The following is a 57,671-nucleotide window of genomic DNA, read 5'->3' on the forward strand; positions in this document are numbered from 1 at the left end:
GGGTCGTTCGTGTCGGGCGGAGCGTCAGGTCCGGAACGCCTGGATGTCGATGTCGATGCGCAGGGTGCGGCCGATGGCGAGCACCCCGGCGAGCACCGACTGGTTCCAGCTGATCGCGAAGTCGTCGCGGGAGATTTCGGTCGTCGCCGAGAAGCCCGCGCGCGTCCCGCCCCAGAGGTCGGGGCCGCTGCCGTGGTAGGTCACCTCGAGCGGCACGGCGGCGCTGACGCCCTTGAGCGTCAGCACCCCATCGACCCGCCAGTGGGCGGCGTCGTGGCGGGTCAGCCCGTCGCTCTTGAAGTGGATCTCCGGGTGGTTCTCGACGTCGAGGAAGTCGGGGCTGCGCAGGTGCGTGTCCCGCGTGTCGTCGTCGGAGTCCACCCCGTTCGCGTCGATGACGACCTCGACGGAGCTGTTCTCCAGCGGATCGGCGACCTGGATGCGCCCCTCGAAGCGGCGCAGCCTGCCGTGCACGTTGGTCATGCCCAGGTGCATGGCCGTCGCTCGGATGCTGGAGTGCACGGGATCGATCTGCCAGGTGCCGGGGGCGGGCAGGACCCGCCCCCCGACCCGCGGCAGCTCGACGATGCCCAGCGCGGTCGGCGCGGCACCGCTCACGGTGACCGTCCGCGCCGCGGGCTCGTGGCCCGGCGCCGCGATGATCACCGTGTAGGTGCCCAGGTCGAGCCCGTCGAGGACGAAGCCGCCGTCCTCGCGGGCCGCGGCCCGGCCGCGCTGGATCCCGGCCCCGTCGACGACGGTGAGCATCCCGCCGCCGACGGGCCAGCCGTCGGGAGTGGTGAGGGTCCCGGTGATCGCGGTCGTCACCGCAGCTGCCCGGCCGTCGGCGAGCCCGGCTCCTCCGGCACCGACGGCAGGTCGGCCGGCGTGGTGCCGTTCGAGGCGGAGCGCTGGACCTGCGGTGCCGGGGGCGTCGCCGGGGCGGAGCCCGCGACGACCGGCGGCGGGAACGCGATCTCGGTGGTGCTCGCACCGCCCGCCGTCACCTGCACGACCGCCGCGGTGGGCGCGTAGCCGCTCGCGGTGATCGTGTAGGTGCCCTCGGCGAGGTCGTCGAACGCGAACGCGCCGTCGGCGTCGGTCACGGTGGACCCGACGACGTTGCCGCTCGGGTCGATCAGCGTGGCGAGCGCCTCGGGGACGCCGCGGCCGGTCGAACCGGCGACGACCGTGCCGAGCAGGCGCGCCCGCCGCGGCAGCTCGACGTCCTGCACGACCTCCGAGCCCCCCGGCAGCACGACGCTCGTCGCCACGGGCTGGTAGCCCGCCCCGGCGGCGGTCAGCGTGTACTGGCCGTCGGGGACGCCGGCGAGCACGTACCGGCCGAGCTCGTCGGACACGGTGGCGGCGGAGACGTTGCCCTGCACGTCGATCAGGGTCACCGCGACGCCAGAGGCCGGACGGACCTGGCCCTGCGCGTCGGTCACCCGGACCGTGCCGCGCAGCCCGCCGGCACCCGCGAGGGTGACGTCGTGGCGGACCGCCCGGTCGGCGACCGCGACCATCGCGGCGTGCGGCTGGAACGCGCCGGACGCGGCGACGACCAGGTAGGTGCCTCCGGTCGGGACCCCGATGCGGTACTCGCCCTGCTGGTCGGACGTGGTGCGCGCGGCCTGCCTGCCGGTCGGCTCGGTCACCGTGACGACGGCGCCGGGCAGTCCCGCACCGTCGGCACGCCGGACGACGCCCTCGATGGCAGGGCCGTCGGACGGCGGGGTCGGCGCCTGGTCCGCGACGACCGGGATCGGCGCGGTGTCGGCGCGCTGCCCGTCCGCCGGGACGGTCACCTGGCCGTCGGCGGCCCGCAGGGCGTGCCTGCTGCCCTGGCCGTTGCTGCCCTTCGCCGCGGCTGCGGCGACGGCGGCCGCCACCGTGCCCGCGGCGACCCCGTGCCCGTTGCCGTGCCCGTTCCCGTTCCCGTTCGCGCTGGGGACGGGAGCGGCCTCGGCATCGGCCTCCAGCGCCGTCGGGGTGACGGCGCCGACCGACGCGCCCTCGCCTGCGGCCTCCTCCATGGCCCGCGCCTGGGCGCCGGACATGGTCCGCAGCGGGAGCTCCTTGATGAACAGGACCAGCACGAACGCGATCACGAGGACGCACGCGACGACGAGGAAGGTCAGCGTCATCGAGTTGGAGAAGCCCTCGAGGAACGGCCGGGCCAGCCGCGGGTCGATCTTCTGCAGGAACGAGGAGTCGTTCAGCACGCCGGACGTGTCGGCGCCCCCGTTGAGCGCGGCGAAGAACGGCGCGTTGACGGGGTCGGCCCGGACGGCCGGGTCGCCGACCGCGGCGACGAACGTCGGGTCGGTCTGCGCGGTCCGGAAGGCGTCGCTGATCTTGTCGGTCACCGTCGAGAACAGGATCGACAGGAACACCGCGACGCCGAGCGTGCCACCGAGCTGGCGGAAGAACGTCGACGACGCGGTGGCGACGCCCATGTCCCGGGCCGGGACGGCGTTCTGCACCGCGAGCACGAGGGTCTGCATGCAGCCGCCGAGCCCGAGACCCAGCATCGCCATGTAGAGGTCGAGCTCCCACAGCGGGATGTCGACGGTGACCCGGAAATGCAGCAGCAGCATCGCGCCGACCATGAGCGCGGTGCCGATGATCGGGAAGATCTTGTAGTGCCCGGTCCGGGAGGTGATCTGGCCGGACAGGATCGACCCGACCATGATCCCGCCGACGAGCGGCAACATGAGGAAGCCGGACTCGGTCGGGCTGGCGCCGTGCACGATCTGCAGGAACTGCGGCAGCAGGACGATGCCGCCGAACATCCCCATGCCGATCACGAAGCCGGCGACGCCCGTCAGGGAGAAGACGCCGTTGCGGAACAGCCGCAGCGGCAGCAGCGCGTCGTCGCCGTAGAAGCGCTCGGCGAGCATGAAGAGCACGAAGCCGACCGCGCCGACGATGTAGCAGACGATCGCGCTGGTGGAGCCCCAGCCCCACTCGCGGCCCTGCTCGGCGATGATCAGCAGCGGCACGAGGAAGATCGCGAGCGTGACCGCGCCGGGCCAGTCGATGCGCCTGCTGCGCTTGGTGTGCGGCAGGTTGAGCACCTTGGCGACGACGACCAGCGCCACGGCGCCGATCGGCACGTTGACCAGGAAGATCCAGCGCCAGCCGTCGATGCCGGCGATGGTCGCCTGGCCCGACAGAACGCCGCCGATGACCGGGCCGATGACGCTCGAGGTCCCGAACACCGCGAGGATGTAGCCCTGGTAGCGGGCACGCTCGCGGGGCGGCACGATGTCGCCGAGGATCGTCAGCGCGAGGGTGAACAGACCACCTGCGCCGAGCCCCTGGACGGCGCGGAAGGCCGCGAGCTCGTACATCGACGTCGAGAAGGTGCACAGCACCGAGCCGACGAGGAAGATCGAGATCGCCGTCAGGAACAGCGGCTTGCGACCGAACTGGTCGGAGAGCTTGCCGTAGAGCGGCGTGGTGATGGTGCCGGTGATCAGGAACGCCGTGGTCGCCCACGCCTGCTGGCTGAGACCGCCGAGGTCGTCGGCGATCGTGCGGATTGCCGTGGACACGACGGTCTGGTCGAGCGCGGCGAGGAACATGCCCAGCGCCAGACCGACCAGGATCGTGAGGATCTGTCTGTGGCTGAGCTCGCCGGAGCTTCGCTCCGACGGGGCGGGCGCGCCGGCAGCGCTCTGCTGCGGTGCGACGGCCTCGGTGGACATCAGTTTCCCCCTCCGTGCCGGCGGACGGGGCCCGTCGACAGTTCGTGCTGCTGGTAGTCGGTGGAGAAGTCGGCGAGGAGCGCGACGAGCGCGCGCCGCTTCTCGATGGGCCAGCCCGCGAGCGCGCCGGCGACGAGCCGGGCCTTGTGCAGCCGGCTCTGTTCCAGTGCGGCGTGGCCGGCGTCGGTGACGGCCAGCAGGCTTGCGCGACCGTCGTCCGGGTCGGCGCGCCGCTCGATGAGACCCTGCTTGACCAGCGCCGCGACCCGACGGCTGACGGTCGACGGATCGGTGCACAGGGCCTCGGCGATGTCGCCGGAGCGCTGCGGTCCGACGCCCGTGGCGAGCTGGACGAGCACGTGGAACGTGGCGCGGTCGAGGTCGGCGGGGCCGCTGTAGCGCGACGTCCGCTGGACGAGCCGGAGCAGCCTGCTCACCTCGTGGGCGAGCGCGTCGGCCACGGCGAGGTCGTCGGCGTCCGGCCCTGCGGGTGCGTTCGACGACGGCTCCGCGGATGAGATCGCTGCGCTCGTCATGGCCGCTCCCGTCTTTACCATTACTTTGCTTGTATCACGCAAGAAGTTGCTGGGCTCAACCATGCGCCTCTTACCTGCCGGTCGGCAAGTCGGTTTCACCCGGGACGGTGGCCCCTGCGGTGAGAGATCCACCACGTCCGGGAACTGCCCTGGTCGACCGGTGTGCGGGCCCCTGTTCCCGGTCCGGGTGCGGCTGGGCACTACTCTGCGTCGCACGGTGATCCGCGCGCGTGACCGGCCCGGGAGGTACGTGTTGACGAGCTTCGGCCGCACGGCGAGAACGGTCGCCACCCTCGTCGTCCTGGCCGGAGTCGTCCTGACCGCGGCGGGCTGTGCCCAGCCGGGACAGCTCGGGCACGACGCCCCGGCCGACCCGCCGCCCGCGGCCGCGCCCGTCGTCGCGACACAGACCGCGCCACCCCCGGCCGCCGCGGCCGCGACCGGCGACGTCGGCCGCGGCACCCTCCCGACACGCATCCAGCTCTCGACGCTCGGGCCGGCCGAGGTGTCCGTGCGCACCGTCGAGCTCGCGCCGGGCGAGACCACCGGCTGGCACCGCCACCCCGGCACCGAGACGACGATCGTCGACACCGGCGAGGTCACCGTCCAGACCGCCGACGACTGCACCGCGACGCGCTACCGCCAGGGCCAGGCCCTGTTCGTCCCGGACGCCGAGCCGCACCTGCTGCGCAACGACGGAACCGGGCCGGCGCGGCTGGTCGTCACGCAGATCCTGGCGCCCGGCGCGCCCGACCGCTCGTCGGTCGCGTCGCCCTGCGCGGGCGCGGCCCGCTGAGCCGCCCCGGCCGGTGCCGATGATCACCCCGGAGTGCCGTCGCGTGGGATAGTGGACGCCGGGTACGACTTCGGGAGCGGCGGGGACGATGGCAGCGAAGACGGTCGCCGGAGCCGACGGGCGCAGCTGGTCGGTGCGGTGCAACATCGAGTGGTCGACGCCCGCGGTCGGCGACGAGTTCGAGCACGACGTCGACGGCGGCCGTGGCGCCGCCATCATGATCCTCTCGGCGCTGGTCCTGTTCTGGGTCATCCTCGTCGTCTGGAAGCCCTCGCTGGTCGTCGTGCCCTTCTACCTCTGGTTCGTCGCGGCGCTGGCCATCCTGTTCTTCCCGTTCCGCTGGTACCTGCGCCGGCCGTGGACGATCGTCGCCGAGACCGAGGGCAGCTACGAGGCCGGACTGCCCGCCGAGCACTGGTCCGGGATGGTCCGCGGACGGTCGCGGGCGAAGGAGGAGATGCGCGTCGTCGCCCGCAGCCTGCGTACCCGGGCGACGCCCGGTCACGCCGACAGCCCGTTGCAGCCGGTGAACTAGTGCCCGAGCTCCCCGAGGTCGAGGCCCTCGCCCAGCACCTGCGCGACCACGCGGTCTACCGCCCGGTCGCGCGGGTGGACGTCGCCAGCATGAGCGTCCTCAAGACGTTCGAGCCGCCCGCGTCGGCGCTGGTCGGGCGCGTCGTGACGGGGGCGAGCCGGTACGGGAAGTTCCTCTCCGTCGAGTTCCACGACCGGCCCGGCGACGAGCTCGCGCTGATCACCCACCTGTCCCGGGCGGGCTGGCTGCGCTGGCACGCGACGGCGTCGGCCACCCCGCCGAAGCCCGGCCGCGGCCCGCTCGCGCTGCGGGTCCACCTCGACACCGTCGGCGGACCGGGGTTCGACCTCACCGAGGCCGGGACGCAGAAGCGGCTGGCCGTCTACCTCGTGCACGACCCGCAGGAGGTCCCGGGCATCGCCAAGCTGGGGCCCGACGCGCTGACGCTGAGCCGCGACGAGCTGGCCGAGCTGCTCGCGGGACACACCGAGCGGATCAAGACGCTGATCGTCGACCAGAAGACGATCGCGGGCATCGGCAACGCCTACAGCGACGAGATCCTGCACACCGCCCGGCTCTCGCCCTACGCCGTGTCGGGACGCCTCAGGCCCGAGCAGCTCGACGCGCTGTACGAGGCGATGCGGACCGTGCTCACCGACGCCGTCGAGCGGTCCGTCGGCCAGGGCGCGGCGGAGCTCAAGGGGGAGAAGCGGTCCGGGCTGCGGGTGCACGCCCGCACCGGGCTGCCGTGCCCGGTGTGCGGGGACACCGTCAGGGAGGTGTCCTTCGCCGAGAGATCGTTCCAGTACTGTCCCGGCTGCCAGACCGGTGGCAAACCACTCGCCGACCGGCGCCTGTCCAGGCTGGTGAGGTGAGGGGGCCGTCGTGGGAGAGCTGCTGAGCTCGCCGACAGCGCTGCTCGTCCTCGTCGGTGCCGTCGTGCTCGTGGTGCTGGTGGTGCTGTTCCTGCAGCTGCGCCGGGCCCGCCGCAACACCTTCGCCACCCCGCTGGAGCGCGCGACGTTCGCGACGCTGCACACGGTCGCGCTGGCGGCGCCCGCCCTGCGCGAGGGGCTCTCGGCGAACTCCGCGAACTTCGCGCTGCCCTACCTGCGCACCCTGCTCGACACCTGTGCGCTCACGATGACCGACGCCAAGGGCGACACGCTGGCCTGGGACGGCGACGCCGACCAGCACGAGCCCGACGTCGTCGAGCTGGCCGACCAGGTCATCTCCACCGGACGGCAGCAGGTCGCCTCGCACACCTCCATCTCCTGCGACCACCCGAGCTGCGAGGTGCGGGGCATCGTCGTCGTCCCGCTGGAGACCGACGGCGCGATCGTCGGCACCCTCGCGGCGCTGACGACGTCGACGGCCGGTCCGGTCCTGCTGCGGGCCACCGCCGAGGTCGCGCGCTACGTGTCGAGCCAGCTCGAGCTCGCCGAGCTCGACGAGTTGCGCCAGCGCCTGGCCCGCGCCGAGGTCCGCGCCCTGCGCGCCCAGATCTCGCCGCACTTCGTCTACAACGCGCTCACGACGATCGCCTCGTTCATCCGGACCGACCCCGTCCGCGCCCGCGAGCTGCTGATCGAGTTCGCCGACTTCACCCGCTACTCGTTCCGGACGGCGGGCGAGTACACGACGCTCTCCGACGAGCTGACCAACATCGAGCGCTACATCGCGCTGGAGAAGGCGCGCTTCGGCAACCGGCTCAACATCAAGCTGCAGATCGCGCCCGAGGTGCTCAACGTCGTCCTGCCGTTCCTGGCGCTGCAGCCGTTGGTGGAGAACGCCGTCCGGCACGGGCTCTCGGGCAAGCCGCAGGGCGGCACGATCACCATCACCGCCGAGAACGCCGGCGCGGAGTGCGTCATCATCGTCGAGGACGACGGCGTGGGCATGGACCCGTCGCGGCTCACCGAGGATCTCGACGACGCCCACCTGTCCGGCGCGCACGTCGGGCTCGGCAACGTCGACGACCGGATGCGGTCGGCCTTCGGCGACGACTTCGGTCTCGTGGTCGACACCAACATCGGGGCGGGCATGAAGATCACTCTGAGGGTGCCGAAGTTCCGGGTGGGTATCCGCGCGTAGCGGCTCCCGGGCCCGTTCGGGCGGGCTCGGACTCGTCCCACTTGGTGGACGTCCCGATCCGCGTACCGTGGCCGCATGGACACGTTGCGCATCCCCGACAAGCTTGCGTCGCGGCTTCCGGGACGCCTGGGGGACCGGTCGGACAAGGGCGTCGTCTCCCTCGTCCGGTTGCACGGAGTCATCACCCCGTCGTCCGGGCCGGTGCCGCGCGCGGTGCTCAACGCGGCCTCCGTGGAGAAGGTCCTGGAGCGCGCGTTCTCCGCCGACGGCCTCGTCGCCGTCGCGCTCCAGATCAACTCCCCGGGCGGTGCGCCGACCCAGTCGGCGCTCATCGCCGACCGGATCTGCGGCCTCGCCGAGGAGAAGGAGGTCCCGGTGCTGGCGTTCTGCGAGGACGTCGCCGCGTCCGGCGGATACTGGCTGGCCTGCGCCGGAGACGAGATCTACGCCCACGCGACGTCGATCGTGGGGTCCATCGGGGTGATCAGCGCGGGCTTCGGTCTGCAGGGACTGATCGAGCGGTTCGGCGTCGAGCGCCGGCTCTACACGGCCGGCCGGGCCAAGTCGCGGCTCGACCCGTTCCTGCCCGAGAAGCCCGAGGACGTCGAGTGGCTGCGCGGGCTCCAGGACCAGCTGCACGAGATGTTCACGATGTGGGTGACGGAGCGCCGCGGTGACCGTTTGAACACGGAGCGTGACCCGTTCACCGGCGAGGTGTGGACGGGCGCACGTGCCGTCGAGACCGGTCTGATCGACGGGCTGGGCACCCCCCGCTCGGTCCTCGCGGACCGCTTCCCGGATGCCGAGATCGTGCCCGTGGAGTCCCGCAGGCCGCTGCTCGCGCGGCTCGGGATCGGCGCCCCGGCAGCCGCGGCGACGTTCTCACCTGTGAACTCTTTGCTGGGGATCGCCGAGGCGGCGGAGGTACGCGCACTCTGGGCGCGGTACGGTTTATGACTCGGTGTGGTCGATCGGATCCGATCGGTATCCAGAGACAGGGATACCGATCGGGAGGGCCCCCTGGCACTCCGGTCGATTCGCCGTCACCATAGTCGGCGGGGGTGGCCGCGTGATCGTGCGGGCGTCACCCTGCCGGGAGCGCCGGACACGCAGGATGAGGAGATCGTGGACAGCAACGACAGTTCCGGAGGTCTGGTCGTTCTCGCTGTGGACGACGAGGAACCCGCTCTCGAAGAACTGGCATTCCTGCTCAACGAGGACAGTCGCGTCGGAACGGTGCTCAAGGCGTCGGACGCCACAGAGGCTCTTCGCATCCTGAACAACCGGCAGGGCGCCCGCGAGGTCGCCCCCGTCCCGGGCCGGGGCGTCACACACCCGGCCACCGGCACCCGCGTGGCCGAGCGCACCGACGTCGAGGTCGTCTTCCTCGACATCCGGATGCCCGGCCTCGACGGCCTCGAGCTGGCCCGGGTGTTCTCGTCGATGGCCACCCCGCCCTCGGTCGTGTTCGTGACGGCGCACGACGACCGCGCGGTCGACGCCTACGAGGTCGGCGCCGTCGACTACCTGCTCAAGCCGCTGCGCTCGGAGCGCCTCTCCGCCTCGCTCGACCGCATCCTGGCCAGCCGCGCCGCGGGCCCCGTCGAACCGGTCCAGCAGGACAGCGGGGAGGACGAGGTCATCCCCGTCGAGCTGGCCGGCACCACGAAGCTGGTGCCGCGGTCGGCGGTGCGCTACGTCGAGGCCCAGGGCGACTACGCGCGGCTGCACACCAACGAGGGCAGCCACCTCGTCCGCATCCCGCTCTCGGTGCTCGAGGACCGCTGGCGCGACGCCGGGTTCGTCCGCATCCACCGCTCGTTCCTCGTCGCGCTGCCGCTGGTCACGGAGCTGCGGTTGTCGGGATCGGGCTACGTCGTGCGCGTCGGGTCGGGCCCGGACACCGCGGAGCTGCCCGTCAGCCGCCGGCACACCCGCGAGCTGAAGGACCGCCTGGTCCGCGCCACGAAGCAGGCGTGGAGCCAGCGTTGATCCCGAGCACCAGCGGGGCCGTGCGGTGACCACCTACGCCGACGGTGCTCCGCCGTCGGCGTCGTCGGGCTCCCCGCAGCCCGGGGACGACGCGGAGGGCGGTCCCGTGGCGATGCCGCGGCAGCCCCCCGGCGTCGAGGACTCCGGTCCGGCCTGGGTCCAGGCCGAGATCCAGCGGCGGATGCGGGCCAGTCCGGCGTCGTCGGGCGGGCGGCACGCCCGCCGCGAGCGTGGGGTCGACGCCGACGACGCCGTCGAGGACGTCGAGTCGCCGGCGCGCGGACTCCTCCGGCCCGATGCCGACCGGCCCGCCGCCGACCGGCACATCGCCCGCCCGGCCGGCCCGGGTCAGGGCGCCGAGGCGGTCGGCCCCCCGGCGCACGGACATCCGCCCCACGGACATCCGGCGCAGGAACCCCCCGCGCCTGACGGCCCGGCCCACGAGCTCCCGGCGCACGACGTCACCGAACCCGGGCGCGACGGCAGGCGGGCGCCGGCCCGCCCGGCGCCGCGCGACCGGACGCAGGTCTGGCAGCCCGACCCCTACGCCGCGGGCGGGTTGCGCCCGCCGCCCGCACCGATCGTCCCCGAGCCCACGCCCTGGCCGCCGCCCGCTCCCGCGTCACGGCACGCCGGGGCGCCGCCGCGCCCGGTGCCACCGGCGGGCGACGAGCTGTCGTCGCTGCTCCCGCCCGGCGCCGAGCCGGTCCGCGGGCTCGTCCGCCGGGCGCCCGCGCGGGTGCGTCCCGACGAGCAGACGGCCGAACACCCCCGCGTGGGCGCACCCCCCGTCGCCCCGGGCGGCCCGGCCCGGTCCGGGCCCGCCGGCCCGTCCGCTCCCGCGGTTCCGCCCGGTCCCCCTGCTCCGGCGGGTCCTGCTGTGCCGGCTGGTCCTGCTGCTGCGGCAGGTCCCGCTGCCCCGGCTGTCGAGGCACCGCTCGCGCCACCGGCACCTGACGACGTCGTCACCGAGGAGTGGGACGACCTCCGGGCGGCGACCTCGCACCAGCCCCGGCCCGCCGCCGACCCGCACTCCGCTGCCGACCCGCACCAGGACTACGACGACTACGACGACGAGGACGACCTCGACGACGGCGTGGGCTCGCGCGTCCTGTGGTCGGCGGATGCGCCGCCCGCGGACGACGACGTCGACCGCGACGAGCAGACGCCCGGGACCGGGTCCTCCGCCGCGCTCCCGCCGGTGCTGCCCGACGGCACCTCGGCCGTCGAGATCACGGCGCCCTACCCGACCACCGGCCAGGTCGACGCCGCGTCCGGGCGGGTCCGGGTGGTGCTCTCCGAGCGCAGGCAGAACCCGCGCTCGGTGCGGACCGTCGTCGACGTCCAGGATCTGACGTCGGTCGGCGACCTGTTGCGCTCCAACCTCATCGGCACCCAGCTCGGGCTGGCGCTGCGGGTCGCCGCGGTCGCGGTGCTGACGCTCGGGTCGCTGCCCGCGCTCTTCGCGCTGTTCCCCGAGATCGGTCGGATCGACGTACTCGGGCTGCGGCTGCCGTGGTTGCTGCTCGGCGTGCTGGTGTACCCGTTCCTGCTGCTGCTCGGGTGGTGGCACACGAGATCCGCGGAGAAGGTCGAGCAGGAGTTCGCCGACCACGTGCAGGACTGACCGCGGGTGAGCACGTCGTCGGTCGTCGCGCTGGCGGCCATCGCGCTCGTCGCGGTGGCCTCTGCCGTCATCGGGAGCCTCGGTGTGCGGGTGGCCCGCTCGACGTCGGACTTCCTCGTCGCGTCGCGGACCGTCGGGCCGATCGTCAACGCCGGCGCGATCTCCGGGGAGTACCTGTCGGCGGCGTCGTTCCTCGGGATCGCGGGGCTCATCCTGCGCGAGGGCGTGGACGCGCTCTGGTACCCGATCGGCTTCGCCGCGGGCTACCTGGCGCTGCTGATCTTCGTCGCGGCCCCGATGCGCCGCTCGGGCGCGTACACGGTGCCCGACTTCGCCGAGGCGCGGCTGGGGTCGGCGGCGGTGCGCCGGGTCTGCTCGGCGTTCGTGCTGCTCATCGGCGCGCTGTACCTGCTGCCGCAGCTGCAGGGCGCCGGGCTGTCGCTGACGATCCTCACCGGGCTGCCGCCGTGGAGCGGGATCGTCGGGGCGGCGGTCGTCGTCGTGCTGTCGGTCGTCGGCGGCGGGATGCGCTCCATCACCTTCGTCCAGGCGTTCCAGTACTGGCTCAAGCTGACGGCGCTGGCCGTGCCGGCCCTGATCATCGTCGCGATCTTCGCCTCCGACGGGCGCGGCTTCGACCGGTCGACCCCGCCGCGCTTCACCGCTGCCACGACGGTCGACGTGCACGCCGACGTCGTCCTCGACGTGACCGAGCCGGTGACCCTCACGGCGTCCGGCGACGTCGACGGCACGCAGGTCGACGGCCCGGTCCGGTGGGAGCCGGGCGCGCACACGGTGCTCGGCGGCGCCCGGTTGACCTTCGACGCCGGCGCCCCCGTCCCGACGCCCGAGGGCAGTCCTCGCGCCGACCGCGACTGGCTCGCCCCGCTGTCGGGGGCGGGGCCCGGGCGGCTGCTGGAGATCTACTCGGTGCTGCTGGCCTGCGCCCTCGGGACGATGGGCATGCCGCACGTCCTCGTCCGCTTCTACACCAACCCCGACGGCCGGGCGGCCCGCCGCACGACGGTCGTTGTGCTCGCCATGATCGGCGCGTTCTACATGCTCGTGGCGCTGCTCGGCGCGATGTCGCGGTTCTACACGCCGCAGCTGCTCGTCTCCGGCGACACGGATGCGGCCGTGCTGTTGCTGCCCCCGGCCGCGCTCGGCGACGGCTGGTTGGGCTGGCTCGTCGGTGGCCTGGTCGCGGCCGGCGCGGCGGCGGCGTTCCTGGCGACGTCGTCGGGGCTGCTCGTGAGCCTCGCCGGCGTACTGTTCACCGACGTGCTGCGCGGCCGCCTCCGCGACTTCCGCTTCGCCGCGCTCGCCGCGGCGTTGGTCCCCGTCGCGCTCGCGCTGACCGTCCCGCGCCTCGATCTCGCGCTCACCGTGCCGCTCGTGTTCGCGATCGCGGCGTCGACGTTCTGCCCGCTGCTGCTGCTCGGCATCTGGTGGCGTGGCCTCACCCCCGTGGGCGCGATCGCGGGGGTCCTGGCCGGCGGTGTGACGGCGACCGCCGCCACGGCGCTGACCCTGCTGCGCATCACCCCGCCCGGCCTCCCCGGCCTGCTGCTCCAGCGGCCGGCGGCGGTGACCGTCCCGATCGCGTTCCTCACGATGATCGTGGTCAGCAGGCGCTCCCGGCTGTCGCGGCCCGCCGACGCCGACCGCACCCTGCTGCGGCTGCACGCCCCGGAGCGGCTCGGGTTCGGCCCCCACCGCGACGGGGGCCCGGTGGAGGGCCGGTGAACACCGCGGCCCTGGCGGCGATGGGCGCGATCGTGCTGGTGGCGGTCGTGTCGGCACTCGTGGGCGCGTACGGGGTGCGACGGCGCGCCACGTCGGACTTCCTCGTCGCGTCGCGGACCAGCGGCACCGCCGCGCACGCCGGCGCGATCTCGGGCGAGTACCTGTCGGCGGCGTCGTTCCTCGGCATCGCGGGGCTCGTGCTCAAGGAGGGCGTCGACGCGCTCTGGTATCCCGTCGGGTTCACCGCGGGCTACCTCGCCCTGCTGCTGTTCATCGCCGCGCCGCTGCGCCGGTCGGGGGCCTACACGCCGTCGGACTTCGCGGAGGCGCGGCTGGGTTCGGCGTACCTGCGCCGGGTCTGCACGGTTTTCGTGCTGGTCCTGGGCTGGTTGTACGTGCTGCCGCAGCTGCAGGGCGCCGGGTTGACGATCGCGACCGTGACCGGGCTGCCGCAGTGGGTCGGGGTCGTCGCGGCGGGTGTCGTGATCGCGGTGACCGTCGCCTTCGGCGGGCTGCGCTCGATCACGCTCGTGCAGGCGTTCCAGTACTGGCTGAAGCTGACCGCGCTCGCGCTGCCCGCGGTGATCGCGCTGATGTTCTTCCTCGGCGCCGACCGCACGTTCGACCGGCCCGCGCCGCCCCAGTTCAGCGCGCCGACCACGGTCGACGTGGCCACCGACGTCGTGCTGCAGACCTCGGCACCTGTCCAGGTGAGCGCCGTCGGGACCGTCGACGGCGTGCCGGTCGACGGGCCGCTGACCTGGCAGGCGGGCGCGCACACCGTCCAGCGCGGCACGACGCTCGAGTTCGACGCCGGCGCGCCCGTCCCGGTCGTCGCGGGGTCGCCGGTCCAGGACGCCGGGTGGCTGACGCCCTTCGCGAGCGGCGGCGGCCACGGGCTGCTCGCCGTGTACTCGCTGATCCTCGCCACGTTCCTCGGGACGATGGGCCTGCCGCACGTCCTCGGCCGCTTCTACACCAACCCCGACGGCCGCGCGGCCCGTCGCAGCGCGGTCGTCGCGCTCGGCATGCTGGGCGCGTTCTACCTGCTCGTGACGCTGCTCGGGGCGCTGTCGCGGCTCTACACCCCGCAGCTGCTGGTCTCCGGCGAGACGGACGCCGCGGTCCTGCTGCTGCCCACCGGCGTGCTCGGGCACGGGTGGGCGGGCACGATCCTGGGCGGCATCGTCGCCGCCGGTGCGTGGTCGGCGTTCCTGTCGACGTCGTCGGGCCTGCTCACCAGCGTCGCGGGCGTCCTGTCCACCGACGTGCTGCGTGGCCGGGCGCGCGACATCCGGATCGCGACGCTGCTCGCGGGCTCGGTGCCGATCCTGCTCGCGCTGGTCGTCACGCGGCTGGACTTCTCCGAGTCGGTCGCGCTGGTGTTCGCCGTCGCGGCCTCGACGTTCTGCCCGCTGCTCGTGCTGGGCGTGTGGTGGCGCGGCCTCACCGCCCGCGGCGCGAGCTGGGGGATCATCGTCGGGGGGACGGTGGCCGTCGGTGCGGTGACCGCGAGCCTCGCGGGAGCCGGGGACGGCGGGCTGCTCGGGGTGCTGCTGCACCGGCCGGCCGTCGTCAGCGTGCCGCTCGCGTTCCTGACGATGATCGTCGTGAGCCGGGCGACCGCCCGCGAACGGCCCGCCGACACCGACCAGGTGCTCCTGCGGCTGCACGCGCCCGAACGGCTCGGGCTGAGCAAGGACACCCCGGAGCAGCGACCGGCCCGCACCGTCGACTGAGCCACGGGTCACTCACGGTCGGCTGACGTGGGGCGTGTCAGTATCGAGGCATGACCGGTCCCATTCCCTCCGTCCGGGTCGCCGACGTGCCCGCCGACGCTCCGCTGCTCGACGTCCGCGAGGCCGACGAGTGGGACGCCGGGCACGCGCCGACCGCGGGCCACCTGCCGATGTCCCAGCTCACCGCGCGCATCGGCGAGATCCCCGGCCACGAGCCGCTCTACGTGATCTGCCGGTCCGGCGGCCGCTCCGCCCGGGTCACCCAGTACCTCGTCGCGCAGGGCTACCCGGCCGTCAACGTCGACGGCGGCATGCAGGACTGGGCCGCGCAGGGCCGCTCCGTCGTCGCCGACGGGGGCCGCACGCCCGAGGTCATCTGATCCCGGTGCCCGACGGTCCGGCGCGGGAATCCGGGACCCAGGAGGGTCCCGGCGACGACCCGCGGCCGGTGCCGGGCACCCCCACCGAACCTGCGCAGCAGGCGGGGCCGGCGGGTCCCGGCGGGTCGACCGGCCCGCGGCCGGGTCCGCAGCCCGTCTCGGCGCCGCCCTCCGCGCCGCCGCCCTCCGCGCCGCCGCCCACGTGGAGCGGGCCGCACGCGCCACCGCCGGGCGGGCCGGGCGCGGTGCCGCCGGGATGGTCACGGGCGTGGCCCGTCCCGCCCGCGTCGGCGCCGCCGTACCCGCCGCCCGCCGGCTGGGCGCCCGGTCCCGCCGCGCCGCCCGTGTCGCCGCCCGTGTCGCCGTTCGGGTCGGCGCCGGTGTCGTCGTTCGGGTCGCCGCTCGTGCCGCAGCGGTCGTTGCCGGCCGGGCCCGTCGCCTGCCCCGGCTGCGGACGGCCCGTCGCCCCGGGCTGGGGTCCGTGTCCGCACTGCGCCCGCGAGCGGGCGTCGTTGCGCTGGGTGGCCACGCCGCCGCCGTCGGCCACGTCGGCGTCCGTCGCCGAGCCGCGCGGGCCCTACAGCGGCCCGCCGGCGTACCGCGGGATCCCGCGGTGGGGGTTCGCAGCCCTGCCGTTCCGGCGCGACGCGGAGGCCGAGCCCGTCCCGGAGTGGCAGCGGGCCCGCACGCTCGCCCAGACCCTGGTGCCGGCGCTGCGGATGACCGCCGTCGTCGCCGTGCTGGCCGCGGGCGCGGAGATCTGGCGCTACGTGCTGCTGTTGCAGAGCCGAACGGCCGCGCTGTCGGCGGGCGCGGTGTCGGCGTCGGACGTCCTCGTCGTCGGTACCGGCTGGTTCGCGACGATCCTCGGGCTGCTCGCCGGGCTGTTCGTCGTCAGCTGGTCGGTCGTCGCGTCCCGGGCGGCCGCGGCCCGGTCCGGATCGATCCCCGCCCGGCGCGCGCGCGACGTCGTCGCCGGCTGGGTCGTGCCCGGGCTGAACCTCTCGGTGCCCGGCTCGGTGCTCGCCGAGATCGAGCACGGCGCCCTCGACCGTCCCGCCGACGAACGCCCCCGGCCCTCGCGCGCGCTGCTGGTCTGGTGGGCGGTGTGGGCGCTGGGCGTCGTGCTGTCGCTGACGGTGTTCGGGCTGTCGTTCCGCTCGGGGGTGCAGGCGCGCGCCGACGGGGTCGTCCTGCACGCCCTCGTCGACCTCGTCGCCGCGGCGGTCGCGGTGCTGACGGCGCGTCTCGTCGCGACCCTGACGACGTTGCTCGCGCCCGTCCGCACCCCCGCGCGCGAGACCCTCGTGGCGGTCCGGGCGGGCGCCTGACCTGCGCGGGCCCGCACCCGCTACGGTCTGAGCCCTGATGGCCAAGAAGACACGCAACCGGGCCGCCGCCGCGAGCGCCCCCGGCGAGAACCCCCGCCGCCCCTGCCCGTGCGGATCGGGCAAGCGCTACAAGGTCTGCCACGGCGCGGGCGACGACGTGATCGTCATCCGTCCGTTCGAGGGCCTCGCCGCCGAGCCGGACCTGGTGGCCATGCGCGAGTTCCTGCCCTCGGCCACGGCGCCGCTCCCGCTCGCCGACGCGGGCGACCGGACCGTCACCGTCACGTCCGTGCTGCCGGGTGCCTCGGCCGCGCTGGTCAGGTCCGACGGTGCGGTCATGATCGGCATGCAGGTCCAGACGCGCTCGGGGGACCTATCGGCCGACGTCGCGAAGGCCGTCCGGTGGGCGCTGCAGGCCGAGCCGGGTGAGTCGCTGGCCGTCGTCGGGCCGGGTCTCGGCGGCGACGCCGTGCGGCTGCAGGACCTGCTCGACCCGGCCGCTCCGCTCGAGGTCACCATGCACCAGGACTTCGGCTGGTGGATGCCGGACGGCGACGGCGACCTCGCCCCCGAGCTCGCCGCGATGCTCGAGCGCGCCAACGCCGTCATCATGCCGACCGAGCCCGTCACGGCCGACGGCGTGCGCGCCGCCTACTGGGTCGACACCGGGTCGAAGGCGCACATCCGCTGGGTGCGGCCCGAGCCGGAGGACAGGCTGCTGGCCGCGTTCGCCCGGCTGCAGGCCCGCGACGAGCTCGCCCTGTCCGCCGACGCGCGCTACCTGGGCTCGTTCCGGGCCCACGGGCTGCTCGTCCCGGTGTGGGACCTCGACCGCGACATGCACCCCAAGGAGTGGACGGCCCCCGTCGCCGCCTTCGCCGCGCGGCTCGACGAGACGCTGGCCGGCCTCGACGACACGCCGCCGACCGACGCGGAACGCCGTGCCCGCGACGCCCTCGCCGGCAAGCAGGTCACCCTGCGCTGAGCAGCGACTCCGCGGGCGTCGGGGGCCCCGCTGCCCGGGGCGGAGGCGTGTGAGGAGCCGCACCCGGGCGGCGCCGACGGTGACGCTTAGTATCCCGAGCATGGGACTTCTCGATGCCAAGGTCGTCATCGTCACCGGCGCGGGCCGGGGGATCGGCCGGGGTGAGGCGCTGGAGTGCGCCGCGCAGGGCGCTGCCGTCGTCGTGGCCGAGTTCGACCCGGAGGCGGGCGAGGAGGTCGCCAAGGAGATCGTCGCGGCGGGCGGGCGTGCCGTCGCGGTGGGCGGGGACGTCGCCGACGCCGAGGTCGCCGACTCGTTGGTGCGCACCGCCGTCGAGGAGTTCGGGCAGCTGGACGCGGTCGTGAACAACGCGGGGATCCTGCGCGACCGGACCGTCGCCAAGCTCTCCGACGACGACTGGGACGCCGTCATCCGCGTCCACCTGCGCGGCCACTTCCTGCCGACGCGTGCCGCGGTCCGGTACTGGCGCGAGGCCAAGCGCGGCGGGCACCTCGTGCACACCGCCTCGACCTCGGGTCTCCTCGGCAACTTCGGGCAGAGCAACTACGGCGCCGCGAAGGCCGGCATCGCCGCGTTCTCCACGATCGTCGCGCAGGAGGGTGCCCGCGGCGGCATCACGTCCAACGCCATCGCCCCCACCGCGCTGACCCGGATGACGCTCGACCTCATGCCGCAGGAGTTCCGCGACCAGCGCGACGCGGCGCTGGCCCGCGGCGAGTTCGACTTCTTCGCCCCCGAGAACGTGGCCCCGCTGGTGGCGTTCCTGTGCTCGGACGCGTCGAGCCACATCAGCGGCAAGGTGTTCGGCGTGCAGGGGGACAGCGTCGAGATCTTCCAGCCGTTCACCTCGGTCGCCGAGATCAAGAACGACGGGAAGCGCTGGGACCCCGAGGACCTGCCGGGCCGGATCGACGAGCTCTTCAGCGCCTCGGGCATCCAGGCGGGTGCCGAGAACATGATGGCGCGCATGCGCTACCAGATCCTGGACATCTGACCGTGCGCGGCAATGGTCGCTGCCGCGACCATTGCCGCGCACGACCCCGGGGCAGGGCCGCAGCCGCCCCGAGCGGTCGCGGCAGCGTCACCGCCCGGTCGGGCACCGGTCGGGCGAGCGGGCGGCACAGCGGTCAGGGCAGCCAGGAGACGTGGCCCTTGAGCGCCGCGTAGCCGACGAAGGCGACGACGTCGATCAGGGTGTGCGCCGCGACGAGGGGCCACAGCCGGCCGGTGCGCTGCCAGTAGCGGCCGAAGACCAGCCCCATGACCAGGTTCCCGACGAACCCGCCGAACCCCTGGTAGAGGTGGTAGCTGCCGCGCAGCACCGCCGCCGCCAGCAGCGACCTGTTCGCCGACCAGCCCAGCTGCCGCAGCCGCGTCAGCAGGTAGCCGATCATGACGATCTCCTCGGCCCACGCGTTCGCCGCGGCCGACGCGAGCAGTACCGGGATGCGCCACCACGTGTCGGTGAGGGTCGTGGGCGCGATCGTCAGGCTCACCCCGACGGCGTGCGCGACGAGGTAGAGGCCGAGCCCGGGGATGCCGATGACGGCGGCGAGCCCGACGGTGGCGGCGGCGTCGCGGCCCGGGCGGCGGGCGTCGAGACCGATGTCGCGCATGGCGAAGCCCGCCCGCAGCAGCAGGTACGCCCCGACCGCGCCCCAGCCGACCAGCTGCAGGATGCGCGTGAGCTGCAGCGCCAGGTCGACGAGCGTCGCGGCCGCGGCGGGGGCGTTGAGCGCGACCTGCTGCTCGGACAGCGGCGTCGTCGCGAGCAGCGAGTCGATCAGCGACAGGGCCGACCGCAGCGCCGAGAGCCCGAGCGTCACCGCGAGCACGACGAGGATCTCGGTGACGACCAGCCGGCGTCGGGCCGGGTCGTCGATCACCTCGGCCCCGCGGCCGGTGGGCGGGGGTGGAGCGAGCCAGCTGCGGAGGCCGTCGGGCACGGACGTCGACGCTACCGGGCGCCCTCGCGCGGGAGCGCCGACACGTATCCTGGCCCTCGTGCTCCGTCTCGCGCTGACCCCTCGCTGGATGGCCTGGCACGTCCTGACCCTGGGCGCGATGGTCGCGTGCGGCTTCCTCTCGGCGTGGCAGTGGCACCGCGCGGGAGAGGCGATGGGATCGGCGCTCAACATCGGCTACGGCGTCCAGTGGCCGGTCTTCGCGGTCTTCTTCGGCGTCATGTGGTGGCGGTTCCTGCGGCTGGAGGCGCGCCGGCTCGCCGGGACCGACGTCGACGAGCACGCCCCGGTGCCGACCGAGTCGGGTCCGGTGCAGCAGGAGCGCACCCCCGCGCCCGCGGTGCCGGTCGTGAAGGACGAGGGACGGTCGCCCTTCGGTGTGCGGCGGACCGCGGTCCCCGAGCCCGACGACGAGGAGAACCCGCAGCTCGCGGCGTACAACCGGATGCTCGCGGAGCTCGCCGAGCGTGACGACGGTCGCTGAGCGGCCCTGGGCGTCGGCCCGGGCGCCGTCCGTACACTCGGCGGGGTGAGCGTGCCCTCCGAGACCAGCAAGCAGACGCCGATGAAGCCGGTGGGTCCGCGGCTGGTGATCTACCGGATCGCCGCATGGGTCACGGGTGTCGGTCTGCTCGCGCTGACGTTCGTCGCGTTGCCGCTCAAGTACATCTGGGACGTCCCGGGCCCGACCACGGTCATCGGCATCATCCACGGGTACCTGTACATGATCTACATCGTGTGCACGCTCGTGCTGGCCGAGCGGGTTCGCTGGCGCCCCGTCACGGCACTGCTGATCCTGCTGGCCGGGACGATCCCCGTCGCGTCCTTCGTCGCCGAGCGCAAGGTGACCAGGGAGGTCCGCGAGCGGGAGGCCGCCGCCGGCTGACCGTCCCGCGGGCGGGAGCCGTCAGCCCTGCTCGTCCCCGTGGGTCTGTACCGGGTCGAGCTCGTCGTGGCGCGCGTGCCGGCCGCCGTACCCGCACCCGACGAGCGCGGTGAGCCGGCTGCGCAGCTCGTGCACGGTCGTCGCCTCCGCGGGCCACGCGATCCGGACGTCGTGGTCACCGCCCGGCGTCTCGACCCGCAGCCGGATGCCGCAGCGGTCGACGCCGAGCGGGCGCACCCTGGCGCCCGAGGTGGCGCGCAGCGGCGCCGGCAGGTGCCGGGCCAGCGCGACGAACACCTCGGGGTGGGTGCTCTCCAGGTGGCCCAGCCAGCGGTCCTCGAGGATGCAGAACGGGTCGGGCCGGGCCGCCGCGAGGTCGACCGGCGACAGCGACGCCGTGCCCTCCGCGTCGGCGAGCACGACGGAGCCGGGCTCGAGCCGGACGAGCGTCGCCCCGTGGCCGAGGTCGAGCAGCCGGTGGTCGGGGCGGGCCTGCGCGGCGTGCACCGCGGCGCGGCGGGCCTCGGCGTCGTCGGGGACGCGCAGCCAGCCGGTGATCCACAGCAGGGCGCGCACCGGTTCCCGGAGGTCGACCGCCGCGTGGTCGGCGAGCTCCAGCATCACCGCGACCTCGCCGCGCGGGTCGAGCCGGGCCTGTTCGACGAGCGCGCAGTGGTCGTCGAGGAGCAGCACGGCCGATCCGTCGGCGAGCACGTGGTGGAACGCCGGGACGATCGGCTCGGGCCCGCCGGTTCCGACGATCGCGGCGCGGCCGCCGCGCGTGGTGATGCTGCGTGCCCGCTCGGCGTCGGTGGGCGTCGGGGGGCGCCGCAACCGTGTCGTACCCACGTGACTCTCCCTTGTGTTAGGTGAGGCTAAGTTATCTATCGCATACCCTCATGTCCAGGCCCGGAGGGCGCGCCTCACCCGATGCGAGGAGATCGACACGCGGGGGTTAGCGTGTTCGTCCGTGACGACCGTGCCATCGGGTAGCTCCTCCGCACCCGGGTCGGTTCCCCCGCTGTTCGCAGCGTTCGTCGACGACACGAGCCTGTTGCTCGCGAACGGCGGAGCCGGGGTCGACGCCGTGGTGGAGGGCTACCTCGACGCCCGCGACGGTGACCACGGCGACCTGCTGGGCCGGCTCGCCTGCCCGGTGTCGCGACTGTCGCCGCTGGTCACCGAGCTCGCCCGGTCCGCCCCCGCGGAGCCGGTCGACCTGGCCCTCGTCGTCGACAGCGGCCTGGGCGCCGTGCCCAAGGCGCTGTCGACGGTGTTCTCCCGCGCGACCCTGCTGACCCCGCGGTCGGTCGAGACGTCCGCGCCGCTCGACCTCGACCCGGTGTGGCTCGAGCGCGTCGCCGAGTTCGTCCCGGACGACGTGGTCGCCGTCGTCGAGCCGCGCCGGCCCATCACGGGCGACCCCGAGGACGTGGCCGCCTGGCTCGACGCGGTGCGCCGCGTCGCCGAGCACGGCTGCGAGCCCAAGCTGCGCTGCGGCGGACCCCGGCCGTCCGACGTCCCGAGCGTCGACGAGCTGCGCCGCTTCCTCGCGATCGCCGCGGAGACCGGACGGGCCGCCGCGCTGGTCGGGCTCGGCCGGCTCGTGCGCTCGGCCGACGAGGCGGGCGTGGTCCAGCACGGCATCCTCAACGTGCTCGTCGCCGCGGCCCGCACCGCCGACGGTGCCGAGGGCGCCGCCGTGGTGGCGGCGCTCGAGTCGACCGACGCGGCGGCGCTCGTCGCCGCGACCCGCGAGCTCGACGGTGCCCGGATGGCGGCCGTCCGCAAGGTGCTCTCGCGCTGCGGTGCCGGCCAGGACGAGGTGACCGCGCTGGGCGCGCTCGCGGCCTGACGCATTCCGCGGCCCCGACGGTGAGGCGGCCCCGCCCGACGGACCCCCTTCCTCCGTCGCGACGACGCCGCCTCGTGCTGTCCTACGAGCGTCCGGGTCGTCCGGTTCGCAAGTTGCGTCGAACGGCGGAGCGGCGCCCGCCGAACGGTCCGGCCGGTGCCCGGCGGACGCGAGGGACCGCCCCGCCGGGCGGGCGCCGGGCCCGCGGATAAGGTCGGGCCGTGCCCCGACTCGCGTTCCTGGGTCCGTTCGGGACCTTCACCGAGCAGGCGCTGCGCTCGCTCCCCGAGGCCGACGGTGCCGAGCTGCTGCCCTGCCCGGGCAACCCGGCGGTGCTGGCCGCCGTCCGCGACGGCCGGGCCGACATGGCGTGCGTCCCGATCGAGAACTCCGTCGAGGGTGCCGTCCCGCCGGTGCTCGACGGCCTCGTCGGCGACCCGCCGCTGGTCATCGTGCGCGAGGCCGTACTGGCGGTCCGGTTCGTGCTGCTGGTCAGGCCGGGGACGACCGTCGACGCCATCCGGACCGTCGCCTCGCACTCGCACGGAATCGCCCAGACGCGCGGCTGGATCGCCGAGCACCTGCCGTCCGCCGAGGTGCTGATCTCGACGTCGACGTCCGAGGCCGCGGCGCAGGTCGCCCGCGGTGAGATGGACGCTGCCGTCTCCGCGCCCGTCGCCGCCGCCCAGCACGGTCTCGAGGTGCTGGCCGACGACATCGCCGACAACGAGAACGCCGTCACCCGGTTCGTGCTGGTGGCGCCGCCGTCGGCGCCGCCCCCGCCGACGGGCAACGACCGCACCACCCTGGCCGCCACCACCGAGAACCGGCCGGGCTCGCTGTTGGGCCTGCTCACCGAGCTCGCCGTCCGTGGCATCGACCTCACACGCATCGAGTCCCGCCCGATCAAGCACCGGCACTCCGAGTACTGGTTCCACCTCGACTGCACGGGCCACATCGCCGAGCCCGCGATGGGCGAGGCGCTCGCGGCGCTGCACCGCCGGTGCGACGAGGTGCGCTATCTCGGCTCCTACCCGCGGGCGACGCCGCTCAACGGGGCCGGGTCGGGCGCCGGGGCGCCTGCCGTCCCGCTGAGCACGGCCGGGCATGCGGAGTTCGCCGCGGCGCAGCAGTGGCTCGCGGCGCTGCGCGCAGGAGGTCGACCGTGACGTCCGACGGCCGGCGGCTCCTCGACCACAGCCGCAGCGCCCCCGATCCCAGCGCCCCCGATCCCAGCGCCCCCGATCCCAGCGGCCCCGACCACCTCGTCGCCGACGAGGCCGACCTGGAGCCCCCGGAGGTACCCGTGGACGGGCTGCGCCTCGTGCTCGTGCGGCACGGCCAGACCGACGCCAACGCCGGCAAGGTGCTCGACACCGCCCTGCCGGGCAGCCCGCTCAACGCGCTCGGGCACGAGCAGGCCCGCACGGTGGCCGACCTGCTCGCCGACTGGCCGGTCCGCGCCGTCTTCGCCTCCCGCGCCACCCGTGCGCAGGAGACGGCCGCGCCGATCGCCGACGCCCACGGGCTCTCGGTGACGGTGCTGGAGGGCGTGCACGAGATCTCCGTCGGCCACCTCGAGGGCGCCTCGGACGCACACTCGCGGCGCATCTTCGAGGACATCTACGACGGTTGGTGGGGCGGCGACCTGGCACGTCCGATGCCGGGCGGCGAGTCCGCGGCCGACGTCCGGGAGCGGGCGTTGCCCGTCGTCGACGAGATCGTGCGCGCCGCGGAGGAGCTGCCCCCGGGCTCCGCAGTCGTGCTCGTGAGCCATGGGGCGACGATCCGCATCACCGCCGCGGCGCTGCTGGGCGACACCGTCGAGACGGCGTACGTGCCGAACACCGGGCGGGTCGTGCTCGCGCGCGACCCCGGCTCGGCGAGCGGCTGGACGCTGCAGCTGTGGGACAGCGGACCCGCGCTCGCGGGCGACGTGACCGCGGGCGCGACCGGCTGAGCCCGGCGCCCGCGGGTGCCGGGGTCAGCCCCAGCCCAGGCGGTGCAGGGTCTCCTCGTCGATGCCGAAGTGGTGCGCGATCTCGTGCACCACGGTGACCGTCACCTCGTGGACGACGTCGTCCTCGTCGTCGCAGATGTCGAGGATCGCGTCCTGGAACAGCGTGATCCGGTCGGGCAGGACGCCCGCGTACTCGGTGGTCCGCTCGGTCAGCGCGACGCCCTCGTAGAGCCCGAGCAGCGCCGGGTCCTCCTCGTGCCGGTCGGCGACCAGGACGACGACGTTGTCCATGGCCGCCGCGAGACCCGGCGGGACCTGGTCGAGGGCGTCGCCGACGAGCTCCTCGAAACGCCGGCGGCTCATCGGGACGGGCACGGCCGGCCGCCCGTCAGGTCTGGCCCCCGCCACCGCTCCCGCCGGCCGCGGGCAGCACCTGCGTCGGGATCGGGACGGGCGGTTCGCCGGAGGTCGGCGGGGGTGTGTCCTGGCCGTCGCCGGAGGAGCCGCTCGGCGGGGCCGACGTCGGCTCGCCGGGAGCGCCGGACGTGGTGGGCGGGGCCGGCGTCTCACCGACGCTGACCGAGCCCTTCACCGACCCGGTGACCGGGGCGAAGCCGCTGCGGTCGGCCAGCAGCGCGGCCAGGTTGCAGTTGACCTTGCGCGAGCCGACGTCCCACGACTCCTGGGAGATGTTGTCCCAGTAGACGGTCAGCTTCTTCTGGGCCACGGCGTCGGGACTGCCGGCGTAGGCCGCCGCGTCCTCGGTGCACTTGGTCTGCAGGTACTTGTCCTGGTCGTCGACGGAAGGGAACTTCCCGTCCGTGAACTGCTGGGACAGGTCGACGACGGACACCGTCTCGACCGCGTGCGGACCGGTGCACGGCACGGGGTCGCCGACGGTCTTGCCGTCGACGGCCAGGCAGGTCCCGGCGTCCTCGACCCGGGACTGGTCCTGGTCGGCGACCTTGCCCTTGATCGGCATGAAGCTGCCGGACTTCGTATTGCTCTGCAGGCCGCAGCGCATCTCGCGGTCGCCCTCGGCCCACTTCGCCTGCGACGGCTTGAGCCCGCCGACGCGGAACCTGCCGTTGGGGTCGAACCTGTTGTCGAGGTACTGCTGGACGATCGGGGTGCAGCGTTCGCTCACCAGCTGACGCCACGTCTGGTCGCTGGGGAGCGTGCCCTGGTCGGTGAGCTGCACCGAGCCGGCCTGCTCGAAGCGATGCGTCTGGTCGCACGGCACCGCGACGGTGTCGGCCGCGTCGGGCCGCGACCAGTTCAGGCACGTGCCCGCGGCGGCGGGGGGCGGCGGCAGGTCGGCCAGCCTGCGGGCCTCGGCGGCGGCCGGGTCGGGCAGCGTCGCGAGCGTGCTCAGCACCGGCACCGACGTGTCGGCGAAGCGGTCGAGCACCGAGACCGCGAGCATCGTCACCGCCCCGATGAGCACGCCGATCACGATGCGGCGCACCGGGTGGACGGCACGCTTCGGCGCCCGACCGGCATCCCGCGGGCGGGAGGCCGGGGGCCGGGAGTCACCGGGGGAGCGACGGCGGGGGGCGGCGGGGGGCCGCCGGTCCGGCGCGGCGAGGTTGGCCATGTCGGCCGTCATCATGCCGTTACCTGGATCGGGTGACGGCAGGGGTGCCCGGATCGGGCGGTCATCGGTCGTCCGGATGCGGCGGACGTGCGCCTTTCCGCTGTGATCGGGAGGGCTGTACGGTGCGCGCGGGGGTGAGCGATGACGGAGGGAACGCCCGGCGACGAGCGGCCGGACGCGAGTGGCGAGCAGCCGGCGCAGCAGCCGCCGGAGTCGGAGGGACGCCTGGGTCCAGGGCCGGGCCCGGACGGGCCGACGCGCCGCGGCCGGATGAGCTTCCAGGACGAGTCCACCACGCCCCGTGAACCCACGCTCGCCGAGGCGCGCGCCCGTCAGCAGGCCGAACGCCGCCGTCGCGAGGAGGCGTCGGCCAAGTACGCCGCCGAGCAGGCGAAGAACAAGAAGCGCAAGCGGATCCTCATCGGCACCGGGGTCACGGTCGGCGTCGTCGCGGTGATCGCCATCGGCTACGCGATCTCGAACAGCAACGACGAGGTCGAGGCGCGCTGCGTCGACGCGAACAACGTCGTCGTCGACGACAGCAACTGCGTCACCCCCGCGTCGAACAACACCGGCTACCACGGCGGCGGCTTCTTCCCGATCTTCATCGGTGCCGGCGGCGGCCAGTACCACTACAACTACGGCGGCACCGGCAACGTCGGCCAGGTCGCGTCGGGCGGGACGACCGTCGTCCCCAAGGACTCGACGACGGTGAAGAGCGGCACCTCCGGCAAGACCATCTCGCGCGGCGGGTTGGGCGTCTCCAGCGGCAGCGGCAAGGGCTCGAGCGGCGGTTCGTCCGGCGGGAGCAGCGGGTCGTAGATGCGCAGGGAACGATCGACGCCGCGCCCGGGCTGGCAGCAGACCGTCGAGAGCCAGGGCATGGTCTACGGCACCCCGGGCCGTGGTGAGGGCGGCACCGCCCGCCCGTACTGGGACGAGTCGGTGCACTACGTCTTCGAGATGGACGAGATCCTCTCGCTCGAGGCCGACGTCGAGCTGCTCCACTCGATGTGCCTCGACGCGGTCGACCACGTCGTCACCACGGAGCGGTTCCGCGACTTCGCGCTGCCCGAGTGGTCGTGGCAGGCCGTCGCCGACTCGTGGAAGCGGCACGACCCGCACGTCTACGGCCGGTTCGACCTGCGCTACGACGGGTCCGGTCCCGCGAAGCTGCTGGAGTACAACGCCGACACCCCGACGACGCTGCTCGAGGCGTCGATCCTGCAGTGGTACTGGCTCAAGGACACCCACCCCGACGACGACCAGTGGAACTCCCTGCACGAGAAGCTCGTCGAGCGCTGGGGTGAGATCCGGTCGAGCCTGCCCACCTCGGAGGTGCACTTCACCTGGTCGGGCTCGGACACCACGGGCGAGGACCACGTCACCGTCGGGTACCTGCAGGAGACCGCGGCCGAGGCCGGCATCGACACCGTCGGGCTGGCGATCGAGGACATCGGCTGGGACGTGACGCTCGACAGGTTCGTCGACCTCGCCGAGGCGCCGATGAACGCCGTCTTCAAGCTCTATCCCTGGGAGTGGGCCCTCACCGACGAGTTCGGCAAGCACGTCGCCCGCAGCCTGCCGGACACGCTGTGGATCGAGCCGCTGTGGAAGTCGTTGCTGTCCAACAAGGCGCTGCTCGCGATCCTGTGGGAGATGTACCCCGGGCACCCGAACCTGCTGCCCGCCTACCTGCAGAACCCCGGCCTGCTCACCGAGTACGTCAAGAAGCCGCTGCTGGGCCGGGAAGGGGCGAACGTCTCGATCGTGTCACCCGGCAGCGAGGTGTCCACCGGTGGCGTGTACGGCGAGGAAGGATACGTCTACCAGCTTTTCGACCCGTTGCCGCAGTTCGACGGGTTCCGTCCCGCACTGGGCGCGTGGGTGGTCGGTGACACCTCGGCCGGGCTCGGGATTCGCGAGACCGTCGGGCTGGTGACCGACGACGGCGCGGCGTTCGTCCCGCACCGCATCCCCGAGTCCTGATCCCGCTCCCCGGAAGGAACACAATGACCGCCCTGTTGGCCCTCGAGCCGGGGTTCTTCTCGACCGTCGGCCGCGGCATCGGCGCGATCCTGCTATACGCGCTCATCGGTCTGCTGCTGATGCTGCTCGGTTTCTGGGCGATCGACCTCACGACGCCCGGCAAGCTCAACCGGATGGTCCGCGACGGCCTGCCGAACGCGGTGATCGTCACCGCGGCGGGCATGGTGAGCATGGCGCTGATCGTCGTCACGGCGATCTGGAGCGTCTCCGGTGCGCTCGCCGAGGGCCTGCTGGCCTCGTTGATCTTCGGCCTCGTCGGGATCATCGCCCAGGTGCTCGCGGTCCGGCTGCTGGAGTGGGTGACGGGCATCGACATCGGCGCGGTCCTCGCGGCGCCCGACGTCCGGCCGCAGGCGTGGGTCGTCGCTGCCGCGCACATCGGGCTGGGTCTGGTCGTCGCGGTCGCGATCCTGTAGCCCGTCCCGGCGGCCCGGACCCCACGTACGCTGTCGGGGTGCAGGCACCCCGGCTCGTCGCGACCGACGTCGACGGGACCCTGCTCGACCCCGAGCTGCGGGTCACCCCGCGCACCGCGGTCGCGGTCCGCGACTACGTCGCGGGTGGCGGCGAGTTCGTGCTGGTCACGGGGCGGCCGCCGCGGTGGATCCCGCCCGTCGCCGCGCAGCTGACGGCGGTGCGCCTCGCGGTGTGTGCCAACGGCGCCGTGCTGTACGACGTGGTCGCCGACCGGGTGCTCGACGCCCACGAGATCGACCCGGCGACGCTCGGCTTCCTCGCCGAGGCCGTCGCGGAGACGTTGCCCGGCGCCGGAATCGCGGTCGAGCGCGTCGGCGTGGGCGGGCACGGCGACGAGGCCGGGGCCTTCCTCGCCGAGGCCGACTACCGGCACGCCTGGAAGGGCGACGACAGCGACCGCATCCCACGCGCCGAGCTGCTCTCCCGGCCGGCCGTGAAGCTGCTGGTCAGGGCGCACGGCATGACGAGCGAACAGATGGTGGCCGCGCTGACGCCCGTCGTGGGGGACGCCGTCGACCTGACGTTCTCGCACTCCGGTGGGCTGGTCGAGGCGTCGTCGCCGGGGATCACGAAGGCCACCGGGCTGGCGGAGGTCGCGGGGTCGGCGGGGATCGAGGCCGCGAGCATCGTCGCGTTCGGGGACATGCCCAACGACATCGAGATGCTGCGGTGGGCCGGGCACGGCGTCGCGATGGCCAACGCGCACCCGGACCTGCTGGCCGTCGCCGACGAGGTCACCGCCGCGAACACCGACGACGGCGTCGCCCAGGTGCTCGAACGCTGGGCGCCGTCGGGCGACACGGACCTCCCCGACAAGGCCGGGTAAAGGCGTCGCGCGTAGCATCGGCCGCCGGAACACACCCGCCGAGCAGCGCCGCCGACCCAGCCGTGGCGCACAGGAGGCCCCGAACCGTGGCCGAGCCCGTCGTCCGTCCGGGCGTCACCGAGCCCGCCCAGCCCGTCCCGTCGCAGCCCGCGCGGTCGTCGCGCGCCCTCGCCGTCGTCCCCGACCCGTCGACGCGGTCCGCCGAGGTCCGCATCCTCAACGCGGTGCAGTCCGCGATCGCGACGCCGGCGGTGGTGGGCGTCGCCCGCGGCATGTCGCTGTTCGGCGAGCACGCCGCCGGCTGGCTGGCGCTCGGTCTCGTCGGCGCGGCGGTCGACCGCGACCGCCGTCGCGACTGGCTCGGGGCCGCCGCGGGCGTCGCCGCCGCGCACGGGGCGTCGATCGCGGTGAAGCGCGTCGTCCGCCGCCGCCGCCCGGACGACCCCTCGGTCCGCGTGCTCGTCGGCACGCCCAGCCGGCTGAGCTTCCCGTCGGCGCACGCGACGTCGACCACCGCTGCCGCGGTGCTCTACGGCGGCCTGCTGGCCCGGCCGCTCGTGCCCGTCCTGGTCCCGCCGATGGCGCTGTCGCGGCTGGTCCTGGGCGTGCACTTCCCGTCCGACGTGCTCGTCGGCTCCGCGCTGGGCGCGGGCGTCGCGAGCGGGGTGCGGGCGTGGCTGCGGCGACGGGCGGGGGCGCGATGACCGGCACCGAGCGGGTGGGCAGGCGATGACCAGCACCGACACGCCGCCCACCGCCGCACCGGCGGTCCGGAGCCCCGCGAACGTCGGCCTCGGCCTGCTGCGGACGATGCGGCCGAAGCAGTGGGTCAAGAACGTCCTGGTGCTGGCGGCGCCCTTCGCGGCCGGCGACCTCTTCGACGGCCGCTCGGCCTACCACCTCGCCGTCGCGTTCGTGACGTTCTCGCTGGCCGCGTCGGCGGTCTACCTGGTCAACGACGCCAACGACGTCGAGGCCGACCGGGCCCACCCCAAGAAGCGCACCCGTCCCATCGCCGCGGGGATCGTCCCCGTCCGGCTGGCGTACGCGCTCGCGATCCTGCTGCTCCTGGGCGCGCTCGCGCTCAGCGTCCTCGCCTCGACGCAGCTGACGATCGTGCTGGCCGTCTACATCGGCGTGCAGCTCGGCTACTGCTTCTGGCTCAAGCACCAGCCGGTGCTCGACATCTGCATCGTCGCCTCGGGGTTCCTGCTGCGCGCGATCGCGGGCGGCGCCGCGGCGAGCATCCCGCTCTCGCAGTGGTTCCTGCTCGCCGCGGGCTTCGGGTCGCTGTTCATGGTCGCGGGCAAGCGCTACGCCGAGATGATGCTCGCCGAGCGCACCGGCGCGAAGATCCGCAAGTCGCTGGAGAGCTACTCGGCGTCCTACCTGCGGTTCGTGTGGGCGCTGTCGGCCACCGTCCTGATCATGACCTACGGCCTGTGGGCGTTCGAGATCCGCGAGGCGCACCACAACTCGGTGTGGTCGGTCGTCTCGATCGTGCCGTTCGTGGTGGCGGTGCTGCGGTACGCGGTCGACGTCGACAGCGGCAACGGCGGCGCGCCCGACGAGATCGCGCTCAAGGACCACGTGCTGCAGGTCCTGGCCGTGCTCTGGGTGGCCACGCTGACCCTCGCCGTCTACACCTGACGGCCGGCCGTGAAGGGCATCATCCTGGCCGGCGGCGCCGGCACCCGCCTGCACCCGATCACCCGGGCCGTCTCGAAGCAGCTGCTCCCGGTGTTCGACAAGCCGATGATCTACTACCCGCTCTCGGTGCTCATGCTCGCCGGGATCCGGGACATCCTCGTCATCACGACGCCGGAGGAGCAGCCGCTGTTCCGGCGCCTCCTCGGCGACGGCGCCGAGCTGGGCCTGCGGCTCGGCTACGCCGCGCAACCCGAGCCGGGCGGTATCGCCCAGGCCTTCCTGATCGGCGCCGAGCACATCGGTGACGACCACTGCGCGCTCGTCCTGGGCGACAACATCTTCCACGGCCAGGGCTTCGCCTCGGTGCTGCGCGGCTGCATCGCGCGGCTCGCGGCGGGCGAGGACGGCGCGGTGCTGTTCGGCTACCCGGTCCGGGACCCGCAGCGCTACGGCGTGGGCCTGGCCGACGAGTCGGGCCGCCTCGTCGACATCGAGGAGAAGCCGGCCGCGCCCCGGTCGAACCGGGCGATCACCGGGCTGTACCTCTACGACGAGCACGTCGTCGACATCGCGCGTGGGCTCACCCCGTCGGCACGCGGCGAGCTGGAGATCACCGACGTCAACCGCGAGTACCTCAAGCGCGACCGGGCGCGGCTGGTCGACCTGGGCCGCGGCTTCGCGTGGCTGGACACCGGGACGCACGACTCGCTCGTCGAGGCGAGCCAGTACGTGCAGGTGCTCGAGCACCGGCAGGGCGTGCGCATCGCGTGCCTCGAGGAGATCGCGCTCGACCGCGGCTGGATCGACGCCGACGCCTGCCTCGCCCTCGGCGCCGCGCAGGGCAAGTCCGGCTACGGGGAGTACGTCATGAACGTGGCGCGAGCACGAGGAGCGCAGGCGCAGGGGGCTCGGACACAGTGAGGGTGCTGGTCACCGGCGGGGCCGGTTTCATCGGGTCGAACTACGTCCGCAAGCTGGTCGCCGGTGCCTACCCGGCGTTCGCCGACGCCGACGTCGCCGTGTTCGACCTGCTCACCTACGCCGGGACGCTGACCAACCTCGTCGAGGTCGCCGACTCGCCGCGCTACCGGTTCGTCCGCGGCGACATCCGCGACGCGGCCGCGGTCGGCGACGTGATGGCCGGCGTCGACGTCGTCGTCCACTTCGCGGCCGAGTCCCACGTCGACCGCTCGATCACCGGTGCGGGCGACTTCGTGTCGACCAACGTCGTCGGCACCCAGGTGCTGCTGCAGGCGGCCCTCGACGCCGGGGTGGGCCGGTTCGTGCACGTGTCCACCGACGAGGTGTACGGCTCGATCGACGAGGGCTCCTGGCCGGAGACACACCCGTTGGAGCCGAACTCGCCGTACTCGGCGTCGAAGGCGGGATCGGACCTGCTCGCCCGGGCCTACCACCGCACGCACGGGCTGCCGGTGTGCATCACGCGCTGCTCCAACAACTACGGGCCGCACCAGTTCCCGGAGAAGGTCATCCCGCTGTTCGTGTCGAACCTGCTCGACGGGAAGAAGGTGCCGCTCTACGGCGACGGCGGCAACGTGCGCGACTGGCTGCACGTCGACGACCACTGCCGCGGCATCCAGCTCGTCGTCGAGAAGGGGCGCGACGGCGAGGTCTACAACATCGGCGGCGGCACCGAGCTGTCCAACCGGGAGCTCACGCACCTGCTGCTCGACGCCGTCGGTGCCGACGAGTCGATGATCCAGCCGGTGGCGGACCGGCCGGGCCACGACCGGCGCTACTCCGTCGACTGGTCCAAGATCGCCGACGAGCTGGGGTACGCGCCACAGGTGCCGTTCGAGCGGGGGCTCGCCGAGACGGTCGCGTTCTACCGGGACCGGCGGGACTGGTGGGAACCGCTCAAGAACGGCTGACGTAGCGGAGGAGGCTCTCCTGCCAGTCTGGGGTCACGACGCCGGCGGCGTGCGCGCGTCCCAGGTCCAGCACGCTGTTGAGCGGCCGCGGCGCGACGTCGGGCCTGCCGGCGAAGTACTCGGCCGTCGTCGTGTCGGTGACCGCGAGGTCGTCGCGGCCGGCCGCGGCGAACACGGCCCGCGCGACGTCCGCCCACGACGCGGGCTCCCCGCCGCCGGTGACGTGGTAGGTGCCGTGCGTTGCGCCGACGTCGAGCAGGTGCACGATTGCGGCGGCGATGTCCGGCGCGAACGTCGGCCGGCCGACCTGGTCCGCGACGACCGTCGGGGCGATCCCGCGCCCGGCCAGCCCCAGCATCGTGCGCACGAAGTTGCGGCCCTCGCCGACGACCCACGTGGGCCGCACCAGGTAGTGCCGCTCGACGCCGCGCACCGCCAGGTCGCCCGCGGCCTTGGCCGCGCCGTACGCGGACAGCGGCGCGACGGGGTCGGTCTCGGTGTACGGGCCGGACTTGCGCCCGTCGAACACGTACTCGGTCGAGAGGTGGACGAGCGTGAAGCCGTGCCGCCGGGCGCGGTCGGCGAGCAGCGCGGGGCCGGACGCGTTGGCCCGCCACGTCGCGACCCGGCCGTCGGGGGTCTGGGCGCCGTCGACGTCGGTGTGCGCCGCGGCGTTGACCACGACCTCGTGCTCGTCCCATGCGGGTTCGGGCCCACCGCCGGTGATGTCGAAGTCCGCCCTGGTCAGGGCGACGGCGTCGGGCAGTGCGGCGGCGAGGGCCCGGCCGACCTGGCCGCCCGCGCCGAGCAGCAGCACCCTCACGGGGCGATCGCCGCCAGCGGTGGGTGGTCGATGTCCTTCTGGGACCGGATCGCGTCGGCCTCCGCGATGGGCCAGTCGATCCCCAGCGCCGGGTCGTACGCGTTGATCAGCGTGTACCGCGCCTCCGGCGACCAGTGGTCGTTGACGAGGTAGGTGTAGACGACGTCGGGTGTGAGCGTCTGGTAGGAGTTGCCGCACCCCCGCGGCACGAAGATCGCGCTGCCCGGGTCGAGCTCGAACGTCTCGACCCGCCCGAACGCCGGGCCCGGCCGCAGGTCGACGATCGCCGCGAACGCCCGGCCGTGCGCCAGGGAGATGTACTTGTCCCACGGCTCGGCGTGGATGCCGCGCGTGACGCCGCGCTCGGCGTTGAACGAGACGTTGCTCTGCACGATGTCGAACTCCGGGAAGCCCGCCTCGCGCAGCTTCGCCTGCTGGTAGGCCTCCTTGAACCAGCCCCGGTTGTCACCGTGCACGGCGAGGGTGACGCGGAGCAGTCCGGGGATCGACGTGGTGTCGACGCTGAGCTCTGCCACGGTGGCGGGTCCTCCAGTGGGCGGGATCGACGGCATCCTCGCACCCGGGCGCGGCCTGTCGGTCGGCGACCGGCTCGGCACGGCCGGTAGGGTGCGCGCCGTGGCGGGAGAGGGCGATACGACGTCGACGGCCTACTCCGAGCGTCTCGCGACGTTGTCGGGAGCGCGCTGGAAGCGCCTCGTCGACGTGCAGCGGCCGTACCGGTGGAACCTGCGCAGGCTCATCGGTCAGCGACGCACGCTCGACGTGGGCTGCGGCATCGGGCGCAACCTCGCGAACCTGCCCCCCGGGCAGCGTCGGCGTCGACCACAACCCGACCTCCGTGGAGCTGTGCCGCAAGCAGGGCTTCCAGGCCGAGACGAGCGCGGAGTTCGTCGCCCGCACGCCCGAGGAGACCACCCCGTTCGACGCGATGCTCGTCGCGCACGTCGTCGAGCACCTCGACGAGGGCGCCGCGGCCGACGTCATCCGCCCCTACCTGGCCTACGTCCGGCCCGGGTCGCCCGTCGTGCTGATCTGCCCGCAGGAGCGCGGCTTCGCCTCCGACGCGACGCACACCGTCTTCACCGACCACGCCGCGCTGCGCGCCCTGGTCGCCGAGCTGGGTCTGACGTTCCGGCGCGAGTTCTCGTTCCCGTTGCCGCGGTTCACCGGCAAGGTCTTCACCTACAACGAGTTCGTGACCGTGGCCGCCACTGCGAGCAGGTCGTGACGACGGAAGGCCTCGAGCGCGTCGAGATCTCGTTGAACGGGTCGGGTCCCGCACACGAGCAGCGGCTGCTGGTCGTGCTGCCGGCGCTCAACGAGCAGGAGTCCGTCGCCAAGGTGATCGGCGAGATCCGGGCCAGCAGGCCGGACGCGGACGTCCTCGTCGTCGACGACGGGTCCACCGACCGCACGGCCGAGCGGGCCGACGCCGCGGGCGCGCTCGTGATGCGGCTGCCGTTCAACCTCGGGGTGGGCGGCGCGATGCGCGCGGCCTACCGCTACGCCCACGAGTCGGGATTCACGTCCGTCGTGCAGGTCGACGCCGACGGCCAGCACGATCCCCGCGAGATCGAGCACCTGCTCGCCGTGCGCGACGCCGACGTCGTGATCGGGGCCCGGTTCGCCGGGCGCGGCAGCTACGTCGTCAAGGGCCCGCGACGGTGGGCGATGCGGCTGCTGTCGTTCGTACTCAGCCGCATCATCGGCGTCCCGCTGACCGACCCGACCTCGGGCTTCCGGCTCGTCCACGGGCGCGCGCTCGCGCTGTTCGCCGAGCACTACCCGGAGGAGTACCTCGGCGACACCGTCGAGTCGCTGGTCATCGCGCATCGCGCGGGGCTGTCCGTCGCGCAGGTGCCCGTCGTCATGCGGGCGCGGGAGACGGGCGTCGCGAGCACCAACCCGGTCCGCTCGGCGGTGTACCTGCTGCGGGTCGTCGTCGCCGTCGGGCTGGCCCTGATCCGCCGCCGTCCGGAGAGCGAGCACCGGTGATGACCGACCTCCGCCTCACGATCTTCTCCGTCGTCGTCGCGGTCGCGGCGCTGGTGCTGGTGGTCGAGCTGCTGCGGCGGCGCCGGCTGCGGGAGAAGTACGCCGTGATCTGGGTCGTCATCTCGATCGGCACGCTGGTCGTGGCGATCTTCCCGTCGCTGCTGCGCGGCGTTGCACAGGCCATCGGCATCCAGACGCCCAGCAACCTGCTGTTCTTCGGCTCGCTGCTGGTGCTGTTCGCCGTCTCGCTGCAGCTCTCCCGGGAGGTCGGGCTGCTGGAGGAGCAGTCGCGGCGGCTCGCCGAAGAGGTCGGCGCGCTGCGGCTGCGGCTCGACGCGATGGAGAAGCGGGCCGACGAGGCCGCCGCGGCGCAGGACGCGACCGAGCAGCAGAAGGCCGAGCGCGGCGCCTGACGGCGGTCGAACCGTTCGGGGCGGTCAGAGCGCCCGGCGGGCCAGCGCCCAGTAGGCGCGGAAGAACACGTTCGCGACCTTGACGACGGGCGCCGGGCCGATCGCCTGCGGGTCGAGGTTCGGCGTCAGCCGCCGCATCCACTCCGGATCGGGCCGGGTCCGCTCCGCCTGCAGCTGCCGGCGCCGCTCGGCGACGTGCCCGCGGTGCCGCCACAGCCACATCCAGCCCGTCACCTTCTGCTTCCCCCAGCCCGACGCGACGGCGTAGCCGGTGAGCAGGACCTCCGTCGTCAGCAGCAGCGGCGCGAGGACGACGAGCGCACGGCCGCTCCACAGCGTCAGCACCATCATCAGCCGGTTGCGTTCGAGCAGGTGCATCTTGTGGCTGTTGCGGGAGAACTCGTAGTGGTGCACCGCGACCGCCTGCGGGACGCAGCGGGCGGGCAGGCCGCGCCGCCACGACCGCAGGCTCAGCTCCGTGTCCTCCAGGTAGGCGAAGTAGGCGTCGTCGAACCCGCCGAGTTCGTCCCACAGCGACCGGCGCAGCATCACGCAGGCGCCGCTCGCGCCGGTCACGTCGAACGGCTCGGTGCGGGTCTCGGGCCGGTTCATGTCGCCGGCCCAGGACAGCCCGACGAGATGCACCGGGTTGCCGGCGCTGTTGATCAGCCCGGGCGGCTCGGCCAGCCGGATGCCGGCCATGACGGGCCCGACGTCCGGCCGCGCCGCCTCGGCGACCAGCAACGCGAGGGTGTCGGGCCGCAGCACGCAGTCGGAGTTGACCAGCGTGACGTAGTCGGTGTCCAGCTTCTCGACGCCCAGGTTGCACCCGCCGGCGAAGCCCGTGTTGACGCCCGGTGTGAGCAGCTCGACCCGGTCGTCGGGCGCGACGGCCGCGAGGTCGTCGGGCTCGCACCCGTTGTCGACGAGCACGACGCGCACGTCGACGTCGCGCGAGTCGAGCACGGAGCGGACGCACTCGGCGAGGTAGGGCTCGGCACGCCAGGCGAGCACGACGACCCCGACCGAGGGCCGGGTCGCTCCGACCGGGGGCTGTGTCACGGGGCGGCTCCTGGATCGGGGGGACGGCGGGCGGCGACGGCCAGCAGCGCGAGCACGGCGACGGCGGCCGCGAGCTGGCCGACCGCAGCGGCGGGGACGGGCGGGGACGCCAGGAACGCGATGACGACCAGCACGACCAGCCCGGCGATCCACGCCCCCGCGACCGCCGCGGGCCTGCGCTCGGCGACGAGCCGGGTCTGGCCGATCTGCGCCGCCGCGCCGACGACCGTCGACAGCGCCAGCACGACCAGCACCCACGCCGGCGGGATGACGGTGGCGGCGAACAGCAGTCGCGCGGCCCACGGCACGACGAAGACCGCCAGCACGAGCCAGACGACACCGCCCACGGCGAGGGCCGCGCCGAGCCGGCGCACGATCGTGCGGACGCCGGACCGGTCGCCGTCGCCGAGCATCGCCGTGAACGAGGGCAGCAGGATGGCCTGCACGGCGGGGAAGAGCAGCACCGGGGCCCGCAGGATGACGGCCACCGTCACGAAGCCCGCGGCGACGGCCGGGGCGTCGGTGAGCCGCGAGGTCACGAAGACCGCGGCGAGGTTCCAGACGCCCTGGCCCGCGAGCAGCAGCGCGGCCGACCAGAACACCCCGCCCCGGGCGGCGGGCGGTACCGCCGTCGCGTCGGCGGACGCCTCGGCCCCGGTGGTCGCGGGGACCCGGGAGGCCGGGCGGGACAGCACGAGCGGCGAGACGAGCGGCGCGAGCGCCAGGATCGCGATCCACGCCCCCGTGCCCTGCACGTCGGCGACGACGAACGCCGCGGCGGCGGCCAACCCGACCGCGGCCTCGATCCAGAACGTCGCCGCGTAGAGGCCGTACCGCCGGCGGCCGGCGAGGGGGCCGCGCAGTAGGTACGACGCCGCCATCGTCACCGCGCCGGCCGCGAGCAGGCCGATCGCGACCCCGGGCCCGCCGAGCGCGTGGCCCAGCAGCGGCCCGGCCGCGGCCGCCAGCACCAGCGCGACGACGAGCAGTCGCAGGGTGTCGCGCCGGGCCGTGCGGACGGCCGGTGCGGTGTCGTGGCCGCGGGCGACGGCGTCGGCGACCGCGCGGGTCGCCTCGAGCTCGACCGCCGCGAACAACCCGCGCCCGACCGTGTTGATCAGCAGGTAGTACGAGCTCACGGCGGCGAACCCGGCCGTGTCCAGGTGCCGCGCGGCGATCGCGAGCACCATGTAGTTCGACAGCGCCAGGCCGATCTGGCTGCCCGCGACCTGTGCCGCGGCGCCGGTGCGGCGCACGCGGCTGCCCGAGTCGGCGCGGCTGGTCACCGCGCCAGGCTAGTCGCCGGGCGCACCGGCCCCGCGTCCGCGGTGACGGCCGGTCATCCCGAGCCGTCGGACAGCAACGGACCTGCGGGGACGCCCGCGCGCACCTCAGCCGCCGTCCGCTCGGTGCCGGGGGTGTCGATCCGGTAGAGCACGACGTCGGGGTTGCGGTAGACGACGGTGAGCCAGTCGGCGGTCTGCAGGCCGGTCAGTCCCGGTTCCCGGGTGGCGTCGCTGCGCAGGAAACCGGCGTCGAGCTGCACGTACCGGATGTCCAGCTGCTGCACGGCCGCGCGGACGGCCGGGTCGTCGGGGTAGCGGTTGAAGCTCTGCGCGAGCAGGGTGGCGTCGGGGCCGGTGCGGAACCCGTCGTAGTGTCCCGCGACGGACTCGACGCCGGTGAGCGCGTACAGCCAGGTCGAGCCGTCGCCCCGGTCGTTGAGGACGCGCTCGCCCGGCGGCACGATCTTCGCGATCTCCTCCATGCCGGTGATCTCCAGATGGGAGACGGCCGGTCCGTTCCCGGTGTTCTGCATCATCCGGGCCTGGTCGCGGCTCACGTAGAGCCCCCGCGTCAGCACGACGAACGCCAGCAGCACGAGCACCGAGGTCGCGACGGCCAGTACCCGCCGCGTCGCCGGGCTCGCCGACGGCAGGGACTCCGGTGGCCGGTGCCGCGCGGCGTCGGCGATGCGGGCGAGCCCGGTCACGAGCAGCCGCTGCAGCTCGCCGACACCGTGTCCGACGACGATGCACAGCGGGACGGCCGTCAGCGCGATCAGCCGCCAGCGGTCGTTCCACCACAGGCTGGTGATCGTCTTCGCCCACGGCGCGCTCGACGCCGCCGCGACGACGAACAGCGCCCCGAACACCGCCGCGGTGAACCCGGTCCAGCGCAGCGCGCCGAGGCTGCGGTAGGCGAGCAGGCCGACCAGCAGGAACGCCATCAGCCACAGCTGGACCGTGTCGCTGCCGTGGCCGAAGGTCAGGATCTCGCCGACGGCCGTCGACACGGTCTGGTCGGCGGGCCACGTGACCGCCGACAGGGTCCCCGCGGTGGTGAGCGTGCCGCCAACCTGCGCCGCGCAGCCGACGGCCGCCACGACGCCCCCGCCGACGAGCAGGCCGACCTCCCGCGGCACCCGCGACGGGGTCGACCACCAGCGCTGTACGAGTGCGGGCAGCGTGAACAGGACCGCACCGATGAGGATCGCGGGGTGCAGGCACAGCAGGCCCGCCATGCCGAGCGCGAACAGCAGTCCCGGACGGATCGCGGCGCGCAGACCCGGCGCGTCGAGCAGGTCGACGACCAGGACCACCAGCAGCGGCGTCAGCGCGACCCCCGTGGCGAACGGCAGCAGCGGCCCGCGCCAGAGCAGGTCGTAGACCGACGAGACGGCGACGACGGCCAGCGCGGCGGCGGCCGCGACGATCGGCCGCCCGCCGTAGCGGCGCACGAGCGCGACCAGCGAGAGCGCGAGCATCCCCGGGATGAGGACGGTCTGGGCGTTGAGGACCGTCGGGATGGTCGCGCCCGTCATCTCGTAGACGACCGTCGCGACCAGGTGGTAGGCGTTCGGGTAGAAGATCGGCGGGGCGCCGGGCTCGTACCAGTTGGTGAGCCCCATCCCGTAGAGCGAGCCGTCGCCGGTCTCGGCCATGTAGCGGATGCCGTTGGCGTGGAAGACGGCGTCCCAGTCCTGCGGGATCGCCCCGAGCGTCCGGATCCCGCCGAGGATGACGAGGATCCCCGTCCCGGTCGCGACGACCGCCGCCGCGACGACCGCGAGCTGGGCCGCGAGGCTCCAGGGCGGGATCGCGGGACCGGGTGGCGGTGTGCCCCGCCGCCGGCGGACCAGCAGCCGCAGCCCTCCGACGACGACCACCAGCACGACGAACGCCAGCGCCCACGACAGCGGTGACCAGCGGATCCCCAGCGTCGAGCAGAGCGGGCCCGCGATGCCCGACACCGCGTAGGTGAACATCGGGGCGGTGGCGACGAGGGTCCAGCCACGCAGGCCGCCGACCAGCCCGACGAGGCCGCCCGGGACCAGGAGGGTCGCCACGTACGCGATCACGACCACGCCGTCGGCAGCACCGAGCTGCGGGATGATCACGTTGCTCTTCTTCTGGTCGGGGGATGGTGCGTCCTGCTCCCGCATGCTAGCCACGCCTCGCCCGGCGGCCGTGGCACCGCCCTGACGCGGGACGTTCGCGGTACCTGACCGGGTGGGTGCGTCGGCCGTCGGAACGTCCCCGCTACCCTCGGTCGCCGTGGATGAGACGGGCTTCGATCTGGTCGTCGTCGGTTCCGGGTTCTTCGGACTGACCATCGCCGAGCGAGCCGCCGCCGAGCTGGACAAGAAGGTCCTGGTGCTCGAGCGGCGTTCCCACATCGGCGGCAACGCCTACTCCGAGGCGGAACCCGAGACGGGGATCGAGATCCACCGCTACGGCGCGCACCTGTTCCACACCTCGAACAAGCGGGTCTGGGAGTACGTCAACCGGTTCACCGGGTTCACCGACTACCGGCACCGCGTGTTCGCGAAGTACCAGGGCCAGGTCTACGCGTTCCCGCTGAACCTTGCGTTGATCAACCAGTTCTTCGGGAAGTCGCACACGCCCGACGAGGCGCGCGCGCTGATCAGGGAACAGGCGTCGGAGGTCGACTCCGCCGACGTGCAGAACCTCGAGGACAAGGCGATCTCGCTGATCGGGCGGCCCCTCTACGAGGCGTTCGTCAAGGGCTACACCGCCAAGCAGTGGCAGACCGACCCCACCGAGCTCTCCGCGTCGATCATCACCCGGCTGCCGGTGCGCTACACGTTCGAGAACCGCTACTTCAACGACACGTACGAGGGTCTGCCCGTCGACGGGTACACGGCGTGGCTCGAGAAGATGGCCGATCACCCGAACATCACCGTCCGGCTCGACACCGACTTCTTCGAGGTGCGCGACGAGCTGCCGGCCGACGTGCCGATCGTCTACACCGGGCCCATCGACCGCTACTTCGACTTCGCCGAGGGCGATCTCGGCTGGCGGACACTGGACTTCGAGCAGGAGGTCCGCCGCGACACCGGCGACTTCCAGGGCACGTCGGTCATGAACTACAACGACGCCGAGATCCCCTACACCCGCATCCACGAGTTCCGGCACTTCCACCCGGAGCGCGACTACCCGACGGACAAGACGGTCATCGTCCGGGAGTACTCGCGGTTCGCGGAGAAGGGCGACGAGCCCTACTACCCGATCAACACCCCCGACGACCGCGCCAAGCTGGAGCGCTACCGGGAGCGGGCGCGCAAGGAGACCGCCGAGCACAACGTGCTCTTCGGCGGCCGCCTCGGCACCTACAAGTACCTCGACATGCACATGGCCATCGGCTCGGCGCTGACGATGTTCGACAACCGGCTGCGTCCGTTCCTCGTCGACGGCAAGCCGCTGTCGGGGACCGAGTCCGAGGACTGACCCCTGCGGCCCCGCGACGCGGGGGGTGCGCCCGACACCCCGGCCGCAACCTGAGCGCTCCCGATCGGGCCGCGGGCGACGCTGGGGTTGCGGGCGGGCGCGTCGAGCCTCCCGCGCCGCCACCACGACACCTGCCAGACTTCCGCGCATGACGGACACCGCCGAGGTCGCCGCCCGGCCGCAGGAGGCCGAGCCCGACCCGGACGCCCGGCCGCCCCGGTCCCGGCGCCGGGCCTGGTGGGGTGTCCCGGCGGTGCTGCTGCCCACGGTCCTGTTCGGCCTGCACGCCCTCGTCTACGGGCGCTGGGAGGTCGACGACGCCGGCATCACGTTCGCCTACGCGCGTTCCGTCGCGACGGGCGCCGGGCCGGTCCTGCAGGCGGGGCTGCCGCCCGTCGAGGGCTGGTCGAACCCGGCGTGGCTCGGGCTGCTCGTGGTCGGGCACTGGCTGCGGCTGTTCGACCACGGTGCCTGGTTCGGCGTCCCGGACTACGTCGCCTACCCGAAGGCCCTGGCCCTGCTGTGCGTCGCCGGCGTGTTCGCGGGTTTCTGGGCGGCGGCGTCCGCGGTGTCGCGCCGGCCGGTCGTCGTCACCGTCGTCGCCGGCACGATCGCCGCGGCGATCCCGTCGTTCGTCATCTGGTGCGTGTCGGGGCTGGAGAACTCGCTCCTGGCGCTGGCCGTGACGTGGATCGGCGCGGTGCTGGTGCGGGCGGCCGCCCGGGGGAGGGTCGCGGCGGCGTTCCCGGCGGTCGGCTGCGGGCTGCTCGCCGCCCTCGCCGCGCTCACCCGTCCGGAGGGGTTGATCTACGGGGCGGCGTTCCCGCTGGTCGCGCTCCTGCTGGTGCGTCGTGGCGCCGTGGCGCGCACGCTCGGGGCGGGCGTGCTGTCCGTCGTGGCGTTCCTCGTCCCGGTCGGGTTGTACCTGTGGTGGCGCTGGGCGACGTTCGGTCAGCTGCTGCCGACGACCGCCGTGGCGAAGTCGCAGGGCCTGCCGACGGTCGCGGGGTTCGGCAAGGTCACCGAGCTGGTCTCGTACGCCGGCTGGCTCGGCGTGCTGGTCGGGGCCGTCGTCGTCGGGGCCGCGCTGCTGCGGCCGACGCCGGTGCGCACGGCCGTCGTCGTCCTGCTGGTGCCGCTCGGGCTGGGGATCGTCGCGTTCGGTGTGCTCGTCCCCGACTGGATGGAGCAGTACCGCTTCGCCACACCGGTGTGGGCTCTCGGGGCGCTGGTGGTGACGCTCGCCGCGGTGGACGTCCTCGGCGGGCTGCGGGCGCGTGGGCGGGCGGTGGTCGCGGTCGTCGTCGCCGGCGCCGCCGTGCTCTCCGGGGTGGGCTGGGTCGGGGCCGCGCAGTCGTTCCGGGCCGCACCCACCGCGCCGATGTGCCTGATCGTCGTCAACACCGGGTGGGAGTTCAACGGCTACGCCGACATCCTGGGCCTGCGCTCGGCGACGTTCTTCGCTCCCGAGATCGGTGGCGGCGCGCTGGCCGGACGATCGCTGCTGGTCGACGGCGCCGGGCTCGCCGAGCCGACGATCGCGAGGCTCTGGGCCGCGAAGGACTGGGCGGGCGTGCGCGACTACGTGCTCGACGACGTCCGGCCGACCTTCTTCCGCGCGCACGGCGAGTTCCGGACACAGATGGACTTCGACGACGACCCGCGGTTCCAGGCCGACTACGTGCTCATCGGGCCGGCACCCAACGGCGGCGGCAACTGGGTGCGCCGTGACCTCGTGCGCGACGAGGCGACGATGGACCGGTTGCGCGCCTGGGCCGCCCGGGCCGCGGCCGACGACACGGCCCAGCGCGCGACGCCCCGTGCGTCGTGCGGGGACCGCATCGTGCAGGGCGAGACCGCGGCGTCCTGACGGGCGACGCACCTCGCCGGCGCGGCGCGCCCCCGCCCCGGGTGACCCTCGTCTGTCGCTACCCTCGGTCGCGCATCCGCCACCGACGGACCTTCGCCGTCGCCGAGCAGCAGAGGACCGAGGCCCAGCCCTGATGACCGAGCTCGCCACCGACCCGACCACGCGACCCGTCCCCGACGAGTCGGCCGACAACGCGCCCGGGCTCCTCCAGCGGGTCATCCTGCCGCGCCCGACGGACCCGACCCGGGTGCGGGCGCTCTACGTCGACGAAGGGTCGGGCGTCCGCCTGGCCACCGAGCCCCCGCAGCCCGGTGACCCGACGCAGCCCGTCTCGCTCACGCTCGGTCACCGCGGGCAGCGCCGGCTGCGGGTCGTCTCCCGCACCTCGGCGGTGGTCCCGGCCGGGTCCGAGGTGTCCTTCGGTGCCTACTTCAACGGTTTCGCGGCCGGGTACTGGCGGCGGTGGTCGATCCTGACCGAGGTCCACCTGCGGCTGACGCTGGAGGGCGCCGGCCGCGTGGAGGTCTACCGGACCAAGGCCGACGGCACGCACATCTACGTCGGCGGCGAGGTCGTCGAGGGCCGTCACGAGCTCGACATGGCGCTCGACCTGCGGCCCTTCGAGGACGGCGGGTGGTACTGGTTCGACCTGGTCACCGACGAGGCCGAGCTCACCCTGGTCGAGGGTGGCTGGTTCGCCGACCGGCCCGCGCCCGGACGCGCGGCGGTCACGATCGGGATGCCGACGTTCAACCGGCCGGCCGACTGCGTCGCGACCCTCACCGCGATCGGTGAGGACCCGGCGGTCCTCGCCGAGGTCACCGCCGTGATCCTGCCCGACCAGGGCACGCAGAAGGTCCGCGACGCCGACGGCTTCGAGACGGCGGCCGCGCGCCTGGGCGGGCGGCTGCGCATCGTCGACCAGCCCAACCTCGGCGGGTCCGGCGGCTACGCCCGCGTCATGTACGAGGCGCTCGGGTCGACCGACTGCGAGCAGATCCTCTTCATGGACGACGACATCCTGCTCGAGCCCGACTCGGTGCTGCGGGCCGTCGCGTTCTCGCGGTTCGCCCGCAACCCGATGCTGGTCGGCGGGCAGATGCTGTCGCTGCAGGCCCGTTCGCAGCTGTCGACGATGGGCGAGGTCGTCGACCGCAACGCCTTCCTGTGGCGCAACGCCCCGAAGACCGAGCCGCACCACGACCTGGCCGACCGCCCGTTGCGGCAGTCGCCGTGGATGCACGCGCGCGTCGACGTCGACTACAACGCGTGGTGGATGTGCCTGATCCCGCGCTCGGTCGCCGAGGACCTCGGGCTGCCGCTGCCGCTGTTCATCAAGTGGGACGACGCGGAGTACGGCCTGCGGGCCCGCTCCCGTGGCTACCGCACCGCGACCGTGCCGGGGATCGCGATCTGGCACATGTCGTTCCTGGAGAAGGACGACACCAGCGACTGGCAGGCCTACTTCCACTACCGCAATCGGTTCGTCGCCGCGGCGCTGCACGGTCCGGTCAACCCGCGGGCCCTGCTCGTCGACACCTTCAAGCGCAGCCTGCGTCACCTGCTGCTCATGGAGTACTCGGCGATGGCGTTGCAGGACATGGCGTTGCGCGACTTCCTCGCCGGGCCGGAGGTGCTCTTCCCGACGCTGCCGACCGTGCTGCCGGAGATCCGGGCCAAGCGCGCGGAGTTCGACGACGGGCGCCCGCTCGACTCGGCCACCCAGGTCCCGCTCGCCGAGCTCGACGAGCTGGCCGCGCAGATGTTCCCGAATCCGCCGCGCGACCTGAAGGGCGCGTTGAAGATGCTGGGCCGGGCCGTCGCGGCCAACCTGCGGACGCCGAACCCCGCACACCACGACGTGCCTCAGCGCAACGTGCCGTCGCGCAAGGCGCACTGGTACGTGCTCGCACACCTCGACTCGGCCACGGTGTCGACGCCGGACGGCCGCGGCGTCACCTTCCGCCGCCGCGACCGTGCGCTGTTCGCGGCCCAGATCACCCGCTCGGCCCGGCAGCTGCGCGAGGTCGGCCGCCGTTCGTAGGCCCCGGTGAGCCGGGTCAGGCGTTCTCGTCGACGCCGTAGAGGCGGGCCCAGTTGGCGCGGCTCGTGAGCTCCGGCATCGCCGCCCGGTAGCTCTCGACGACCGAGGGGGCCTCCTTCTGCAGCCGGCGCAGCGTGCGGGCCGCCCGCTTGGCGAGCTGGGCCGCGAGCACCCGGTCCCGGGTGCGGATGCGCACGCCCTGCTCGGACATGTCGGTGACGTACGCCTTGGCGAACGTCGAGGTGTGCCACCAATGGGCGTCGCCCGCCGTGACGTACCCCGTCCGGTCCTTCGCCCGGTCGAGCGCCAGGTAGGTGACGCGCTTGAACCACGTGGCCCGGGGCAGCCCGGGCGGGCCCGCCGGCCGCACGACGCGCAGCTCGCGGAAGTCCTTCTCGATCTCACCGACCGGATGCATGACGGTCTCGGGGTAGCGGGCCCGGATCCGGCGGATCTCCGCGGCCGCGGCGGCGGACCCGTCGGCCATGATCTCCGGGCCGCGCAGGAAGTCCTCGACGGCCTGCAGCAGGGTGGCCGCGAGGCCGTACTGCATCCCGACGAGGTACTGGGCGAGCATCTCGGTCAGCTTCGCCCCGACGACGCGCGTCGAGAATCCCGTGTGCAGGGCCGCGGTGACCAGCGCGTTGCGGATGTTGAAGTACCGGTGCCACTCGTCCCAGTCCTTCCACCCGAAGTCGGCGTGCCACACCGCCGCACCGGGGAGGGAGACCGTCGCGATGCCGCGGGAGCGCCCGCGGTAGCCGTACTCGACGTCGTCCCACTGGAAGAACATGGGCAGGGGGTAGCCGATCCGCCGGACCACCTCGGCCGGGATCAGGCACGCCCACCAGCCGTTGTACTCGGTGTCGACGCGACGCTCGACGACGTGCGGCAGGCCCTCCTCGTCGACGCCGAGCAGCATCGCGTCGTGCATGCTGTCCTCGACGGGCTGCCCGGCGAGCAGCTTCTCGGGCACCGCGTACTCCGCGCTGATGTGCAGCCTGCTGGGGTGCAGCAGGTTGAGCATCTGGCCGCCGACGATCATCGGGTTGCGCGTCCGGTTGGCGAATGCCGTGAGCCGGATGAGGATCTCCGGCTCGAGCAGCACGTCGTCGTCCATGAACACGGTGTCGGCGTCGGCGTCGGGCCCACCGGCCACCTCGAACAGGCCGCGGGTGAACCCGCCCGCGCCGCCCAGGTTCGGCTGGCGCAGGTAGACGAGCTGGTCGCCGAAGCGGGCCGCGACGGTCTCGAACCGGGGCCGGGACTCGACGGGGTCGCTGCCCTGGTCGACGACGTAGACCGTGCGGATCGCGGCGAGCGCCTCGGGGTCGTTGGCGAGTGCCTCGAGGGTGTTGAGGCAGTCGTCGACGCGGTTGAAGGTGCAGATCACCATGGAGGCGGGGCGCGGGCGCGCCGTCCGCGCGACCGACCAGCGGACCTCGGACACGGCAAGCTCGCCGGCGCCGGTGCCCAGCTCGAGCCAGAGCCCGCCACCGTCGGTGAAGCGGTCGACCTGCACCTCGAACCGCAGGGCGACGGCCTCGGCCTCGATGACGTCCTGCGCCGCGACGATCCGCGGGATGCGGTTGGTGTCCGACGCCATGACCCGCACCCGCCCGGTACCGCTCACGACGAGCGAGACCTCGAGCTCGGTGACGTCGGTCCAGCGTTGCCAGTAGGTCGCGTGCACGCGGCCGAAGTAGGTGTTCGTCGACAGCCGCGAGTCGGGCATCACGGCGACACCGCCGCGCTCGCGGCGCGCAGTGCCGACCTCGACGACGGAGTACAGGTCCTCGGGAACCAGCGGTGACGGACCGTCGAACAGCCCACGTTGGATCAGCAGCCGGTCGGCGGTGCCGGGATCTCCGAGTCCGGCGGTGCGGGCCTCGGAGGCGGGGGCGATTCCGGTCTCGTCGGCCGGGAGCTCGGTGGTGCCGGGGGAACCTGCCATGCGGGCGATCGTCCTTCGGTACGGGGTCGTTCCAGGGCGTCGTGCACTGGTCATTGTGGGTGACACCGGGTAGGGCGGCAGCGCCGGGGCGGAGCACGGCGTCGCCCCGCAGGTCGGGCCGGGATGCCTCCCCACGGCCCAGGATGCCATCACCCCCGGTCACGGCGCGTCACCGACGGTGCGGCCGGTGCGCCGTGTCAGCCGATCAGCCGGATCCGCCCGTCCGAGTGCAGACCGGACACGGCACGTTGCGAGACGACCGGTGTGACGGTCGTCATCGGCTGCCGCGGCTGCCAGTGGTAGAGCTGCCCGGGGTCGCGGGTCGGGTTCCCGACGACGTACATCGCCATCCGCTGTTCGGTGACGAGCAGCCGCGGTGTCGCGAACGGCCCACCGTGCACGGGCGAGTAGGTGACGGCGCCCGAGTCGTCCGCCGCGGGCGGGCCGACGCGCCACTGCGGCAGACCCGCGGACCCGTCGGCGATCCGGGCGGGCGTCAGGCAGCCGTACGCGAACGCGACGGGCCAGTCCAGGATCGCCGACGTCCCCGCGGGGAGCACGGCCGACATCGGCGTGAGCCGCGGGACCCGGGGGATCGACGCGACGGCCGTCGACACCGCGCCGTCGGCGATCGGGGCATGGACGGAGAGTCTGACGACGCTCGCCCCCGGGGGTGCCATGAGCCGGGCGTCGGTGGGCGTCGTCCCACCGGCGAGCGGGACGGGCAGCGTGGCGAGCGAGGGGCCGTCGGGCGCCGCGGCGAACTCCGCGAGCAGGGAGTCGCCGGGCCGCAGCGATCCCGTCGTCGTGACGACGACCGGCAGGCCGCCGTCCCGCTGGGCCGGGTCGAGCTGCAGCCACGCCGAGCTGCCGACGCCCGCCACGGCGATCCCGGGCAGCTCACGGCCGCCGACGTCCGCGGCGACGGTCGGCAGGGTCGGCCGGAAGGGACCGACCGCGGGCAGCACGCCCGCCGCCGGGTCGGTCTCGACGAGCAGATCGCGCTCCAAGCCGCACGACTGCCCGCGGACCGTCGCCGCCGCGTCGGACGCGACGGTCCAGCCGGCGCGCAGTGCCGTGCGCCCGAAACCGAGCACTTGGACCGCCAGCACGATCCCGACCAGCACGAGCGCGGCCGTCGCCGGGGCGGGAACCCAGCGTGGGGGCGCGGCCGGCACGGTCGCGCGGTCGCCCGTCGCACGCCACACCGCCCACCCGGCGACGACCACGACGACGAGCACGCCGACGCCCGTCCACAGCACGACGGGCGTCCGGCCGAGGATCCGCAGCCCGTCCCAGCGCGAGACGTACCAGCCCGACACGAAGGGCCACGTGTCCGTGCCGGACAGCACGAGTGCGCCGACGACCGTCAGCACCGCCGTCCCGGCGAGCACCGCGGTCAGGGTCCTGCCGCGGGTACGGACGCGCAGCGCCGCGCCGGTCCAGCCCACGAGTGCGACGACGAGCACCGCCGCCCCGACGCCGGCGAGCACCCCGAACTGCTGGGTCCACTTGGTCGGGGTGGTCGTCAGCGCGAGGACGCTCAGCACGAAGCCGGCGAGCAGCCGACGGGTGGGCCCGGCGGCGATCCCGGAGCGTCCCCGGCCGAGGGTCGTCCAGACGACGCCCGCGGCCGCGGCGAGCGTCAGCAGCACCGGTAGCCGCTTGGCGAGCGAGCCCTGGAAGTCGCCCGGCGTCAGCAGCAGCTGGTAGCGCTGGAACTCCTCGTACCACGGCACGCCGCCGCCGATCTGGCGCCGGATCCGGACCGACTCGAGCATCGCGGCCAGGCTCTGGTCGTAGACCGTCAGCAGCGCGGGCGCGACCGCCGCGGCGAGCAGCCCCACGGCCAGCGGGAACCGGTGCAGGTCGCGCCGGGTGCGCAGCAGCCGCACGAGCGGGACGGCCGCGGCGAGCACGGGGGTGTAGGCGATGACCCCGCCGGGGGTGACGGTCGTGGTCAGCCCGGCGGCGACGAGCGCGACGGCCAGCGGGAGCACCGCTCGGCGGGCAACGGCCCGTTCCACCGCGACGAGTGCGACGAGTGTGCCGACGGCCACCCAGGGTTCCGGCCGCAGTCCCAGCTCGAACGGCAGCCACCACGCGGCGAACGCGGCGGCGGCGATCCACGGCGTCGACCGGCGGGCCGCGAACCGACCCAGCCGGGGCAGCACCGCGCGCGACAGCAGCAGCCACGCCACGAGGCCGAGCAGCGTCGAGGGCAGCCGCAGCCACAGCATCGACGTCGAGACGGACGCCCACTCGCGCAGGAGCTCGTCGTACCAGCTGAACGGGGCCTCCGGCGCATTGAGCCAGCGGTAGGCGTTGCCGATGAAGCCGTCGGGACTGCGGACCATCCCGGCGATGTAGCCGTCGTCGACGGTGACCGGGCCGATCCACCACCACAGCGCGAGCAACAGCGCGACGACGGCGTCCACCGCGCGCGGGCGTCGAGGCCGGGCGAACAGCCGCACGCGTGGCAGGACCAGCTGGTCGCAGCGCCGGAGCGCGACGAGCGTGCCGACCAGCCCGAGCACCGCGATCGTGCCCAGCGCCGCCTTGAGCGGGCCGATGGAGGTCTCGAAGCGGGTGTCGGCGACGAGGTCGAGCGTCGGTGCCCCCGGTCCCGGAGGCACATCGGTGAACGCGCCGACGACGGCGGGCCGCACGTCGCCGTCGACGGTCAGGACCGGGGTGCCGTCGCGCAGGACCTGGGTACGGGCCGGGCCGGAGCCGACCGAGAAGGTGCAGGGGCCGCTGCCGACCGGCGTGGTGCCCAGGTCGACGCCCGCGCTGCGGACGAGCAGGCCCGGGCCGGGGGCGGCGACGAGGTCGAGACCCTGCATCGGGACGGCCTGCGGGTCCGGGTCGGCCGGGACGGTGGAGAACAGGGTCGTGCCGGGCGCGGCGGCCCGGACGGCGTCGCAGCCGATGGTCGCGGTGAGCGAGATCGGCTGGTAGGGCATCAGCGGGATCGCGGCGGCCGGTCCGGTGTCGGCGTCCCACGTGTACCGGGCCTGGATCTGGGTGACCGGCGCGAATGGGAAGGCCAGCACCGCGAGGATCGTCACCAGGCCGAGGACGAACGCCCAGTCGGCCGGCCCCGGGGCACGCCGGGGCCGGGCGGAGGCGGGTTCCGGAGGCGTCGGGTCGACGGCCTCGCGAGCGTCGGCCGGTGACACCACCCGGGCAGGCTAGCGCCGGGGCCGGCCGGGCCGGGTCGGCAACCGGACGTGACACGCCGAGTGACGCTGAGTAATCGTACGTTGCACTCGGTCACGCCCTTTCTCAGTTGATCGTGGGATACATCCGGATGCCACTGGGCGCTCACCGACAGTGAGTAGTCGGCTGCTCCATTCAGGCGCTGTCGAGGGACGCCCGTTACGGGCATCGGTCACCCTCGTTCAGGTTCGTGTGACGACCACTGCCGCGGACAGCGGCACGCGCCCTCTCGCGGGGCACCTGCGGGCACTCACCGGACTGCGCGTCGTCGCCGCCGTCTGGGTCGTCGTCTTCCACTTCCACTTCACGGCGCTGCCGGGGATGGCCGACGTCGTGAAGGTCGCCGGGCCGGTCGTGACGACGGGCGCACTCGGCGTCGACCTGTTCTTCGTGCTCAGCGGGTTCGTGATCGCCTACACCTACCTCGACGCGCTCGGCCCGGCAGTGCACGTGAGGGCCGCGGCGCGGTTCGTGTGGGCGCGGGCGGCGCGGCTGTGGCCCGCCTACGTCGTCGTGTTCAACCTGTTCGGCGTCTGGGTGCTCGCGCGGTACCTGTTCGGCCACGACGGGGTGGTCGCCTTCCAGTCGGTGCAGCCGGTCGTCAGCGTCGGGGAGTGGGTCCGCCAGCTGTTCATGGTCCAGCTGTGGGACCACAGCTTCTTCGACGGCGCGTCGTGGGTCGGGTCGACGTGGTCGATCAGTGCTGAGTGGCTCGCCTACCTGCTGTTCCCGCTCGCCGCACCGATGGTCCACCGCATCCGCCGGCTGCCCGTCCCGGTTCTCGCCGTGGTCGCGCTCGCGCTCATGGCTCCGATGGCCTGGGCCTACCTCGCGCTCGGCAGCCCGTACTACCCGTGGAGCTGGGTCACCCGGATCCTGTGCGGGTTCGGTGCCGGGGTGCTGGTCTGCGTGATCGTGCGCCGCATCCGGGTCACCCCGCGCGCCCGCCGGGTCGCCTCGCACGTCGCGAACGGAGGCGTCGTGGCGATCGTGGCCGGGCTGTGGGTGGGTGAGCGGGTCGCGCCGGGGCGCGGCGGGGTCGTCATCGTGTTGTTCCCCGTGCTGATCGGTGCGCTCGCGCTGGCCGACGGCGGCGTGGCGCGGCTGCTGTCCTCGCGGGCGTTCGTCGCGGGGGGCCGGGCGTCCTACAGCCTCTACCTCGTCCACATCCCGATCTTCGAGGTCTACTGGCTGGCCATGGCGTACGTGTCCGCGCTGTGGCAGCCCACCGTCGCCGCGCACCTCGTCGGGCTGGCGGTTCTGGTCCTGACGGGACCGACGGCCTGGGCGCTGCACCGGTGGGTCGAGGAGCCGGGCAGCCGGTGGATGCGGGCGCTGCCGGCGCGACTCGCCATCCGGCACAACCGGGCCGGACGCGCGACACTGCACACGTCGCCGGGTGGCGGTCCGTCGCGCGACCGCAGGCCGCCGCTCGGCACACACCCCGTGGCCGCGGGGCCGACCGTGTCCTACGGGCCGCCCCGTCAGCGCAGGCCCCGGCACGCGGCGGCGCTGGGAGTGCCGTCCGCGCTCGTCACCACGGGGGCTCCGGTCGCCGGTGGGAGACACGCCCGCAGGCCCGCGACGGGCGTCTGACCACAGGGGCCCGCTCGCACCCGCCGGCTCGCCGATGGTGTGCTGACCACGATGAGCGACGACCAGCCCCCTCCCGGTGCGCCGACCTCGACGGCCCGCGCCGAGCGCGTGACCGAGTGGCACGTGCGGGTCGCCCGGCACCACCTCGGCCCCGGCCCCTATCTCGACCACCTCTGTACCGACGGCAGGCGGCTGCGCCTGCTCTCGCGGGAGGGCCCGGCAAGCGGGTACGTCGCCGACGCCACCGTTGTGCAGCGGGTCCGCGAGGAGGCACCGGGCTGCCCCGTCGTCGGCGACCCCGACGACCTCCCCGACGCCGGCTTCCACGCGGTCGTCGCCGTCGAGGGCCTCGACGCACTCGACGACGCGGGAGTCCTCGCCGCGATCGACCTGTGGAAGCGGGTGCTGCGGCCCGGTGGTCGCGTCCTCGTGCAGGCGCCCGACGCCGGGGGACGCGGGCCGGTGCTGCGTGGCGTCGAGCGGGCGCCCGGCGACCGGGACCGCGGGCGTTGGGCGGAGCTGCTGGAGAGCGGCGGCCTGACGATCCTGCGCCAGGGCAGCGACGGCCTGTCGCGTCCGCCCTACGGCCGGGTGCCGGCCTGGCTGGACGTGCGGCTGCTGTCCACCTCGTCCCAGTTGTCGGCGGGCCGGCTGGTGCTCGGGCCCGGGTCGGGCGAGGCCGCGGTGTTCGTCGCGGAGGTTCCCGGGTGATGATCGGGGCATGACCGAACTGCTGCCCCTCGACCCCGACCAGCTGCTGACGACGACCCGGTCCGTCCGCAAGCGTCTCGACCTCGAACGTCCGGTGCCGCTGGAGATCGTCCGGGAGTGCCTCGAGATCGCCATGCAGGCGCCGACCGGCAGCAACCGGCAGGGCTGGCACTGGATCGTCGTGACCGACCCCGATCTGCGCAGGTCCGTCGCCGACCTCTACGCGCGCTCCTATCGCGCCTACCGCGACAGCCCCACGTACGCGGGCTCGGGCGACCCGTCGCAGAGCGCCGAGCGCCAGGCCACCCAGGCCCGGGTCAGCACCAGCGCCGACTTCCTCGCCGACCACATGGCCGAGGTCCCGGTGCTGGTCATCGGCGCCATCCACGCCGGAGCCGAGCTCCCCGCGGGCAACCAGGCCGGTCTGTGGGGATCGCTGCTCCCCGCGGCGTGGAGCCTGCAGCTCGCCCTGCGCGCCCGCGGCCTCGGCAGCGCCTGGACGACGCTGCACCTCAGCTACGAGAAGGAGGTCGCCGAGATCCTGGGCATCCCGCCGAACGTCCGGCAGGGCGTCCTGCTGCCCGTCGCCTGGACGAAGGGCACCGACTTCAAGCCCGCCCACCGCGAACCGCTCGACACCGTCCTCCACGTCGACGGCTGGTGAGTCGGACGGGCCCTCCGACACGCGACCGTTCGGACGCTCGCGGACCCGACCTCGGCAATAGCATGGGGGTGGGCCCCGATCCGGGGCCGTTCCCGCGTTGATCGGATGGAGTGCCCGTCGTGGCGACGGTGACCGGGGCGGGCGCGACCGTCGGGCCGGGGACGGCGGCACCGGACGGTGCCGCGGTCCGGCGCAGGCGGTGGGTCCGCGCCGTGCTCGTCGGGCTCGCCGCAGGCGGTGTCGTCCTCGGCGCGCGTGCGACGGGGCTGCTGATCGGCGGCCCGGGCCTGCTGCTGACGGTCGTGCTGGTGCTGCTGATCCCGACCTCGCGTGAGTTCTCGCGCCGGGTGCTGCTCGTCGGCTGCGTCCTCGTCGGCTGGCTGCCGGTGCTGTGGTGGGCGCCGATGCCGTTCGCCGGCCTGGGCCGGATGACCGTCGCCCTCGCCGCGACGGCCGCGCTGCTCGCCGCGTGGGTCGCCGCCGCCCCGCAGCCGGCGCGGCGGCTGCGGGCGCTGGTCCCGCGCTTCCGCGTGGTCGACGCCTACCCGGTGCTGGTCGTCGGGGCCGGTGCGGTCCTCCTCGCGCCGTGGCTGACCGTCAAGACGCCGGTCCAGTCGCTCGGCATGCTCATGCTGAGCTGGGACAACTCGGCCCACTTCGGCATGTTCCACATGATCCGCACGACGGGCGTGACCGCCGACGTCCTCCCGCCCCCCGCGACGGGCGGGCCGTGGCAGTTCGCGAGCTATCCGCAGGGCTTCCACACGCTGGTCGCGGCGCTCGTCGAGGTCTTCGACGGTCCGCAGGTCGCGTCCGTCGGCGGTGAGCTGCTCAGCTACACGCGCGGGGCGGCGCTGCTCGTCGTCGCCGCGACGGCGATGCTCGTCGCCGGGCTGGTCGCGCTGCCGTCGCTGCGGCGGCGACCGTTGCTCGCGCTGCCGCTCGCGACGCTCGTCGCCGCCGTGTTCCTCCTCGGGCCCGCGTCCTCGGCCTTCTACGACGGTTTCGGCAACTACGTGCTGGCCTGCGCGCTGGTCGTGGCGATCGCGCTGGTCGTCGTGCCTGCCGCGCGGGTGCTCTCGCCGCTGCACCTGCTGGCACTGGCGGGGGCGGTCGTCGGTGTCGCGCAGGGCTGGGCGCTCCTCGGTGTGCTCGCCGCGCCCGCGGCCCTCACGGCCCTGCTCCCGTTGCGGCGGGGCCGGTGGCGGACGCGGCCGGTCCGGTTGCTCGCGTGCGCCGTCGTGCTCGTGGCGGCGGGCGCGTGCCTGGCCCGCACGGTCGTCGTGCTCGCGACGGTCGGCGTGCCGAACCCGCTCGTCCTCACCGGCGGGCTCAGCCAGCCGAACCTGGGACTGGCGATCGGTGCGGCGGCAGCGGCGATCGTCGTGCCGATCGGGATGCGCTGGTGGACGAGGCGTCCCGAGCGACCGCGGCTCGTCGCGCTCGTGGCGGTGCCCGTCGCGGGGGTGCTCTGCAGCGTCGTCCTCGTGGTCATGCAGGTGGCGGCCACGGGCTCGGTCAGCTACTACGGCTACAAGTTCATGACGGCGGTGGAGATCGTCGCGCTGTGCCTGCTCGCGGTGCTGGGCGCGCACCTCGGCCGCCGGGTCACCCGCCGCCGCTGGCTCGTCGCGCCCGCGGCGCTGCTGTCGCTGGTCGTGGCGGCCGCGGCGACGCAGGCGTTCGGCTGGACGTTCGCGCAGATCCCGCCCGGACCGACGGCGGGCCTCGAGACGGCGGCACCCGCCGGGCTCGTCAGCCGCGAGATGGAGTACCGGCTCATCGACTCCCCGCCGACGACGGCCGACCTCGCCGAGCGGGTCGGCGGCGGCGCGCCCGACCTGCCCGGAATCGTCGTCTACCTCGACGTCACCGACGGCTACCCGGTCGACCCGATGATGGCCGCGCAGTGGTACTTCGCGCTGACCGGCACCTGGACGGCCGAGGGCAACGCGCTCGCGTCCGAGATCACCCTGCACGGCCGGGCGATGCAGGACTGGGCGACGGTGGCCACGAGGATCCTGCGGGCCCGCACGGACGTGTGGATCGCGGTGCGGCCGCAGGAGGCCCCGGCGCTGCGGGCGCTGCTGCCGACGAGGCTGGCGGCCCGCGTGACCACCCTGTGAGCGCGATGGTCGCCACGACGACCATCGGCGCCCACGACCTCAGAGCGGCAGGCGGCGGAAGATCGGCCGCGGCACGTGCCGCAGGATGCTCATGACGAACCGCAGCGGCGCGGGCGCCCACACCAGCTCCTTGCGGGTGCGCACCGCGTCGGCGACGATCGCCGCGACGGCCTCGGGCGTCGTCGAGAGCGGGGCGGCCTGCAGGCCCTCGGTCATCTTCGTGTGCACGAACCCCGGCCGGACGACGGTGACGACCACGCCGTGCGGGCGCAGCGCCTCGGTGAGACCGGAGTAGAACGCGTCGAGACCCGCCTTCGTGGAGCCGTAGACGAAGTTCGAGCGACGCGCCCGCTCGCCCGCGACCGACGACAGGGCGACCAGCGCGCCGTGGCCCTGCTCCTTGAGCCTGTCCGCGACCAGCACCCCGACCGAGACCGCCGCCGTGTAGTTGACCTGCGCGAGCTCGACGGCGTGCGCGGCGTCGGTCCAGGCCTGCTCGTTGTCGCCCAGCAGCCCGAACGCGACGACGGCGACGTCGACGTCACCACCGGCGAACGCCTTCTGCACGACGTCGGCGTGCGAGCCGAGGTCGGTGGCGTCGAACTCGACGGTCTCGACGGCGCAGCCGCGGCCCTCGAGCCGGGCGCGGGCCTCGTCGAGACGGGGGGAGGGGCGCGCGGCGAGCACCACCCGCATCGGCCGGTCGGAGGCGAACGCCTCGACGACGGCGAGGCCGATCTCGGAGGTGCCGCCGAGCAGCAGGATGCTCTGCGGGTTGCCCACGGCGTCGATCATCGGTTACACGAGCTCCAGTCGTCGTGACATGTCGGACGCGAAGACGCCCTCGGGGTCGACGGCGGCGCGGACCTTGCGCCACTCGTCCAGTCGCGGGTAGCCCCGGCGGATCGCCTCCGCGGAGGTGCGCGACTCCTTGGCCAGGTAGTGCCGCCCGCCCGCGTCGAGCACGATGGTGTCGAGCTCGTCGCACAGCTCGCCGAGCCCGCGGCCGATCGGGATGTCGACGCACAACGTCCAGCCCGGCCTCGGGAACGACAGCGGTGCCCGGTTGCCCTCGCCGAACCGCTTGAGGACGTTCAACGCCGAGACCTTGCCCGCCGCGGTGATCCGCTCCAGCACCGTCCTGATCACGTCGCCGCGGTCCGGCGGGACGACGAACTGGTACTGCAGGAACCCGTTGGGCCCGTAGCCACGGTTCCACTCGCCGATGATGTCGAGCGGGTGCAGGAACTGCGTGATGTTCTGGACGGCGCCGTGCTTCGTCGGCGACTTCCGGTACCAGAGCTCGCTGAAGATCTTCCCGGTCAGCTTGTTGAGCATCCCGGGCGGGAACACGTCGGGCACGGTGAGCAGCTGCGGCGCGTCGAACTTCAGCGGCTGGGCGCGCAGCTTCTCCGGCAGGTCGTCGAGGCGCGCGTGGTTGGCGCGGGTGAGGATGCCGCGGCCGAAGTGCGGCCCCGTCGTCACCGCGTCGAACCAGGACACCGACTCCGCGTACTTCTCGTCGTCGCGGGTCTGGCGGTCCATGAGGTCGTCGAGGTTGTCGATCTGGTCGGTGTCGACGAGGAAGTACGCCGTCTCGACGTGGTGCAGCCGCAGCCGCGCCCGCACGACGATGCCGGTGAGACCCATGCCGCCGACGGTCGCCCAGAACAGCTCGGAGCCCTCGCCGTCGGGTGTCAGCTCGCGGACCGCGCCGTCGGCGGTGACCAGCACCATCGACTCGACGTGGTTGCCGAAGCTGCCCACG

53 protein-coding genes (1 of these 53 only partly in view) are annotated in these 57,671 nt (G+C 73.9%); 36 read left to right on the forward strand and 17 right to left on the reverse strand.

Annotation, left to right across the window (positions count from 1 at the left end; genetic code table 11):
- Positions 1–24: 24 nt before the first annotated feature.
- From PSD17_RS05910 to PSD17_RS05920, 3 genes are read right to left on the reverse strand one after another with little or no spacing between them, the layout of a single operon-like run.
- The gene (locus tag PSD17_RS05910) at positions 25–828 is read right to left on the reverse strand and encodes a YceI family protein (protein ID WP_339122034.1); all 804 of its coding nucleotides are present in this window, start codon (positions 826–828) and stop codon (positions 25–27) included.
- The gene (locus tag PSD17_RS05915; RefSeq protein ID WP_339122036.1) at positions 825–3,713 is read right to left on the reverse strand and encodes an MFS transporter; all 2,889 of its coding nucleotides are present in this window, start codon (positions 3,711–3,713) and stop codon (positions 825–827) included. Before PSD17_RS05915 ends, PSD17_RS05910 begins: the two co-directional genes overlap by 4 nt.
- Positions 3,713–4,249, reverse strand: a complete 537-nt coding sequence (locus PSD17_RS05920) for a MarR family winged helix-turn-helix transcriptional regulator (RefSeq protein ID WP_013672364.1) — start codon at positions 4,247–4,249, stop codon at positions 3,713–3,715. Before PSD17_RS05920 ends, PSD17_RS05915 begins: the two co-directional genes overlap by 1 nt.
- 250 nt (positions 4,250–4,499) lie before the next feature.
- On the opposite strand from PSD17_RS05920, the gene PSD17_RS05925 reads away from it, so the two are divergent.
- The 10 genes from PSD17_RS05925 (at position 4,500) to PSD17_RS05970 (ending at position 15,158) form a co-directional block, all read left to right on the forward strand.
- Positions 4,500–5,045, forward strand: a complete 546-nt coding sequence (locus PSD17_RS05925; protein ID WP_049803269.1) for a cupin domain-containing protein — start codon at positions 4,500–4,502, stop codon at positions 5,043–5,045.
- A gap of 88 nt (positions 5,046–5,133) precedes the next feature.
- Positions 5,134–5,580 (forward strand): hypothetical protein, encoded by a 447-nt coding sequence (locus PSD17_RS05930; protein WP_013672366.1) that lies wholly within the window; start codon positions 5,134–5,136, stop codon positions 5,578–5,580.
- On the forward strand, positions 5,580–6,455 hold the full coding sequence (locus PSD17_RS05935) for an Fpg/Nei family DNA glycosylase (RefSeq protein WP_339122039.1): 876 nt from the start codon (positions 5,580–5,582) through the stop codon (positions 6,453–6,455). Before PSD17_RS05930 ends, PSD17_RS05935 begins: the two co-directional genes overlap by 1 nt.
- Positions 6,456–6,465: 10 nt before the next feature.
- A complete protein-coding gene (locus tag PSD17_RS05940) occupies positions 6,466–7,674 on the forward strand; it encodes a sensor histidine kinase (protein WP_339122041.1) in 1,209 nt (402 codons plus the stop codon).
- 84 nt (positions 7,675–7,758) lie between these two features.
- On the forward strand, positions 7,759–8,631 hold the full coding sequence (locus PSD17_RS05945) for a S49 family peptidase (protein ID WP_339122115.1): 873 nt from the start codon (positions 7,759–7,761) through the stop codon (positions 8,629–8,631).
- 168 nt (positions 8,632–8,799) lie between these two features.
- Entirely contained in the window at positions 8,800–9,666 is an 867-nt protein-coding gene (locus PSD17_RS05950; RefSeq protein ID WP_013672370.1) for a LytR/AlgR family response regulator transcription factor, read from the forward strand.
- 25 nt (positions 9,667–9,691) lie between these two features.
- Positions 9,692–11,293: a hypothetical protein gene (locus PSD17_RS05955; RefSeq protein WP_339122043.1), complete on the forward strand. Its 1,602-nt coding sequence runs from the start codon at positions 9,692–9,694 to the stop codon at positions 11,291–11,293.
- A 6-nt stretch (positions 11,294–11,299) separates the two neighbouring features.
- On the forward strand, positions 11,300–13,039 hold the full coding sequence (locus tag PSD17_RS05960; protein WP_339122045.1) for a sodium/solute symporter: 1,740 nt from the start codon (positions 11,300–11,302) through the stop codon (positions 13,037–13,039).
- Positions 13,036–14,778: a sodium/solute symporter gene (locus PSD17_RS05965; protein ID WP_339122047.1), complete on the forward strand. Its 1,743-nt coding sequence runs from the start codon at positions 13,036–13,038 to the stop codon at positions 14,776–14,778. Before PSD17_RS05960 ends, PSD17_RS05965 begins: the two co-directional genes overlap by 4 nt.
- Before the next feature lie 50 nt (positions 14,779–14,828).
- A complete protein-coding gene (locus PSD17_RS05970; protein WP_013672374.1) occupies positions 14,829–15,158 on the forward strand; it encodes a rhodanese-like domain-containing protein in 330 nt (109 codons plus the stop codon).
- Here PSD17_RS05970 and PSD17_RS05975 read toward each other — a convergent pair.
- Positions 15,151–15,705 (reverse strand): hypothetical protein, encoded by a 555-nt coding sequence (locus tag PSD17_RS05975; RefSeq protein WP_339122048.1) that lies wholly within the window; start codon positions 15,703–15,705, stop codon positions 15,151–15,153. The two genes, PSD17_RS05970 and PSD17_RS05975, sit on opposite strands and share 8 nt — an antisense overlap.
- On the opposite strand from PSD17_RS05975, the gene PSD17_RS05980 reads away from it, so the two are divergent.
- From PSD17_RS05980 to PSD17_RS05990, 3 genes are all read left to right on the forward strand, one after another.
- On the forward strand, positions 15,680–16,489 hold the full coding sequence (locus PSD17_RS05980) for a DUF4328 domain-containing protein (RefSeq protein WP_049803270.1): 810 nt from the start codon (positions 15,680–15,682) through the stop codon (positions 16,487–16,489). The genes PSD17_RS05975 and PSD17_RS05980 overlap by 26 nt on opposite strands.
- A gap of 37 nt (positions 16,490–16,526) precedes the next feature.
- Complete coding sequence (locus PSD17_RS05985) at positions 16,527–17,474, forward strand: DUF5926 family protein (protein WP_013672376.1); 948 nt, start codon at positions 16,527–16,529, stop codon at positions 17,472–17,474.
- A 100-nt stretch (positions 17,475–17,574) separates the two neighbouring features.
- Complete coding sequence (locus tag PSD17_RS05990) at positions 17,575–18,489, forward strand: SDR family NAD(P)-dependent oxidoreductase (protein ID WP_041759149.1); 915 nt, start codon at positions 17,575–17,577, stop codon at positions 18,487–18,489.
- A gap of 133 nt (positions 18,490–18,622) precedes the next feature.
- On the opposite strand, the gene PSD17_RS05995 is transcribed toward PSD17_RS05990, so the two are convergent.
- Positions 18,623–19,441 carry a CPBP family intramembrane glutamic endopeptidase gene (locus PSD17_RS05995; RefSeq protein WP_339122052.1) on the reverse strand — a complete coding sequence of 273 codons (819 nt, stop codon included), beginning with the start codon at positions 19,439–19,441 and terminating at the stop codon, positions 18,623–18,625.
- A 58-nt stretch (positions 19,442–19,499) separates the two neighbouring features.
- Between PSD17_RS05995 and PSD17_RS06000 the strand changes: the two genes are divergently transcribed.
- Together PSD17_RS06000 and PSD17_RS06005 are read left to right on the forward strand one after the other, a co-directional pair.
- Positions 19,500–19,943 (forward strand): hypothetical protein, encoded by a 444-nt coding sequence (locus tag PSD17_RS06000; protein ID WP_339122054.1) that lies wholly within the window; start codon positions 19,500–19,502, stop codon positions 19,941–19,943.
- A 45-nt stretch (positions 19,944–19,988) separates the two neighbouring features.
- The gene (locus PSD17_RS06005) at positions 19,989–20,345 is read left to right on the forward strand and encodes a DUF3817 domain-containing protein (RefSeq protein WP_339122056.1); all 357 of its coding nucleotides are present in this window, start codon (positions 19,989–19,991) and stop codon (positions 20,343–20,345) included.
- Positions 20,346–20,366: 21 nt separating this feature from the next.
- Here PSD17_RS06005 and PSD17_RS06010 read toward each other — a convergent pair whose 3' ends face one another.
- Complete coding sequence (locus PSD17_RS06010) at positions 20,367–21,194, reverse strand: DUF2470 domain-containing protein (protein ID WP_013672381.1); 828 nt, start codon at positions 21,192–21,194, stop codon at positions 20,367–20,369.
- A 121-nt stretch (positions 21,195–21,315) separates the two neighbouring features.
- Between PSD17_RS06010 and PSD17_RS06015 the strand changes: the two genes are divergently transcribed.
- The 3 genes from PSD17_RS06015 (at position 21,316) to PSD17_RS06025 (ending at position 24,160) form a co-directional block, all read left to right on the forward strand.
- Positions 21,316–22,200: a hypothetical protein gene (locus PSD17_RS06015; protein ID WP_339122059.1), complete on the forward strand. Its 885-nt coding sequence runs from the start codon at positions 21,316–21,318 to the stop codon at positions 22,198–22,200.
- A gap of 221 nt (positions 22,201–22,421) precedes the next feature.
- Positions 22,422–23,369, forward strand: coding sequence for a prephenate dehydratase (pheA, locus tag PSD17_RS06020; RefSeq protein WP_013672383.1), 948 nt, complete (start codon positions 22,422–22,424; stop codon positions 23,367–23,369).
- On the forward strand, positions 23,366–24,160 hold the full coding sequence (locus PSD17_RS06025) for a histidine phosphatase family protein (RefSeq protein WP_339122061.1): 795 nt from the start codon (positions 23,366–23,368) through the stop codon (positions 24,158–24,160). The genes pheA and PSD17_RS06025 overlap by 4 nt, the downstream gene beginning before the upstream one ends.
- Positions 24,161–24,184: 24 nt before the next feature.
- Here PSD17_RS06025 and PSD17_RS06030 read toward each other — a convergent pair whose 3' ends face one another.
- Together PSD17_RS06030 and PSD17_RS06035 are read right to left on the reverse strand one after the other, a co-directional pair.
- Positions 24,185–24,535: a metallopeptidase family protein gene (locus tag PSD17_RS06030; protein ID WP_013672385.1), complete on the reverse strand. Its 351-nt coding sequence runs from the start codon at positions 24,533–24,535 to the stop codon at positions 24,185–24,187.
- A gap of 13 nt (positions 24,536–24,548) precedes the next feature.
- The gene (locus tag PSD17_RS06035) at positions 24,549–25,628 is read right to left on the reverse strand and encodes a septum formation family protein (protein ID WP_158511279.1); all 1,080 of its coding nucleotides are present in this window, start codon (positions 25,626–25,628) and stop codon (positions 24,549–24,551) included.
- Positions 25,629–25,898: 270 nt separating this feature from the next.
- Between PSD17_RS06035 and PSD17_RS06040 the strand changes: the two genes are divergently transcribed.
- The 8 genes from PSD17_RS06040 to rfbB all read left to right on the forward strand — a co-directional run bounded on the left by PSD17_RS06040 (position 25,899) and on the right by rfbB (position 32,651).
- Complete coding sequence (locus PSD17_RS06040) at positions 25,899–26,579, forward strand: hypothetical protein (protein ID WP_339122063.1); 681 nt, start codon at positions 25,899–25,901, stop codon at positions 26,577–26,579.
- Positions 26,580–27,746 (forward strand): glutathionylspermidine synthase family protein, encoded by a 1,167-nt coding sequence (locus tag PSD17_RS06045; RefSeq protein WP_013672388.1) that lies wholly within the window; start codon positions 26,580–26,582, stop codon positions 27,744–27,746. It abuts the gene before it with no gap.
- 23 nt (positions 27,747–27,769) lie between these two features.
- Positions 27,770–28,222 carry a DUF350 domain-containing protein gene (locus PSD17_RS06050; RefSeq protein WP_013672389.1) on the forward strand — a complete coding sequence of 151 codons (453 nt, stop codon included), beginning with the start codon at positions 27,770–27,772 and terminating at the stop codon, positions 28,220–28,222.
- Between the two features lie 38 nt (positions 28,223–28,260).
- Positions 28,261–29,109 carry an HAD family hydrolase gene (locus PSD17_RS06055; RefSeq protein ID WP_339122067.1) on the forward strand — a complete coding sequence of 283 codons (849 nt, stop codon included), beginning with the start codon at positions 28,261–28,263 and terminating at the stop codon, positions 29,107–29,109.
- A gap of 86 nt (positions 29,110–29,195) precedes the next feature.
- The gene (locus PSD17_RS06060; protein ID WP_379652752.1) at positions 29,196–29,813 is read left to right on the forward strand and encodes a phosphatase PAP2 family protein; all 618 of its coding nucleotides are present in this window, start codon (positions 29,196–29,198) and stop codon (positions 29,811–29,813) included.
- Between the two features lie 25 nt (positions 29,814–29,838).
- Positions 29,839–30,759 carry a decaprenyl-phosphate phosphoribosyltransferase gene (locus PSD17_RS06065; protein ID WP_013672392.1) on the forward strand — a complete coding sequence of 307 codons (921 nt, stop codon included), beginning with the start codon at positions 29,839–29,841 and terminating at the stop codon, positions 30,757–30,759.
- A 9-nt stretch (positions 30,760–30,768) separates the two neighbouring features.
- Entirely contained in the window at positions 30,769–31,680 is a 912-nt protein-coding gene (gene rfbA, locus PSD17_RS06070) for a glucose-1-phosphate thymidylyltransferase RfbA (protein WP_013672393.1), read from the forward strand.
- On the forward strand, positions 31,677–32,651 hold the full coding sequence (rfbB, locus tag PSD17_RS06075) for a dTDP-glucose 4,6-dehydratase (RefSeq protein WP_339122070.1): 975 nt from the start codon (positions 31,677–31,679) through the stop codon (positions 32,649–32,651). The genes rfbA and rfbB overlap by 4 nt, the downstream gene beginning before the upstream one ends.
- On the opposite strand, the gene PSD17_RS06080 is transcribed toward rfbB, so the two are convergent.
- Both PSD17_RS06080 and PSD17_RS06085 read right to left on the reverse strand, forming a co-directional pair.
- Positions 32,638–33,474 carry an SDR family oxidoreductase gene (locus PSD17_RS06080; RefSeq protein ID WP_339122072.1) on the reverse strand — a complete coding sequence of 279 codons (837 nt, stop codon included), beginning with the start codon at positions 33,472–33,474 and terminating at the stop codon, positions 32,638–32,640. The two genes, rfbB and PSD17_RS06080, sit on opposite strands and share 14 nt — an antisense overlap.
- Positions 33,471–34,010, reverse strand: coding sequence for a dTDP-4-dehydrorhamnose 3,5-epimerase family protein (locus PSD17_RS06085; protein ID WP_339122074.1), 540 nt, complete (start codon positions 34,008–34,010; stop codon positions 33,471–33,473). The genes PSD17_RS06080 and PSD17_RS06085 overlap by 4 nt, the downstream gene beginning before the upstream one ends.
- A gap of 323 nt (positions 34,011–34,333) precedes the next feature.
- Here PSD17_RS06085 and PSD17_RS06090 point away from each other — a divergent pair, with 323 nt between their 5' ends.
- From PSD17_RS06090 to PSD17_RS06100, 3 genes are read left to right on the forward strand one after another with little or no spacing between them, the layout of a single operon-like run.
- A complete protein-coding gene (locus PSD17_RS06090) occupies positions 34,334–34,723 on the forward strand; it encodes a hypothetical protein (protein ID WP_339122076.1) in 390 nt (129 codons plus the stop codon).
- A 32-nt stretch (positions 34,724–34,755) separates the two neighbouring features.
- Complete coding sequence (locus PSD17_RS06095) at positions 34,756–35,490, forward strand: glycosyltransferase family 2 protein (RefSeq protein WP_049803581.1); 735 nt, start codon at positions 34,756–34,758, stop codon at positions 35,488–35,490.
- Positions 35,490–35,903 carry a DUF2304 domain-containing protein gene (locus PSD17_RS06100; protein ID WP_339122078.1) on the forward strand — a complete coding sequence of 138 codons (414 nt, stop codon included), beginning with the start codon at positions 35,490–35,492 and terminating at the stop codon, positions 35,901–35,903. Before PSD17_RS06095 ends, PSD17_RS06100 begins: the two co-directional genes overlap by 1 nt.
- A gap of 24 nt (positions 35,904–35,927) precedes the next feature.
- Here PSD17_RS06100 and PSD17_RS06105 read toward each other — a convergent pair whose 3' ends face one another.
- Genes PSD17_RS06105 through PSD17_RS06115 form a run of 3 tightly spaced genes read right to left on the reverse strand, consistent with a single transcriptional unit; the run spans position 35,928 to position 40,410 of the window.
- Complete coding sequence (locus tag PSD17_RS06105; protein WP_013672398.1) at positions 35,928–36,965, reverse strand: glycosyltransferase family 2 protein; 1,038 nt, start codon at positions 36,963–36,965, stop codon at positions 35,928–35,930.
- Positions 36,962–38,251: a lipopolysaccharide biosynthesis protein gene (locus PSD17_RS06110; RefSeq protein WP_339122080.1), complete on the reverse strand. Its 1,290-nt coding sequence runs from the start codon at positions 38,249–38,251 to the stop codon at positions 36,962–36,964. Before PSD17_RS06110 ends, PSD17_RS06105 begins: the two co-directional genes overlap by 4 nt.
- 53 nt (positions 38,252–38,304) lie before the next feature.
- Positions 38,305–40,410: a DUF6541 family protein gene (locus tag PSD17_RS06115; RefSeq protein WP_339122082.1), complete on the reverse strand. Its 2,106-nt coding sequence runs from the start codon at positions 40,408–40,410 to the stop codon at positions 38,305–38,307.
- Between the two features lie 112 nt (positions 40,411–40,522).
- Here PSD17_RS06115 and glf point away from each other — a divergent pair, with 112 nt between their 5' ends.
- From glf to PSD17_RS06130, 3 genes are all read left to right on the forward strand, one after another.
- On the forward strand, positions 40,523–41,716 hold the full coding sequence (glf, locus tag PSD17_RS06120; protein ID WP_013672401.1) for a UDP-galactopyranose mutase: 1,194 nt from the start codon (positions 40,523–40,525) through the stop codon (positions 41,714–41,716).
- Between the two features lie 148 nt (positions 41,717–41,864).
- Complete coding sequence (locus tag PSD17_RS06125) at positions 41,865–43,586, forward strand: hypothetical protein (protein ID WP_339122084.1); 1,722 nt, start codon at positions 41,865–41,867, stop codon at positions 43,584–43,586.
- A 133-nt stretch (positions 43,587–43,719) separates the two neighbouring features.
- On the forward strand, positions 43,720–45,630 hold the full coding sequence (locus tag PSD17_RS06130; protein ID WP_339122086.1) for a glycosyltransferase: 1,911 nt from the start codon (positions 43,720–43,722) through the stop codon (positions 45,628–45,630).
- A 16-nt stretch (positions 45,631–45,646) separates the two neighbouring features.
- Here PSD17_RS06130 and PSD17_RS06135 read toward each other — a convergent pair whose 3' ends face one another.
- Positions 45,647–47,584: a glycosyltransferase gene (locus PSD17_RS06135; protein ID WP_339122088.1), complete on the reverse strand. Its 1,938-nt coding sequence runs from the start codon at positions 47,582–47,584 to the stop codon at positions 45,647–45,649.
- Positions 47,585–47,781: 197 nt separating this feature from the next.
- Positions 47,782–50,769 (reverse strand): arabinosyltransferase domain-containing protein, encoded by a 2,988-nt coding sequence (locus PSD17_RS06140; protein WP_339122089.1) that lies wholly within the window; start codon positions 50,767–50,769, stop codon positions 47,782–47,784.
- Positions 50,770–50,998: 229 nt separating this feature from the next.
- On the opposite strand from PSD17_RS06140, the gene PSD17_RS06145 reads away from it, so the two are divergent.
- The 4 genes from PSD17_RS06145 to PSD17_RS06160 all read left to right on the forward strand — a co-directional run bounded on the left by PSD17_RS06145 (position 50,999) and on the right by PSD17_RS06160 (position 55,903).
- Complete coding sequence (locus tag PSD17_RS06145; RefSeq protein ID WP_339122091.1) at positions 50,999–52,402, forward strand: acyltransferase family protein; 1,404 nt, start codon at positions 50,999–51,001, stop codon at positions 52,400–52,402.
- A gap of 51 nt (positions 52,403–52,453) precedes the next feature.
- A complete protein-coding gene (locus PSD17_RS06150) occupies positions 52,454–53,113 on the forward strand; it encodes a class I SAM-dependent methyltransferase (protein WP_339122092.1) in 660 nt (219 codons plus the stop codon).
- A gap of 10 nt (positions 53,114–53,123) precedes the next feature.
- Positions 53,124–53,777, forward strand: a complete 654-nt coding sequence (locus PSD17_RS06155) for a nitroreductase family protein (RefSeq protein ID WP_103381996.1) — start codon at positions 53,124–53,126, stop codon at positions 53,775–53,777.
- A 119-nt stretch (positions 53,778–53,896) separates the two neighbouring features.
- Positions 53,897–55,903 carry a hypothetical protein gene (locus PSD17_RS06160; protein ID WP_339122094.1) on the forward strand — a complete coding sequence of 669 codons (2,007 nt, stop codon included), beginning with the start codon at positions 53,897–53,899 and terminating at the stop codon, positions 55,901–55,903.
- 39 nt (positions 55,904–55,942) lie between these two features.
- On the opposite strand, the gene PSD17_RS06165 is transcribed toward PSD17_RS06160, so the two are convergent.
- Positions 55,943–56,698, reverse strand: a complete 756-nt coding sequence (locus PSD17_RS06165; RefSeq protein WP_013672410.1) for a decaprenylphospho-beta-D-erythro-pentofuranosid-2-ulose 2-reductase — start codon at positions 56,696–56,698, stop codon at positions 55,943–55,945.
- 3 nt (positions 56,699–56,701) lie between these two features.
- Positions 56,702–57,671 carry the 3' portion of an FAD-binding oxidoreductase gene (locus PSD17_RS06170; RefSeq protein WP_013672411.1) on the reverse strand. 404 nt of this gene lie beyond the right edge of the window, so 970 of the gene's 1,374 nt are visible here — the last part of the coding sequence; its start codon lies beyond the right edge, outside the window; it ends in the stop codon at positions 56,702–56,704.

This window comes from Pseudonocardia sp. D17, from assembly GCF_036984265.1.
In the GTDB taxonomy this organism is placed as follows: Bacteria; Actinomycetota; Actinomycetes; order Mycobacteriales; family Pseudonocardiaceae; genus Pseudonocardia; species Pseudonocardia benzenivorans.

Excerpts from the sequence above, each read along its gene's own strand:
- PSD17_RS05915 (WP_339122036.1), bottom strand. The coding sequence starts at position 3,713 with ATGTCCACCGAGGCCGTCGCACCGCAGCAGAGCGCTGCCGGCGCGCCC.
- PSD17_RS05920 (WP_013672364.1), bottom strand. The coding sequence starts at position 4,249 with ATGACGAGCGCAGCGATCTCATCCGCGGAGCCGTCGTCGAACGCACCC.
- PSD17_RS05930 (WP_013672366.1), top strand. The coding sequence starts at position 5,134 with ATGGCAGCGAAGACGGTCGCCGGAGCCGACGGGCGCAGCTGGTCGGTG.
- PSD17_RS05970 (WP_013672374.1), top strand. The coding sequence starts at position 14,829 with ATGACCGGTCCCATTCCCTCCGTCCGGGTCGCCGACGTGCCCGCCGAC.
- PSD17_RS05985 (WP_013672376.1), top strand. The coding sequence starts at position 16,527 with ATGGCCAAGAAGACACGCAACCGGGCCGCCGCCGCGAGCGCCCCCGGC.
- PSD17_RS05990 (WP_041759149.1), top strand. The coding sequence starts at position 17,575 with ATGGGACTTCTCGATGCCAAGGTCGTCATCGTCACCGGCGCGGGCCGG.
- PSD17_RS06040 (WP_339122063.1), top strand. The coding sequence starts at position 25,899 with ATGACGGAGGGAACGCCCGGCGACGAGCGGCCGGACGCGAGTGGCGAG.
- PSD17_RS06045 (WP_013672388.1), top strand. The coding sequence starts at position 26,580 with ATGCGCAGGGAACGATCGACGCCGCGCCCGGGCTGGCAGCAGACCGTC.
- PSD17_RS06050 (WP_013672389.1), top strand. The coding sequence starts at position 27,770 with ATGACCGCCCTGTTGGCCCTCGAGCCGGGGTTCTTCTCGACCGTCGGC.
- PSD17_RS06065 (WP_013672392.1), top strand. The coding sequence starts at position 29,839 with ATGACCAGCACCGACACGCCGCCCACCGCCGCACCGGCGGTCCGGAGC.
- PSD17_RS06100 (WP_339122078.1), top strand. The coding sequence starts at position 35,490 with ATGACCGACCTCCGCCTCACGATCTTCTCCGTCGTCGTCGCGGTCGCG.
- PSD17_RS06115 (WP_339122082.1), bottom strand. The coding sequence starts at position 40,410 with ATGCGGGAGCAGGACGCACCATCCCCCGACCAGAAGAAGAGCAACGTG.
- PSD17_RS06125 (WP_339122084.1), top strand. The coding sequence starts at position 41,865 with ATGACGGACACCGCCGAGGTCGCCGCCCGGCCGCAGGAGGCCGAGCCC.
- PSD17_RS06130 (WP_339122086.1), top strand. The coding sequence starts at position 43,720 with ATGACCGAGCTCGCCACCGACCCGACCACGCGACCCGTCCCCGACGAG.
- PSD17_RS06135 (WP_339122088.1), bottom strand. The coding sequence starts at position 47,584 with ATGGCAGGTTCCCCCGGCACCACCGAGCTCCCGGCCGACGAGACCGGA.
- PSD17_RS06150 (WP_339122092.1), top strand. The coding sequence starts at position 52,454 with ATGAGCGACGACCAGCCCCCTCCCGGTGCGCCGACCTCGACGGCCCGC.
- PSD17_RS06155 (WP_103381996.1), top strand. The coding sequence starts at position 53,124 with ATGACCGAACTGCTGCCCCTCGACCCCGACCAGCTGCTGACGACGACC.
- PSD17_RS06165 (WP_013672410.1), bottom strand. The coding sequence starts at position 56,698 with ATGATCGACGCCGTGGGCAACCCGCAGAGCATCCTGCTGCTCGGCGGC.